Here is a 42065-nt window from a genome sequence, read left to right as displayed (position 1 = left end):
CGCCCCCCCCCCCCCCCCCAAGGACCACCCTGCCTGCGAGAAGGACAACACCCCCAAGCAGGTGCGCGAAAGCCTGGTCACCCAGGCCCAGGCCTACGCCGCCAAGGTCGTGCCCGAAGCCCGCGGCGAAGCCGCCCGCCTGCGCACCGCCGCCGACGGCTACAAGACCGCCGCCGTGGCCCGCGCCACCGGCGACGCCGCCCGCTTCAGCCTGCTGCAGGAACAATACAAATCCGCGCCCGATGTCACCCGCAAGCGCCTGTGGCTGGAGACCGTGCAGCACGTACTGGCGCAGAACCGCAAAGTGGTCGGCGGCGACGGCAGGCAGCTGATCTACGTGCCCATGCCGGCGCAGAACGGCGCGCCGGCGGCGCCCGCGCCCGCCCTGCTGCCCAACGACGTGGTGATGCCGGCCGTGCGCAGCACCGTGCCTTCCAGCTCGAGCGAACGCCCCGCGCGACCCACCGGCCGTGAGGAGGTCGAACGATGAAAACTTCCCTTTACGCCGCTATCGCAGCCGTGGTCCTGTTCGGCCTGCTGGGTTCGGTCTACGTGGTCCGCGAGGACCAGACCGCGCTGGTGTTGAACCTGGGCCGGGTGGTCCGCGCCGACATCAAGCCGGGCCTGCATTTCAAGGTGCCGCTGGTGGAAACCGCGCGCGTGTTCGACCGCCGCTTCCAGATCCTGGAAACCGCGCCGGAGCGCTACCTGACCCTGGAACGCAAGGACGTCAGCGTCGACTTCTTCGCCGTGGGCTACATCTCCGACGTGCGCGCCTTCTACCGCGCCACCGGCGGCGAGGAAAAGACCGCCAACGAACGTCTGGCGCCCATCATCACCGACTCGCTGCGCAACGAGATCAACTCGCGCACCTTGCAGCAGCTGGTGTCCGGCGACCGCAACGACATCGTGGTCAAGCAGCTCACCGCCATCAACGAAGGCGCCGGTACGCTGGGCATGCACATCACCGACATCCGCCTGAAGCAGATCGACCTGCCCACCGACAGCGAAGTCATCAAGCAGGTCTACGAGCGCATGCGCGCCCAGCGCATGCAGGTGGCCAGCAAGCTGCGCGCCGAGGGCGAAGAACAGGCCCGCACCATCCGCGCCTCCGCCGACCGCGACCAGACCGTACTGGTGGCCGAAGCCGAACGCGATTCGCAGAAGCTGAAGGGCGAGGGCGACGCCGAAGCCGCCCGCATCTATGCCGAAGCCGCCAACCGCGATCCGGCGTTCTACGCCTTCCAGCGCAGCCTGGAGGCCTACCGCACTTCGTTCTCCGACGGCAACAGCGTGATCGTGCTGGACAAGGACGATCCGTTCCTGCAGTACATGAAGAGCGATCGGTAATTCCAAAAAATGATCGAAGCGTCCTTCCCCCGCTTTGCGGGGGAAGGTGGCCGACAGGCCGGATGAGGGCGCTGTTGCTCTTGTGTCACCGCCAAAAGCACCCCCTCCCAACCTCCCCCTACTCGCTGCGCGAGCAAGGGGAGGGGCCAAAAGCGGCCCTCACCCGGCCCCGTATCAAGTACGGGGCAGGCTCTTCGGCCACCCTCTCCCGCAAGCGGGAGAGGGGCTTGTGCGGAGCAGGGTAGCCCCCGCCACCCAAAACCCGGATAATGCACAAAAGCCGGATGGGGCTGCTCTGAACGAGTGCTTCCCCTCCGGCTTTTTCCGTGTAGCGCCCTTGTAGGAGCGGCCCCTGGCCGCGACCTACGGCCCGGGCGCCGCGGTCGCGGCCAGGGGCCGCTCCTACAAAAAATCGGAGCTACAAATCATGGGTCAGTCAGTCGTCGTTCTCGGTGCCCAGTGGGGCGATGAAGGCAAGGGCAAGATCGTCGATCTGCTCACCGAGGAAATCGGCGCCGTGGTGCGCTTCCAGGGCGGCCACAACGCCGGCCATACCCTGGTCATCAACGGCAAGAAGACCGTGCTGCACCTCATCCCCTCCGGCATCCTGCGCGCCGACGCGCTGTGCCTGATCGGCAACGGCGTGGTCATTTCCCCGGCCGCGCTGATGAAGGAAATCGGCGAGCTGGAAGCCAACGGCGTCGAAGTGCGCTCGCGCCTGAAGATATCCCCGGCCGCGCCGCTGATCATGCCGTACCACATCGCCCTGGATCAGGCCCGCGAAATCAAGGCCGGCGGCAAGGCCATCGGCACCACCGGCCGCGGCATCGGCCCGGCCTACGAAGACAAGGTGGCGCGCCGCGGTATCCGCATCGCCGACCTGCATTATCCGCAGCAGCTGGCCGAACTGCTGCGCGTGGCGCTGGATTACCACAACTTCGTGCTGACCAAATACCTGGGCACCGAAGCGGTCGATTTCCAGAAGACCCTGGACGAAGCACTGGCCTTCGGCGAATACGTGCAGCCCATGAAGTCCGACGTGGCCGGCATCCTGCACGACCTGCGCAAGCAGGGTAAGCGGGTGATGTTCGAAGGCGCGCAGGGTTCGCTGCTGGATATCGACCACGGCACCTATCCCTATGTCACTTCCAGCAACACCACCGTCGGCGGCGCGCTGGCCGGCACCGGCGTGGGCGCCGATGCCATCGACTACGTGCTGGGCATCTGCAAGGCCTACGCCACGCGCGTGGGCGGCGGCCCGTTCCCGACCGAGTTGAACGACGAAACCGGCGAGCTGATCCGCGCCAAGGGCCAGGAGTTCGGCGCCACCACCGGCCGCCCGCGCCGCTGCGGCTGGATCGACATCGTGGCGCTGAAGCGCGCGGTGGCCATCAACGGCATCAGCGGCCTGTGCATCACCAAGCTGGACGTGCTGGACGGCATGGAGAAGCTGAAGATCTGCATCGCCTACGAGTACCACGGCAAGCGCACCGAATACGCGCCGCTGGACGCGCAGGGTTGGGAAGAGTGCACGCCGGTTTACCTGGAATTCCCGGGCTGGGAAGAGAACACCCACGGCGTGACCGAATGGGACAAGCTGCCCGCCGCCGCCCGCGCCTACCTGCGCGCGCTGGAAGAACTGGCCGGCTGCCCGCTGTCCATCGTCAGCACCGGCCCGGACCGCGACCACACGATGGTGTTGCAGGATCCGTTTGCTTGAAGAATCGCTAAAAACTAAGCCACAGTTTCTTTTTGGCTCTTTTTAGAGCCCCTGTCGAAATTTATAAGCTCTGGTTTAGTTTTTATTGTTGCATGGATCAAAGTCTGCCATTATCTAAGCTATGGCTTAGATTTGGAGGGGCGATGCGTATCCCAATCAACAGCGCTGAAGATATAGGCACTGCGATTCGCACTGCGCGGAAACAACAAGGGTTGCGGCAGGACGATCTGGCAGCCGTTGTCGGATCAAGCCACGTTTTTTTACGTGACGTCGAATCGGGCAAGCCCACGGTCCAATTGGGACGAGTACTACGCATCCTGCAAGAGCTGGGCATTTCTTTGGAGATGGACTTCCCCGACTCCCCACGGAAAGTCCGCAAAGGCCCAAGCAGGTGAGCATTCCAGCGCCCCGCACTTTGACGATAGGGTTCGAGGGAACTCGGGTAGGCGAGCTGCGGGAAACCAATAATGTCTGGTTGTTGGAGTACGACGCCGCCTGGCAGGGATCGGCTGAAGGTTTCGATCTGTCGCCAGCGCTGCCGCGCGCACAAGGGCTGATCGTCGACGGCGGCTCGGTCCGTCCCGTGCAATGGTTTTTCGACAATCTGTTGCCAGAAGATGGCGCCCGTACGTTGCTGGCGCATGATGCGGGCGTCGCTCAAGCCGACGCCTTCGGTCTGTTGCAACGCTATGGGCCCGAATCGGCTGGTGCGTTGACGCTGCTGCCGCCGGGCCAAAATATCCAAGAGGGCCACCTGGAGTTGCTCAGGGACGAGATCCTTTCCGAGCGGATCCGTGCATTGCCTCGCGTTCCCTTGTCGCACGGGGCTCCAAAACGCATGTCGATGGCCGGCGCACAACACAAGCTTGCCGTGGTTCTGGATGAAGGCGAGCTTTGGGAGCCAACGGGCAATGTGGCTTCGACGCACATTCTGAAGCCTGATCATCAACAGAGCGATCTCTATCCGCATAGCGCAATCAACGAATGGTTTGTGATGAGTTTGGCCGGTGCCGTGGGGCTGTCTGTACCGGAAGTAGCAATGCATTATGTTCCCGAGCCCGTCTACCTGGTTCGCAGATTCGATCGTGAAGGATCGCCTGGGTCGGCGCGTCGTCTGCATGTGCTGGATGCATGCCAGCTCTTGTCTCTGGATGCCGCCTTCAAATATCAGCAAGCCACACCCGCCACGTTGCGCTGGCTTGTCGAGGAATGCCGGACACGCGCGGTCGCCCGCTCCGCCTTGTTCCGGTGGGCGGTCTTCAACGCGGTGGTGGGCAATGGCGATTCGCATCTCAAGAACATGAGTTTTTACATGACCTCTCGGGGAATTGAGCTGGCGCCTCATTACGATCTGCTGTCCACCAATGTCTATCACCAAGAAGGCTGGGCCCGTGCGGAGCTGGTGACTTCGATGGGAGAGGCCAAGTATTTCGGCGACGTAAGCCGCAAGGAAATTCTGGCGCTCGGTCTTGAACTTGGACTGCCGGAAAGCGTCGCAAGCCGAATGCTGCAAGAACTGGCGGACAGGATCGAACGAGAGGCCACTCTTCTGCTGGAGCGCCATGAAAGCGGAAAATACGGGCTCGTCAACCCGGGTGAGGCGCGATTGCTGAGGCAAATCGTCCATGGCCCGATCGCGGACATGCTTAAGCAGCTTCGCTAGGCCCGGCCCGCGATGAGGGGCTTTTCTTCGCTGTTCTTCATGCGGGTGTTGCGCGGCTTGTATCCGCAGAAACCACAATATCCCCCTGGTCCTCCCGCCGGAACTCCAGCAATTCCCCCGGCTGGCAGTCCAACGCGATGCAGATCGCTTCCAGCGTGGAGAAGCGGACCGCCTTCGCCTTGCCGGTCTTGAGGATGGACAGATTGGCGACGGTGATGTCCACGCGCGCGGCCAGTTCGGTCAGGGTCATGCGCCGTTCGTGGAGTTTTTCGTCCAGCCGTACCAGGATCGCCATGTCACACCGTGCCTTCAAGGTCGGCGCGCATGCTTGCGCCGTGGGCGAACACGCCGGCCAGGACGAACATCAGCAGCACCGCCAGCCATGCGGCGAACGAGAACGCGTCGACCTTTCCCGGTTCCCACACCACCGCCGCAATCGCCGCGACGATCAGCCGCAGTCCTTCGAGCGCTGCGATGCTCCAGGCGATGGCGTTCAGGCGTTGGGCGTTCTCCAGGATAAAGGGGTCGCCGCCGCGCACGGTGTCCACGATGGCCAGCAACCGCCGCAGGATGGTGTGGACGATGGCCGCGCCCACCAGGCCGATGAAGACGATGGCGCGCAGTCCCTGGCCCACCAGCGGGTGGGCGTTGGTCATGTCGAAGCCGAGCGGCCGTTGTGGCCAGCCTTCTATGAAGAAGCTCCAGACCAGCAGGCCGGCGATGACCAGGGCGTAGAGGGCGTTGAGGAGGATCAGGCCCTGGATGACTGGCCGGGCGACGGCAAGGGCTTGGGCGCTGGTACGGGTCATGGCATGGTCTCCGGTTATATCGTTTATCGATATTAAACACATCGAAATACAATATGCAAGCATGCCTGCTTGACCCCCTCCCTTGCGAAAGCAGGGGAGGGCTGGGGAGGGGTGCTCTTCGCCTGGTCCCCCGGATCAAGATCCGCCGTAAAACTTACACCGACCGAAAAGCAGCCCCAGCCACAATCCGATCCGCAGCCTCCGCCAGTTGGTTGAAGCAATGAGTCAAGCCAGCCCGCGGCAGGATCAAATGGTCGGGGTTGAGGATTTCCGGCTGGCTGAGTTCGGCCAGCAGGTGCAGGTGTTGGCAGAGGCACTGCAGTTGCTGGTGGGCTTCTTCGGGCAGCAGGTAGCCGGGGAGGGCATGGCGGTGCGGCGGGGCTTGAGCATGGTGGCGGTACTCCGGTCCGTGGGTACGCCCGCTTGCGAGGGCAGGCGGGATGTCGGGAGGCTAGAAACCGCACTAAGACGGCAGGCTTATTCCCCTTGCGGGTGTTGTATTCGCCCACTCCCGACGCAGAGCATTAGCGCCGGTTATGTCCGAGAAAGTCCGGACATAAAGAACCCACCAGAGCTCATAGGGCGGGCTCAAGCCCGCCGCATGCGGCAATAGCGATTCCATTCGGCGGGCCGGGACCCGCCCTATGTTTCTCTGCACGATGATGCGCATCGCCTTCGGCTCAACCTGCCCCGCGAGCTGATTGACGGGCCTCCCAGGCCACACCCACAATCCGCGCTACGCCCTATTTCTGGAGCCTAATCGTAGTTGGGCATCACACCAAGCACTATGTTCGTCCGGTTTACCACTCTTGCCATTGATCCAGACTCTGGCCATACCGGTGGCATCCTGGTTGCGGCCCATGAGCTGCGTGATGGCGGCGACCTGACCGTTGACGAGCACTCCGACCTCCGGACCGTACTATCTTGGTTCAATGAGTACCTGCTCGTTCCGGCCATGCTCGGGATAAAAGAGCATCGTCGGGCCATTTCTTGGTTCAAGCCCGCGGCATCTGAGGCCATTCGGCGCATGTGGCACCTCAAGGAGCTCCTTGACCTCCACGGAGTGCATGTTGAGGTGCTACATACTTCGGACCCGGGTAAAGTTGTGTACGAGGATGATTGGCAGGTCATCGCCAAGCCCTATAAGGGGCAGCGCTTCTAGTTCATAGGGTGGTGCCTAATAATTCATTCAATCCGAACCCGCTTCGCGGTTCGGCTTAATTTGGGCGTTAGGTGTCATGAAGAACCACGCGTCGATAAGCATGCTAAGGACGGACCTGACTCTCGTCGCGCTCGTGGTGGTTTTTGCGATTGCCGCATTTATATTTCGAGACGGACTGGGCCTCCTGATATTTGCAGCGCTCGGTTTCGCCGCCTTGGTGCAACTGTTTCGTGTGGCATTCTTGCGCGGGCGGACGGAAACGCTCAAGAAGATCTGGATTGCCTTCAAGGATGCGTTCTGGGGGATTGGATAGAGAGCGACGTATTGACGGGTCTTCCGGAACCCATAGGGCGGGCTCAAGTCCGCCGCATGCGGCATAGCGATTCCATTTGGCGGGCCGGGGCCCGTCCTATGTTTCTCTGCACGATGATGCGCATCGCCTTCGGCTCAACCTGTCCTGCGAGCTGATTGACGGGCCTCCCAGGCCACACCCACAATCCGTGCTACGCCTCACTTTTGGGGTCTAATCGTAGTTAGGCATTGAGGATAGATCGTGACGAAGAAGTTCTTGGAGGGGCTCGTTTTCGGCGCCGGATTCGGTATTTCGTTCTTGCTCGTTTTCTTCCTGTACACGTTCATTGCAATGCCCGCATTTGTGTCTAGCAAGATTCATACGAATGAAGAGCGCCCTGTGAATAGCAAGCCATGGTCCAGCACCGGTCAAGAGCACCCTGATTTCAACGAACTTACGTTGGAGGAACAGATCAAGGCGGCAAGCGTTATTGCATTGATCCGCTACGAACCGACCCCTGGCGGCAAGGTCAAGGCTGTAATCAGGGAGTTCTTGAAGAAGGACTCTGGTGTTGAGCTCCACTACAACATCGGAGATGAGTATGGTCCCGCCAGCTATTACGCAGGCGCGGGGTCTGACCGTGGCGACGGAGTCATTGTCTTCTTCGTTGGATCTCCCGCGGAAATGCGCATGTCTACGACGTATGCTGGCGACCGCATTCGGGGCTTGGGGGATATCCCTTTGGAGTTGTTCAAAGACAAATGCATGGCGACAATGCCTAACGATTCATTAAAGCCGAAACCGCTTCCCGGCTCGGCTTAGAGCTCATAGGGCGGGCTCAAGCCCGCCGCATGCGGCAATAGCAATTCCATTCGGCGGGCCGGGGCCCGCCCTATGTCTGCCAGGAGTAGCGATGAGCGAAGCAATTCTGTACGCGATGGATGCCCCGCAAGTGAAGGACGCGAATGCCGCCGCGGATTTCGTCGAAAAATGGCAAGACAGCAAAGACGCGCCGACCGCGCGTATCGCGACCTTATTCGTGCGCCTATTGCAGATCTGGCCGGAGGATGGATCGAAGGGCGTCGTCTGGCACGAAGACTTCCAGCACAACCGACCCGCGGGATCGATGCTCGAGATGACATTCGAACTCAGCGAATTCGACGCCGAGCGACTGCAACAACTGCGCGCGATCGCCAAGCATCACGGCGTGCATGTCTTCGATCCGGAAGGCCATGTACTGTATCTCGCCGACGGCAGCGAAGCCGGCGTTCCGGCGATGGCCGCCCCTGAGCCCGGCGCCCCCATCCAGTGCAAATCCGGCGTGCGCTTCGACGGCGTCTACGAATCCAAGATGGAGAAAGGCTGGAGCTACCTGTGCTTCACCGCCGATGGCAAGATCCTCTGGCAAAGCATCGGCGGACGCTTCCCGGCGCGTGCAGTGATGGACACCTTCATCGCCGGCGATGCCTTCGTCGTCAAAGGCAAATACAAACCCGGCGCAAATGCGTTCAGCGCGCGACTCAAAGCCGCGTTCGGCGCGTTCAAGATGGACGGCACCTTGAAGAACGATGGCCTGCACGTCCATTCCGAACGCACCAACGGCAGATACCCGTACGACGCGGTGTACACGTTCTTGCCGCTGTAGAGTCCATAGGGCGGGCTCAAGCCCGCCGCATGCGGCAATAGCGAATCCATACGGCGGGCTCGGGTCCGCTCTATGGATGGTTAACAGCCACCAGTGCTAACGTTCCCACATGGTCAAATCCACCGCCCCGATCAAGTTCAAAGCAAAGCTCTCCCGGCCCGCCACCCCGAAGGGCGCGGCGTGGACCTTCCTGGTGCTGCCCGCGGCCGCAAGCAAGAAACTGCCGACGCGCAGCATGGTCACCGTCGACGGCACGCTGGCAGGCCAGCCCTTCCAGGCCACCCTGGAGCCCGACGGGCAGGGCAGCCACTGGTTCAAGATAGAGAAAGCCTTGCGCGAAGCGGCCGGGGTTGCGGCGGGCGACACCATTGCGCTCGAGATGGCGCCGGTGGAAAAAGAACCCGAGCCGAAAGTGCCCGCCGACCTGAAACAGGCGTTGGCGGCCAATCCCGCTGCCAAGGCGATGTGGGGCGAGATCACCGCGGTGGCGCGGCGCGACTGGATCCACTGGATCACCTCCGGCAAGAAGGCCGAGACGCGCGTGAAGCGCATCGGCGTGGCCTGCGACAAGCTGGCTTGCGGTAATCGGCGGGCTTGCTGCTTTGATCGGTCGGGGATGTATAGCAAGGGGAATATGGGGGCGCCGGAGGCAGCCGAATAGTCGGGCGGGTTGTTGATTGCGTTTGATGGATTGAGTAACTGGGCTTTTCTCAGGGGGTTGCGCCAAGAGCGCCCCCATCCGCCCCCGTATCAAGTACGGGGCAGGCTCTTCGGGCACCCCGGATCAAGTCCGGGGCAGGCCCTTCCCCCGTGAACGGGGGAAGGGCTTCTTCCGTCGGGGTTACGGTCAGAAGAAAGTTTGTCGATTTCCACCGCGGTCGTTCGTTGCAGATACAAACCAACCCACAAAAGGACTGCACCCAATGCCCCGCATGATCTTCGTCAACCTTCCCGTCGCCGACCTTGCCGCCTCCATGAAGTTCTACGAGGCCCTTGGGTTCAAGAACAACCCCCACTTCACCGACGCCACTGCCGCCTGCATGGTCTGGAGCGACACCATCCACACCATGCTGCTGACCCACGAAAAGTGGAAGACCTTCACCACCCGCCCCATACCGCCCAACACCTCCAGCGAAGTTTCCAACGCGCTTTCCTTCGACGACCGCGAGGCCGTGGATGCGTTCAACGCCGCAGCGGCGGCCAACGGCGGAACCGGCGACATCAACCCGATACAGGACCTAGGTTTCATGTACGGCCGCGATGTCGCCGACCCCGACGGCCACGTCTGGGGAGCCTTCTGGATGGACCCGGCCGCCATTCCCACCGGCGAGTGACAAGCTGGGCGATCCATGGGGCGAACCATGTGAATAGGGCGTCATTTCAACGGTTTTGAGGTGACGCCGTGTTCAGCTGTCTTGCACACGCGGTGGCTACACTCGGGCGGACTTGGAAAATCGGATATTTCTCCCATGTCCTCCCCCAACATGTCCTCCACCAATCTGCTCACACGATCCCTCGCGCTCGCTCTGGTCCTGGCCGCATCGCTGACCGCATGCGGCTCGAACCGGACCAAGGAAGAACCGGCGCCCTTGGGCGAGACCTTCGGTGCCGACGACACCTATTCGCGTAGCTATGCGGTGGCGCCGCCCATTGCCTGCGAAGCCACGCGGCGCGCGCTGCTGGGGCAGGGCTACGTGATCGGCAAGATGGCCCCGGGGACGGTGGAGGCGATCAAGAACTTCCAGCCCCAGGCCGATGTGCACACCCAGCTCAAGGTGCTCACCACCTGCGTGCCGAAGTCCGAAGGCGGTTCCATCGTCTTCATCAACGCCGTGCAGGATCTTTACGCCCTCAAGTCGCAATCCAATTCGGCCAGCGTCGGCGTGAGCATGATCGGCTCGGTGTCGCTGCCGATCGGCACCAGCAATGCCAACCTGGTGCGGGTGGGCAGCAATACCGTGCAGAACCAGGATTTCTACCGCCGCCTGTTCGACCGCGTGACGTTCTACCTGCCCGGCACTCCGGCCGACGCACCACCCCCGCCGGAGCCGGAAGGCCCGCCCGATCCGGTCGCGCCAAAACAATAAGCCCCTCTCCCGTCGAGCGAGCCCCTCTCCCATTGGCGCCCGAAGGGTGTCCACAGGTGAGAGGGGTTGGGGTGAGGGTACGGCGAAGTCATGATGGTTCCGACGATGCTGACTTCGCCGTACCCTCATCCGGCGCTGCACGCCACCCCGTATAAGGCCTCCCGATAGTGAGCGGCGCAAGCCCATAAGGCCCGCGTGATCCCGCATTGTCTGCGGCAGGTCGTTAGGGGTGCGTATCCGCCCAACGCCAACACGGACTCCAGTCACTCCTTGCGACAAACCAGCAGCACCTCATCGACCTGTTCGGTACCCACCAGACCCGGAACCAGCGCCAGCGGTTTCTGGAAGCGCACGAACAGCGGCAACGTCCGGTTGTACCACCGCATCGCCTGCTCTCGCCGATGGGTGAGGAACCACATGCCCACATCCAGCAGCTTCGAAGACTTGGGCTGCATGCCGTAGACCGCACTTTGCTCCAGCGCCAGACCGTGCGCGTGAAGCTTCGCCAGCAGTTGTTCCGGCTCGTAGCGGCGGTAATGGCCGACGAAGTCGTCGAAGGCGGTCCAACTGGCCGGGTGCAGCGGCGCCGACAGCAACACCGCCGCGCCGGGTTTGGCTACGCGGGAAAGCTCGGCCAGTGCGCCGTCGTCGTCGACCACATGTTCGATGATGTCCAGCGCGCAGACCGCATCGAAGGCGGCATCGGCGAACGGCAGCGCGGTCGCCTGGCCTTGCAGGACGCTGGCGCCGCCGGCTTGCAGGCGCCGCAGCGCCGGCGGGCTGATGTCCACGAAGCAGGTGCCGTGAAGCGGAAACCGCGGCCGCAGGCCAGGGGCCACTTCCAGCCGCTGCGTGGCGCCGGCAGTCAACCGGGCGACCAGTGGCCAGGTATTGAACCTCTGCGGCTCGCTCAGGCGCGCGCCGCGCCATAGCCCATCGTAGAAGCGGCGGTTGCGCTCGAGCAGGTCGTGCCCGGTGGGCAGCGGCAGGGTTGGCATGCGCGCAGGATAGGCATGCCGGGGGTTTCGCCGGGATGAAAGAGCAGGGACATTTTCCCCTTGCCGCTGCCGTCCGCGCCTCCATGACGCCGGCGTTCGGCCTTCATGGGTACCATCGGGCGGCAATCGCCTTTCCCGCAGGAGGTGCGTCATGTCCGAGGAAAATCCCAAGACCCCGCTCGATCATGTTGCCGATACGCTGTCGCAGCTCAAGGAGATGCGGCACTACTCCAAGAACAACGTCGAACTGCTGACCGCCCAGTGGCTGATGTTCGACGGCGAGCTGTCCAAACTGAAACAGGCCGGCAAGATCGAGAACCTGATGATGCGGCAGAGCGAATTCCACGACGCGTTGGAAACGGTCATCGCCGATCTGGAGGAGGTGAGGGCAGGACTGCAGCCGGCGCCGGATGCGGAAGCGTAGCGGGCCGGCCTGCGGCGGCCGTCGGTACCGCCGATATCTACGCTCGTGGGAGCGGCGTCCCGCCGCGAGCTTTTCGTCGATTCAAAAGCTCGCGGCGGGACGCCGCTCCCACCTTCGCAGCACCGGCCGGCATGCGGTACCGCTCCCGTCCGCACGCGCCTTCCCTGAATCGTCCGTCTGTGGCCGCGTTCACCCCTCGGGAACCCGATCCCCTCTAGCATTGCGGTTCTCTCACCAACCCGCCCTGGCGTCTCGCCTGTGGTGATGCAGAGGATTGCCCGCCTTGCTAAACCGGCTTCAGCGCAATTCCCAGCTAGGCATCATCGTCCTGCTGGGCTCGGCCACTGTCCTCACGCTGGCGATTTTCGCTGCCTACCGCGCATTGCACGGCCAATGGGCGGCGGCGTCCATCGATTTGGTCATCGCCGTACTGATCGGCGCCCCGGTGATCTATGCCATGCGCACCGGCAGGACCATCGGCCCGGGTATGTTGCTGTGCACCACCAACAGCCTGGGCTGCGCCGTCGCCTGCTACGTCATCGGACCCGCATCGCTGCCCTGGGTTTATCTGGTGCTGATGACCAACTTCTTCATCGCCGGTCCGCGCCAGGCGCTGGTCTTCAATCTGCTGCTGACTCTCGTGCTGCTGTTCCTGCCGCACATGTTCGGCCTGCCGGTGGACCGCATGTCCGCCGCGGTCGTCGCCGCGCTGGTCACCCTGTTCGCCTATCTGTTCGCGCTGCGCGTCAGCAGCGACCATCAAGTGCTCGAAGAGCTGGCTTCGCTGGACGTACTGACCGGTCTGCCGAACCGGCGCATGATGGAGCGGGCCCTGGAGGAGGCGATGCTGCTGCAGCGCGCCGGCAAGCGCCGCCATGGCCTGCTGATCGCGGACATCGACCGCTTCAAGGAAGTCAACGACACCCATGGCCATGCGGCGGGCGATGCCGCCATCGCCGACCTGGGCGCCATTCTCAAGTTCGAGATGCGCAAGCACGACCGGGTGTTCCGCTTCGGCGGCGAAGAGTTCGTGATGCTGCTGGACGTCGATACTCCGGAAGACCTGCGGGCCGCCAGCGAACGCCTGCGCCAGGCGGTGCGCAGCGGGCTGCGTGGGCCGGCGGGTAGAATCACGGTGTCGCTGGGCGGTGCGATGGCGGGCGAAGAGGAGCGCTGGCAGGAATGGTTTTCGCTGGCCGACGAAGCCCTGTACCGGGCCAAGAACAGCGGGCGCGACAGTTCGGTGATCGCCGGCCTGGCAACGTCCGCCGACGGACAATCCACCCGACCAGGGCCGGAGCACGTACCCTGACATCCACGCTGGCGCCCGCCGGCCCTGCGCATATGACCATCCGACCACGAGGCAATCGATGAAGAATTTCCTTTACCCGCCGGCAGCGGCCACGCTGGTCGCGCTCATGGCCCACTCCTCCGGTTACGCCGCGGAAACCCCCGTGAAAAAATTCTCCAGCAACAGCGATACCGTCGTCGTCTACACCAGCGCGCAGGGCCCGGACCAGCGGCTGAGCAAGAGCGGGACGGCCACCTTGCGTCCCGGGCACAAGCTGGTCGAGGTGGAGAACTCGATCTTCGTGGATCCGGACAAGCGCTACCAATCGGTGCTGGGCATCGGCGGCGCCATCACCGACTCCAGCGCAGAAGTGTTCGCCAAACTGGACCCAGCGCGGCAGGCCGAATTCCTCAAGGCCTACTACGACAAGGAGAACGGCATCGGCTACACGCTGGCGCGCACCACTATCCACAGCTCCGACTTCAGCAGCGGCAGCTACACCTACATCAAGGAAGGCGACAAGACGCTTTCCACTTTCTCCATCGACCACGACCGCACCGCGCGCATCCCGCTGATCAAGAAGGCCATAGCGGCGGCAGGCGGCAAGCTGACCTTGTTCGCAAGTCCATGGAGCGCGCCGGCCTTCATGAAGACCACCAACAACATGCTGAAGGGCGGCAAGCTGCTGCCGGAATACAACGAGGCCTGGGCCAAGTACTTCACCAAGTTCATCGCCGCCTACGAGAAGGAGGGCATTCCGATCTGGGGCATCACCGTGCAGAACGAGCCCATGGCCACCCAGACCTGGGAGTCGATGCTGTACACGGCGGAGGAGGAACGCGATTTCCTCAAGAACCACCTCGGTCCGACCATGCACAAGGCCGGCTACGAGGACAAGAAGATCATCGTCTGGGACCACAACCGCGACATGATGGCCTACCGCGCGCGGGTGATCTTCGACGATCCGGAAGCGGCGAAATACGCCTGGGGCATGGGCTTCCACTGGTACGAAACCTGGGCCGGCTTCGAGCCGATGTACCGCAACGTGGCGGCCGTGGCCGAGGCCTACCCGGACAAGCCGCTGCTGCTGACCGAGGCGACGGTGGAGAAGTTCGACCCCGCGCGCTACCAGTACTGGCCCAATGCCGAACGCTACGGCAGCGCCATGATCAACGACTTCAACAACGGCGCGGTGGGCTGGACCGACTGGAACATCCTGCTCGACGAAACCGGCGGGCCCAACCACGTCGGCAACCTGTGCTTCGCGCCGATCCACGCAGATACCAATACCGGCGAATTGATCTACACGCCCAGTTACTACTACATCGGCCATTTCTCCAGGTTCGTGCGCCCCAATGCGCGGCGCGTCAGCGCAGTCAGCAGCCGCAGCACTCTGCTTGCGACCTCCTTCCTCAACGAGGACAACAAGCTGGCGACGGTGGTGATGAACCCGACCGAGAAGGAAATAACCTACAACTTCTACGTAGGTTCGGACTCGGCGCAGGTGAGCATCCCCGCGCACGCGATCCAGACCCTGGTGCACTGAGCGGGGCTCGGCGAAGGCGCCGCAACCAACCGTCGGACAAAGCGGCCGGAGACCGGATCCAGGTTCCCGGCCGGAATCCCATCGATGCCCATCGCCTGCGCCGCGCCGGCATGTGATGACGTGCGCACTTTGCCGCGATCCGCATCGGCACTCCTTATTTTTCACGCTATCCGGGAAAAAGCTTGGGCACAATCCGGTAGTCGTACTAGGGAGCAGGCCATGTCCGAACGCGAGCGACGCAGTTCGATCATTCAGGAAGATACCTCCGAGTTGAAGGCAGGGCTGACGCCGCAACAACTCGCAACGCTGCACACGATGGAGCAATTCCATTGGAAGCTGCGCTTCGTGCGCAGGCCGATGTTCATGGCGCCCATCCCGGTCGTGTTCCACCGCGACGGCGTGCGTTTCGCCGTGCTTGAGGAAGACGGGACCATCAACGAAAATCCGGGCTTCAAGATCCGGCCGTAGACGGATGCGGCCCCCTTCGCATCGAAGGTTCCCTAGATGTCGTTGTACTTCCTGATGCTGCCCCGGGAGCGATCCACCGGATATTTCTCCGCGTTGAGCCCGATCTTGCGCCAAGCGGCGTCGATCACGTCGATCTGAAGCTTGTCCGACAGCTGCAACAGATAGAGCAGCACGTCTGCGATCTCCTCGCCGACCTGCACGCGCTTGTCGTCCGGCAACGTCCTGCTTTGTTCTTCCGTGAGCCATTGGAAATGCTCCAGCAACTCGGCCGCTTCCACGGCAAGGGCCGAAGCGAGGTTTTTAGGGGTATGGAATTGCCCCCATTCCCGTTCCTGGGCGAAGGCGCGTTGGGCGGCTTGCAGGTCGTCTAGGTTGCGGCTCATGGCTCGACTCTGTCTTGCTGGTGGAGCACATCGTAAATCAGACCTTGTTTCAAGCAAGCGGATCGTCGGATTGCTGGGCATGTTCGCAGGGGATGGCTGCATGCGGCCGGGAAAAGGCAAGATCAAGATCAAAATCAAAGCACCCCTCCTCAATCCTCCCCTGCGCCGTGCGCAAGGGAGGAGGCAGAGCGACAGCCAAAAAAAGACCCCGCAGTGCGGGGTCTCTTTTTCGTGCGAAAAGAAGAATGGTTCTACATCACGTCCGGTTCGCTGAAGGCCTCGATCTCGCCGGCGAAGGCGTTGATCGGGATGCAGCTGCAGAACACGTTCTTGTCGCCGTGCACGTTGTCCACGCGGGCGACCGGCGACCAGTACTTCTGCAGCTTCAGCGTGGCCAGCGGGAACGCCGCCAGTTCGCGCGGGTAGGCGTGCGTCCATTCGCTGGCCATCACCATCGTCGCGGTATGCGGCGCGTGCTTGAGCGGATTGTCCTCGCGGTCCAGGCGGCCGTCTTCCACCGCGCGGATCTCGTCGCGGATGGCGATCATGGCGTCGATGAAACGGTCCAGTTCGTGCTGCGATTCGCTTTCGGTCGGCTCCACCATCAGCGTGCCGGCGACCGGGAAGCTCAGGGTGGGCGCGTGGAAGCCGAAATCGATCAGGCGCTTGGCCACGTCCTCGGCGCCGATGCCGGTGGCGTCCTTCAACGGCCGCAGGTCGAGAATGCATTCGTGCGCCACCAGGCCGTTGCGGCCGGTGTACAGCGTCTCGTAGTGGGGCGCGAGCCTCTTGGCGATGTAGTTGGCGTTGAGCAGCGCGACCTGGGTGGCCTTGCGCAGGCCGGCGGTGCCCATCAGGGTGATGTACATCCAGGAGATGGGCAGGATGGACGCCGAGCCGTAGCTGGCGGCGCTGACCATGCCTACTTCCGTGCGAAGAGCGCCCCCATCTGCCCTTCGGGCATCCTCAGCCGCTTGAGGCGGCTTCGATCCCGCAAGCGGGGGAAGAGTTAGTTCCCGCGGCAGAAACGGCGCCAGATGCGATTTCACCGCGCACGGGCCCACGCCCGGGCCGCCGCCGCCATGCGGGATGCAGAAGGTCTTGTGCAGGTTGAGGTGAGAGACGTCCGAACCCCACTTGCCGGGTTTGGCGACGCCGACCAGCGCGTTCATGTTGGCGCCGTCGGTGTACACCTGGCCGCCGTGCGCATGCACGATCTCGCAGATAGCGACGATGTCCTCCTCGAACACGCCGTGCGTGGACGGGTAGGTGATCATCAGCGCGGCCAGGCGATCCGAATATTTCTCCGCCTGTTTGCGGATGTCCTCCACGTCGACGTTGCCGTTGGAGTCGCATTTGGTCACCACCACCTGCATGCCGCACATCTGCGCGGAGGCGGGGTTGGTGCCGTGCGCGGATTCGGGGATCAGGCAGATGTCGCGATGGCCTTCGTTGCGCGAGCGGTGGTAGGCGCGGATCGCCAGCAGGCCGGCGTATTCGCCCTGCGCGCCGGAGTTGGGCTGCAGGCTGACGGCGTCGTAGCCGGTGCACTCCACCAGCATGGCTTCCAGCTCGTCGATCAGCTGCTTGTAGCCGGTGGCCTGGTCGGCCGGAGCGAGCGGGTGCAGGTTGCCGAACTCGGGCCAGGTGACCGGAATCATTTCCGCCGTGGCGTTGAGTTTCATGGTGCAGGAGCCCAGCGGGATCATGGTGCGGTCCATGGCCAGGTCCTTGTCCGCCAGCGAACGCATGTAGCGCAGCATTTCGTGTTCGCTGTGATGGGTGTTGAACACGGGATGGGTCAGGAACGGGCTGGTGCGGCGCAGGGTCTCGGGAATCAGCGACGGTGCGCTGGCGTCCAGCGCATCGATCGACGGCAGGGCGGCGCCGTCGCCGGCGAACACGCGCCACAGCGCTTCCACGTCGGCACGCGTGGTGGTTTCGTCCAGCGAGACGCATAGCGATCCGTTGCCGCGTACGCGCAGGTTGATGCGCGCATCGCGCGCGCGGGTCAGGATCGCGTCGCGCGCATCGCCCGGCTCCACGCACAGGGTGTCGAAGGCGGTGGCATGCAGCGCCGGGTAGCCCAGGCCACGCAGGCCTTCGGCGAGGATCGCGGTGAGTCGGGCGACGCGGCTGGCGATGCGGGTCAGGCCTTCCGGGCCGTGGTAGACGGCGTACATCGAGGCCATCACCGCCAGCAGCACCTGCGCGGTGCAGATGTTGGAGGTGGCCTTCTCGCGGCGGATGTGCTGTTCGCGTGTCTGCAGGGTGAGGCGGTAGGCGGGCTTGCCTTCGGCATCCACCGACACGCCGATCAGGCGGCCGGGCATGCTGCGCTTGTAGGCGTCGCGGCAGGCCATGAAGGCCGCGTGCGGACCGCCGAAGCCGAACGGCACGCCGAAGCGCTGCGAGTTGCCGACCACGATGTCGGCGCCCATCTCGCCCGGCGGCTTGAGCAGGGTCAGCGCCAGCAGGTCGGTGGCAACCACGAATAGCGCGTTGTGCGCGTGGATGATCTCCGCGTCGCGGGCCCAGTCGTCGACCCAGCCGCTCGATGCAGGGTATTGCACCAGTACGCCGAAGTAGTCGCCCGCAGCCAGCTTTTCGTGGAAGGCGTCGGTGGAACGCACCACGTCCACGGTGATGCCCAGCGGTTCGGCGCGGGTATGCAGTACTTCCAACGTCTGCGGATGGGTATCGCCGGCGACCAGCAACACGTTCGATTTCGACTTGGCCGAACGCTTGGCCAGGGTCATCGCCTCGGCGGCGGCGGTGGCTTCGTCCAGCAGCGAGGCGTTGGCGATTTCCATGCCGGTGAGGTCGGCGACCAAAGTCTGGAAGTTGATCAGCGCTTCCATGCGGCCTTGCGAGATTTCGGCCTGGTAGGGCGTGTAGGCGGTGTACCAGGCCGGGTTCTCAAGGATGTTGCGCAGGATCACGTTGGGCGTATGCGTGCCGTAATAGCCTTGGCCGATGAAGCTGCGGAAGACCTGGTTCTTGTCGGCGATGGCGCGGATCTTGGCCAGCGCCTCGACTTCGGTGATCGCTTCGGGCAGCGCCAGCGGTGCGGGCGACTTGATGTTGCCGGGCACGATGGCGTCGGTCATGCCGTCCAGCGAATCGTGGCCGATGACCCGCAGCATGTGCGCGATCTCGGCGTCGTTGGGGCCGATATGGCGTTCGACGAAGGCGGAGTGGTGCTCCAGATCGAGCAGGCTGAGGTCGCGCAGGGAGGGCGAGGGTGTCTTTGGCATGGCGGGGACGTCCGAAAGGGCTCGGTCAAGAGCTGCACGCGCGAAGCCGCACGTGGGGCGCCCCTCTGTCCTTCTGCCTGAGAGTTTGGAAGCGATGGCGGGGAAGCGTTACTCCCCGGTCCCTTCTTGCCCCTTCGGCGCCGGCATTCTGCCGATCTCTCCAGAGTGTGTGCACGCGGCGGTCACTGGCCTGAGCGATTACGGGCGTTGCGCCTTCGGCAGCGGCCATGCCCTGGACGGGGCGGGGCCGCTTCTTCCACTGCGTGCTGCGGGGGGAATTATATAGCCTCTCTGGCGGGCGTCGCCGGTTTCCCTTCTCCCCTTGTGGGAGAAGGTGCCCGTAGGGCGGAAGAGGGGTGAGCGAAGTGGTGGATTCTGAGCTCTGGCGGGCCAATAACAGTCGATTCAGTGAACGCTGAACGAAGATCGTGAGTGATGCAATGTGGCTCCGCCTCCCTCTCCCGCTGCGCAGGCGCAGCGACCTCTCCCACGAGGGGAGAGGTGGGGCCGAATGGTGCTGGAAGTGTGCGAGACCGCAGGTTTTCTGTGATTTCTTCAACTCCAGACAGCCCGCGCCGTAACATGAGCAATCGACCCCTGACCTGAAGTCATGACAAAACTCTTTTTTCTGCGGCGGCGGATTTATCCTTGGGCACTGAGGCAGCTACGGCGCGACTCATGATGAATCCGGGGAAATCCACTTCCACCCGCCGCCTCACCTGGCTGCTGGCCGGCCTGTCCATGCTGGGCCCGTTCTGCATCGACACCATCTTTCCGGCGTTCCTGCAGATGGGCGCGCAGCTCGGTGTGGGGCCCCTGGCCATCCAGCAGACCATCAGCGTCTACCTGATCGCCTATGCGGCCATGAGCATCGTGCACGGGCCGTTGTCCGACGCCATCGGCCGGCGTTCGGTGATCATCGGCGGCATGGTCGTGTTCACCCTGGCATCGGCCGGCTGTGCATTGGCCAAGGATCTGCCGACGCTGCTGCTGTTCCGCGCCTTGCAGGGCCTGTCGGCGGGGGCAGGGCAGATCGTGGGGCGCGCGGCCATCCGCGATCTTTTCCACGGCGACGATGCGCAGCGCCTGATGAGCCAGGTATCGATGCTGTTCGGCATCGCGCCGGCCATCGCACCCATCGTCGGCGGCTGGATACTCGGTTGGGGGCAGTGGCCGGTGATTTTCTGGTTCCTGACCGCGTTCTCTGCGGTGCTGCTGCTGGCCACCTGGTTCTGGTTTCCTGAAACCAATCCGCCCACGTCGCGCGCGCCGCTGGTGGCGCGCCATCTGGCGCGCGACTACGCCGCCATCTTCCTCAATCCGCGTTTCCAGCGGCTGGCCGCGGCCGGCGCGTTCAACTTCGCCGGCATGTTCCTGTACATCGCATCGGCACCGGTGTTCGTGATGCAGCATCTGCATCTGGGCGAACGCGATTTCGCCTGGCTGTTCATTCCCACCATCGGCGGCATGGTGGTGGGTTCTTTTCTGTCCGGCCGCGCGGCAGGGCGCATGCACGGGGACCGGTTGACCGCCATCGGATTCGCCGTGGGCGGAATCGGCGCGGTCATGCACATCGCCTACAGCGCCTTCGCCGACCCGTTCACCATTCCGTGGGCGGTGCTGCCGCTGTTCCTGACCGGCGTGGGCGTGGCGCTGGTATTCCCCATCCTGACGCTGTCCATCCTGGACATGTATCCGCGCCACCGCGGTTCTTCTTCCTCTCTGCAGGCCTTCACCAGCCTGGTGGTGGCGGCGCTGGTGTCCGGCGCCATGTCGCCGTGGCTCAGCCACAATCCTTTCCATCTGGCGCTGGGCAGCGCCTCGCTGACGCTGCTCGGCTGGACGTTCTGGCGTTGGGAGCGCAATGTCTGCAAACGGCTGCCGGCGTGCTCGGATGAGATCGTCGCAGTGGAACCCCCCAACCAGCTTTGACGCAACTTCACATCGTCGTCGCCGTACTTTTCCTTCATTTTCCTGCGGACGGACCCATGTCGATCAACTCCAAGGCCAGGCGCGAGGCGAAGAAACGCAACGTCGCCAAAGCGGGCGCCGGCAAGCCCGCGGGGCCGCCGATAGAACCGCACGCCGAGTTGCGCGACCAGCAAGGCCGACTGCTGGCCGGCATAGTGCGCCGCGACGGCGAATGGGTGCTGGGCATGGACGGAAAGATCGCGGGCACTTCGGAAAGCGCCGCGCACATGCTGGCGATGATCAAGCGCGCCGCGCGATTGCACGAGGCGCACGGCACGCCGGTGCGTTTGAAGTATTCCGATGCGCTGAAGGACGCCGCTTATGGCGAAGTCCAGGCGGCAGATCAGACATTCGACGAATTCGAAGCGCTGCTGGCCTCGACGTTGGGCGCTTACAAGCCCTGAAGTGGGGGATCGCGACGCTGCTGGATCGAACAGCTGCGCCCGCCAGCCGTAACGGCGGCCGACGGGTGCGCGCCGTCAACGTTGCCGCTGTATCTCTCGCCGCGTGCGCCTCGCAGGCTCCTCGCCGACCGGCGCCGTGATCGCTGCGCCGGTGGCCGATGCGGCAGTTGCCGGAGCGGTCATGGGTGCTGCGCTGCCGTGGGTCAAGGGGTGAGTGCCGTTCATGCGGATCGGTGAGCCGGTCAGCGGCGACAACCATTGGCTGATATTCGGGAAGACAACATCGAAACGCGAGTAGTAATCGCGATTCGATGCGTTGGCGAGCGAACCGCTGTTCGCGCAAGAGGCGTTGCCGCCATACAGGCCGCCGCGCAGCCGATAACCGCCGGGATCGGTGGTGAACAGGCCCGAGCCGCTGCTTCCGCCTTCGGTGGTACCGCTCAGCCAGCCCACTTCTATCAATTCGGAATCGCTGGAAATCTGCTGTCCCAAAGACACCTTCTTGGCATCGCCGCTGGGATGGTGGATGCCGATGATGGAGCTGGAAGGCGCCAGGACGGCGGAGTCCCAGCCGGCGAACTCGGAGCCGGCGGGCGGGGCGTTCTTGAGCCGCAGCAGCATTGCGTCGGTATTGGCGTTGGAATAGAGGTAGTCCGAACCGCCGGCCAGCAGCACTTTGGCGGCCTGGATGCCGCTGCCGCATGAAGTCGCTTCGTATTTCCAGTACGTATTGAGGGTATTGGCGACAGTCTGGAAATTCTGCGCCGGGACTCCATCCGAACCGCCCGCGAAGCAGTGGTTGGCCGAATAGAAATACGGGATCTGGGTAGCGGCCACCGTATCGGCCAGCAGCGTGCCGGTGCAGATGTAGCTTACGCCGGTGCTATAGGTGAACAGCATGTGCGCGACGGCGTTCTTGGCGCTGACGAAGTTGGGGCCCAGCTCGGCGACGCGGCAGGCCGTATCCACGTTGCAGCTGCCCGACTCGCCGATCTTCTCGATGATCTTGAAATCGTTGCGGCTGTTGGTGAGCAGATGGGAAAGTTCCGGCGCCTGCATTTTCACCGAGTTGCGCGAGACGCGCGCGGGCAGGTAGAGCTCGATGATCTGCCGTTCGCCGTCGGTACCGGGCGTCCAGAAGATTCCACGCGCATCGGTGAGCTTCTGGATTTCAGCGCCGGTCATCATCGACACGATGCGCGAAGGTTCATCCGAACCTGCGAAACGCAGCTCCGCACGCGGGTCCAGCGCATTCATATGCAGGCCTACGCGTATGCCAAGCGCAACCGGCGAACCGATTTCGATGCGGGCCACCGAACTTCCGTCGCGCATAGAAACCCACTTCAGCGTGGGCAGCTTCGTGGCCATGCTTTCGCTGGAAGCCATGCGGCCAATGCCGACCTGGGCGGGCTTCATGTGTCGGGATTGGTTGTACTGCTGGACTTTCAGTATCCGTGAGACCGCCACTTCCCGGTATTGCAGGCGAGTAGTCGATTGCGAGGGGAAAGCCTCGTTGCGCCACTTCGGTGCCAGCAGCAGGGGAGCGGTCTTGCTGGGCTCGCTGGGCACGCTTTGCGCAGCGAACGCGGCCGACGATGGAATGGCCATCGCCGGAATCAGCGCACCGGCGAGCATGGAAAGCATGAGATTCGATTTCATCGGCAGGTTCCTTCCAGCGGGAATATCGCGAGTCACAAAGGACGCGGTACGTAAATTTACCAGTTGCGGTCCATATGCAGTAGGTCGGGGCTACGCCCCCGACGCAAATAGACCGGATGTAGCGGGCTGCGGTCCGTAGGTCGGGGCTACGCCCCCGACAAGCATGGATTGGAAGTGGCCGACGGCGTCGGGGGCGTAGCCCCGACCTGCTCAACCCTTGCCCGGCGTTGGCTTGGGCGCCGCGGCGGCCGGTGCCGGCCAGCCGCAGGTCTTGCCTTCGTTCTGCTGCTTCAGCCAGGTCTGCAGCGGTCCGAAATACTCCAGCACCGCGGCGGCATCGGCCTTGTCGCTGCCGGTGAGCTCCTTCAGCGTGGCCTGCCAGGGCTGGCTGGAGCCTTTCTCCAGCATCGCCCAGAACTTCTGGCCCGCCACCTTGTTGCCGTAGAAGGTGCACTCGTACAGCGGGCCCTTGTAACCGGAGGCGTCGCACAGGCCCTTGTAGAACTGGAACTGCAGGATGTGCGAGAGGAAATAGCGGGTGTACGGGGTGTTGCCCGGCACGTGGTACTTGGCGCCGGGGTCGAAGAAATCCTCGCCGCGCGGCGTCACCGGCGCCACGCCCTGGTACTTGGCCTTCAGATCCCACCAGGCCTGGTTGTAGTGGTCGGGTTTGATGGAGCCGTCGAACACGCCCCAGCGCCAGCGGTCGATCATCAGGCCGAACGGCAGGAACGACACCTTGGCCAGGGCCATGCGCATCTGCGAATTGATCAGCGCCTCGTTGCCTTGCTGCGGGGTGCCGACCATGCCGATGGAATTGAGGTACTTGGGCGTCATCGCCAGCACCATGGTGTCGCCGATCGCTTCGTGGAAGCCGTCGTTGGCGCCGCTCTGGAACAGCGGCGGGCGCTTGTTGTAGGCCAGGTAGTAATACACGTGGCCCAGCTCGTGGTAGATGGTGGTGAAATCTTCCTCGTTGGGCTTGATGCACATCTTGGTGCGCACGTCGCCGGACAGGTTCATGTCCCAGGCGCTGGCGTGGCAGACCACGTCGCGGTCCAGCGGCTTGATGAACTGGGTCTTGGCCCAGTAGCTCTCCGGCAGCTTGGGCATGCCCAGCGAGGTGTAGAAATCCTGCGCGCGCTCGGTCATCTGCTTGGCCACGTCCAGCTGCGCGGCGCGTTCGGCGGCGAACTGCTTGTCGGTGGAAGGGGCGGCGCCGGCCTTGGCCAGTTCGCGCGCGTAGTCGGCCTGGTATTCCTTTTCCAGCGCGCCGGTGATGTCCAGGCTGCCGGCGTCCTTGTAGGGCTCAAGCATGTCCCACAGATTGCCCCAGTCCTGTTGCCACATGTTGCCCATCAGATGCGCCGGCAGCAGGCCGTTGACCTGGCCCTTGTCGTCGCCGTACTGCGCCTGCAGCTTGGTGCGCGTGTAGCAGTGCAGCTGCTCGTACAGCGGTTTGACCTGTCCCCACAGGCGGTCGGTCTCGGCGGCGATTTCGACCGGCGTCATGTCGTAGCCGCTGCGCCACATTTCGCCGGTATCGGCGAAGCCCATTTCCTTGGCGCCTTCGTTGACCAGTTCGGTGAAGCGCGTGTAGTCCTTGCGCATCGGCTGGGCGATGGTGTGCCAGCCCTGCCAGGCGTCCAGCTGCTTGTCGTAGTCGCGGCTGCTGCGCAGCACGTCTTCCAGTTCGCCCAGCTGCCGGCACTGCTTGGCATCGCCTTCACCGGTGCAATAGGTGCCCGAGCCGTACATGCCCTCCATCCTGGTGGCGATCTGGGTCAGCTCGGCCAGCTTGGCCGGATCCTTGGGCGCGGGCATGGCGGTCATCAGTTTCAGCAGTTGGATGGCGCGCGCGGTTTCCGGGGACATCTTCTGGCCTTCGAACTTCCTGGCCTGTTCGATCCAGCCGTTGAGCTGGGTCAGGTAGCGCTCGTTGGCCTTGGCGGCCAGCATCTGGGTGTCGTCGTTGATGTAGGTGGAAGACAGCCATTGCGCCGAGGAAATCTCGGGGTAGGACTTGCGGTATTCGTCGTTCACCCGGGCGATGAATTCGTCGGCCGTTTCGCCCTTGGCTGCGGCCGGAGCCGCCGGCGCGGCCGGTTCGGCAGGTTGCTTCTTGCAGGCGGAGAGCGAAATCGCGCTGGCGCCGATGGCGAGCGCGAGCAGAAGGTGGCGTTGCTTCACGGGAAGTCCTTGGCGGGCTGCGGCAGGCGCGGGAACCCGAAGGCTAGAGGGGTGCGGCATTTCCTGCAAGCTTGCCGCCGCTTTGGCTGGAGCTGACGCAAGCGGGTTGGTCCGGCCGGTTTTGCCATATGTCGAACGATGTCGGGAACGAACGGCGCACGGGTGGCGCACGCATGCAACGTTGGATCCCGGTGGCACGGTCGGTCGCTACGGCCATTGAAACCAGTTTCCGCGACATTCTCCATTCGTTCCCGTATCCATACCCATCAGTCCGTGGCAGATGGCGGAGTGGGCCTGGATCGCAATTAATAAGTCTGTGGGTTGTAGGCCGAAGGCCGTAGGAGCGACGTGAGTCGCGAAACCCTGCGTGCGGTTTCGCGACTCACGTCGCTCCTACGGCGCATTCGTTGCGCGCACTCCTTTTTTACGCCCACGATTCCGCGGACGAAATTGGTTGCCGCAAGAATCCGTTATTTCGTGATTTTTTTTATTCGTCTTTTTTTGTTGTGACGAAATGCGTTTTTCTTACAAATGTGAGATGGAAATTTTTGGTGAGTTTCAGCCAGCTTCGGTGCGTGTAATGCCTCTGTCCTTGTGATTACAGTGCGCGGCGACGGCTCTGCGGTCTATACGCAATTGTTTTTACCGATCAGGAAGAGAACGGATTTATTTTTGTGAATCTTCCTGCCACGCAAAATTGTGATCTGAGTAGCTATATCTCGTGGCTTCAATCTGTATGAACGCGCGCGGACAGCTCCAAAATCGAATCAGGGTTTTGGCGATCAGCAATACGGAAGCAGGGCGCATCCCGGCTACCGGATGCGAACCGGTGCGAGTGGTGGTTGCAGGCGCAACCTCTGCCTGCGACTGCAAATCCGGATGCGTCCCACCAATATCCGCAGAAAAAAGTCACGGGATCGAAACACGCCTGCCGAGTCCTGCCCGGCAACTGGAAATGCATTCGGCGTGGATGCGTGACCACAACTCCTTCCTGCCCCTGACCGATAGATACGGTGCCGTACCTATGCGCTCTGCTGGCCGGGAAAGGGGAGCGGTTTAGGCACGGCCGACCAACTATGGATAGGGAAGCCGACATGGAGAGTTGTCACGTTCTAAAGACAGGCGGTTGCCGCTTCTCGGCACTGATCGCGGGCTCGACTCTTACGCGACGTGCCCATGCGGCGCCAAGCGCCGGCTGGCGCGTGCGCCGCTTCGGCTATGGCTGGCGCGACCGTCATCGAAAGAGGCGCACAAGCGACGCTGCGCTTTTCTGGCTCACCAATACCGCATTCGTTTGATAACAGGGGAAAACCGATGAACAAGATCTATAGCGTGGTATGGAACCGCTCGCTGAAGCAGCTGGTGGTCGCGTCCGAACTGGCCACGCCGCGCGGCAAGGCGTCCGGCGGGAAGAAGGCTTCGCGCTCGGCGCAGCGGTCGACGCTCCAGGTTGGCCTGGTGCTGCTGGCGATGGGCGGGATGGGATGGGCCTCGTCGGCGCAGGCAGCGGACTGCACTGCGGCGCCGTACAACCAATACACCGGCAGCTCGACCTGCGCGGGTTTGGAGGCACAAGCGACTCTCGGCGGAGCCACTGCTATAGGTTATAGGGCCACCAGTACGGGACTGAATGCCACGACTCTCGGATTCCAAGCCCTTGCCTCAGCCACCAACTCCATTTACGTGGGTGCGCGCACCGGTGGAGTCGGAGCGTCCGGGGAGTCGTCGATTGCTATCGGTACGGATGTCAACTCCAGCGGCGCGGCAGGTGTCGCTGTCGGCGCGCAGTCGAGAGCGGCTGGAATTAGAGGCATTGCCTTGGGTGCGCAGGCCAATGCCGCTGTCGACTATGCGACAGCGCTCGGTGGGGGTGGCGTCAGCCCAGCCACAGCCACACGGGCCACCGGCGTCGGTTCGACGGCTATCGGTGGCAATGCGACCAGTGGCGCTTTTGCATCGGGCGTCGATGCCATCGCCATTGGTGGTCAATCCGTCTCCTCGACACAATACTCGGTGGCCATCGGCCTGAATGCGGCAGCCTCAGGCACTGGCGGTGCAATCGCGATAGGTGGCGGCACCGTCTCAAACAATATCAATACGATCGCGCTGGGAGTCAGCTCCACCGCTACCGGAGCTGGCGCAAGTGCGTTGGGCACCGGTTCCCAAGCTTCGGGAGGAAACTCCACTGCGGTCGGTGTCAGTGCCACGGCCAGCAACAACTACGCGTTTGCCAGCGGCTGGGGGTCCATCTCCAGCGGAGCCAACAGCACGGCATTGGGACGTGAGGCCAACGCGTCCGCAACGGATGCCATCGCGATAGGACATTTGGCAACGGCAAGCGATGCCGCTACCACCGCCGTAGGGAACAGCGCTCGGGCGCTAGGGAATAGTTCGCTCGCGCTCGGAGCACAAGCGGTCGCTGTCGGGGCCAGCACAGTTGCAGTCGGCCAAGGTTCCGGTGCGGGCTCGACGATCGCCAATACGGGTTCGATCGCAATGGGTGTTGCCGCCGGTGCATTGGTCACTGGCGCGCAGAACACCGCCATCGGCGGAGGCATTGCCAGCGTGCAGCGGGGCGCGGGCTCGGGCGTCACCGGAACGCGCAACGTCGCACTCGGCGTAGGCGACGGTACGGTCGCCTACGATGCCACCCTGGACGCTGCGGCAGGCAGCCTGGTAAGCGGCGACGACAATATCGCCATCGGCACCAACGCGGGCATCGGCGTCGCGGCCGACGCAACGACGTCGATCGGCGTGAACGCGAATGCGAGCGTGGGCAACGCGATCGCCATCGGTACCCTGGCGAGCGCTTCCGCACTGGATGCCGTCGCGCAAGGCAGCAGCGCCAATGCAGGCGGCCGCAACGCCATCGCCATCGGCTTCCAGGCGGTCGCATCCACGATCAACTCGGTCTATCTGGGTGCGCGCACCGGAGCAGGAACGGGTGCGCTCGCGGAGGGCACCATCGCCATCGGCACGGATGTGACCTCATCGCAAGCTAATGCCATTGCGGCAGGAACGGCGAGCCGGGCGACCGGTATCAACGCACTCGCGTTGGGAATCCAGGCTAATGCGGCTGCCGATAACGCAATCGCAGTGGGCGCCAATGCTGTCGCCAACTCGGCCGAAGCGGTGGCGATCGGCACCAATGCCACCGCCACCGGTGGCCGCGCGGTATCCATCGGTTCGGGCAATGTCGCCAGCGGCAATGGCGCTGTCGCCATCGGTGATCCCAACACCGCGACCGGCAACGGTGCGATTGCTTCAGGCCTGGACAACACCGCCACCGGCAACGGCTCGGTGGCGATGGGCAACACCAATATGGTGGGCGGCGGCGGCCAGGCGGTGAGCACACCGGGCACCGCGGCGCAGGGCGCTGTCGGTATCGGTTACCAGAACACCGTGGTCGGGCAGGGCAGCGTGGCGATCGGCAGCACCAGCAGCGCGCTGGCGGCGGGCGCGGTGGCTTTCGGCGACACGGCCGTGGCCAACAATGCGGACGACGTGGCGCTGGGTTCGGGTTCGGTGACGGATGTGGCGGTAGCGACCCCCAACACGACCATCGGCGGCACGACCTACAACTTCGCCGGCATCGCGCCGACCAGCACGGTCAGCGTGGGTGCGCTGGGTTCGGAACGCACCATCACCAATGTCGCGGCCGGCCGGATTTCCGGTTCTTCGACCGATGCCATCAACGGCAGCCAGCTGTTCGCCACCAACCAGGCCATCGCGGCCATCGCGGCCAGCACGCCGCTGCACTACTACAGCGTCAACGATGGCGGCACGCCCGGGGCGAACTACATCAACGACGGTGCGACGGGCCTCAATGCGATTGCCGCTGGCGTGGGCACCACGGCGGCGGGACAGCAGGCGACCGCGATGGGCAACGGCGCAACGGCGCAATCGCTCCAGAGCATCGCAATCGGCTTCCAGGCGCGGGTGTTGCAGAGCGCACCGGGCCTGAGCGATCACTCGATCATCATCGGCGATTCCAGCACCATCAGCGACAGCTTCAACTCCTGGATATTCGGCCAGAGCAACAGCATTTCCGGTTCCACCCAAACGGGTGTGCTGGGTGGCGACAACACCGTTACCGGCAGCGTCGGCTCCATGGTCCAGGGCACCAACAACACGTTGACCAACGCCGTTGGCGCGATGACCACCGGTGCCAACAATCAGGTGGCCAATTCCAGCCAGGCGATGGTGCTCGGCGTGGATAACACCGTCACCAACGGTTCGTCGGTGAACGTCGTGATCGGCAGCAACAACACGCTCGATGGCGCCTCGGAGAATATCGTGGCAGGTTACGGCAACATTCTGGGAACCGGCTTGGTCGGCAACCAGATACTCGCCCGCGACGGTACCGTAGCCGCCGGCGTGCAGGACGGCGTGCTGATCGGTTCGGGCGGAACGCTGGGCTCCACCGATGCAGTCGCAATCGGCACCGCTGCGGTAGCCACCGGCGGCCGCGCGGTCTCCATAGGATCGGGCAATACCGCCTATGGCGACGGCGCAGTCGCCATAGGCGATCCCAGCTACGCCAGCGGCACCGGCGCTTTCGTCGGCGGCGCGAACAACATCGCCAACAGCGATGGGACCGCCACGGCCACGGCTACGAATCAGGCCAATGGTGCGGTGGCGATAGGTAATGGCAACAGCGCCATTGGTCAGGGCAGCGTGGCGCTGGGCAACGGTTCGGTTGCGGGCGCAGCGGGCATCGCGGGCAATGTGGCTATCGGCGACGGCGCGACGGCGGCGACCAGCGCGGGCGACGTGGCGCTGGGTTCGGGTTCGGTGACGGCGGCGACGGTCGCAACGACCAACACGACGATCGATGGTGTGACCTACAACTTCGCCGGCATCGCGCCGACCAGCACGGTCAGCGTGGGCGCGCCGGGTGCCGAGCGTACCATCACCAACGTGGCGGCCGGCCGGATTTCCGATACCTCGACCGATGCGGTCAACGGCTCGCAGCTGTATGCGACCAACCAGTCGATCGAGAACCTCAGCAACGAAGTGGATGCGAACGCCATCCACTACTTCAGCGTCAACGACGGCGGCGTGGCTGGCGGCAACTACAACAACGACGGTGCGGCCGGGACAAACTCGATTGCCGTGGGATTGAATGCTGTTTCAGGCGCACTGGATGGTGTTGCCATCGGCAACGGTGCCTCCAATCAAAACACGGGTGGCGACCGCGCCGCGGTGGCGATTGGTGGTTTTGCGCTAACCAGCCAAAGCTACACGACAGCCATTGGTTTCCAATCCCAAGCGATTGCGCAAGGGGCACTCGCCCTTGGCGTATCGGCATCGGCAAGCAACGCTTACGCCATCGCCATAGGCTCTGGACCCACCGGAGGGGCGACCGCAACAGGTGGCGGATCCATCGCTATCGGCGGCGGCGGCGGGACGGGCGTCACCGGTACTCCGGCCTCCGCCATAGGAGCCCGTGCGGTCGCCATCGGGCAGAACACGACGGCGGATTTTGCGAATTCGGTTGCCTTGGGCTATCGCGCCACGGTGGGCAGCGCCTCCTCGCTCGCTATCGGCGACACCGCTTCCACAGGCGCGACGGGCAGAAACGTCGCCATCGGCAACCTGAGCACGGCCAATGCGGGCACCGCCGCGGGCGGCGCAGTGGCGATCGGACGCTCCAATACCGCCTTCGGCGACGGCGCAGTGGCAATTGGCGATCCCAGCTACGCCAGCGGCACCGGTGCTTTCGTCGGCGGCGCGAACAACATCGCCAACAGCGATGGCACGGCGACGGCCACGGCCGCCAACCAGGCCAACGGCGCAGTGGCGATCGGCAACAACAACAGGGCGATTGGACAGGGCAGCGTGGCACTCGGCAACGGCTCGACCGCCGGTGCCGCCGGTATGGCGGGCAATGTCGCGCTTGGCGACGGTGCGACCGCCGCGACGAGCGCGGGCGATGTGGCGCTGGGTTCGGGTTCGGTGACGGCAGCGACGGTGGCGACCACCAGCACGACCATCGACGGCACGGTCTACAACTTCGCCGGCACCACGCCGACCAGCACGGTCAGCGTAGGGGGCGTCGGTACCGAGCGCACCATCACCAACGTGGCCGCCGGTCGGATCTCCGACACCTCGACCGACGCGATCAACGGCTCGCAGCTGTATGCGACCAACCAGTCCATCGAGAACCTCAGCAACGAAGTCGATGCGAACGCCATCCATTACTACAGCGTCAACGACAACGGCGTGGCCAGCGGCAACTACAACAACGATGGCGCCACCGGCGGCAATGCGATGGCGGCGGGTATCGGTGCGGCGGCTGCGGGAGACAGTTCGACCGCACTCGGCCACAACGCCACTTCGTCGGGCCTGCAGTCCAACGCGCTCGGCTGGAGCGCGGATGCTTCCGGCAACGCAGCCGTGGCGATAGGTTCGGCCTCGATTGCCAGCGGAGCGACTGCCACCGCCGTCGGCTTCTCGTCGAACGCCCTTGGCGCCAGTTCGGTTGCCGTGGGCTCCGGTGCCTTCGCGGGCGATGCAGGCAGCACGGCCCTCGGCTCGGGTGCGGCGGCGCAATTCGTGGATTCGGTGGCCATCGGCCGCGGCACGGTGGACAGCGGCGCCAACTCGGTGCTGGTGGGCGCAAGCGCCAGTGGTGCGGCCGGTTCGACCGCGCTGGGCTACAACGCCAGCGCCAACAACGCAGGCGATGTGGCGCTGGGTAATGGCTCAGTGACCGACGCGGTAGTCAATACGCCGAATGTGACCATCGACGGCACGACCTACAACTTCGCTGGCACGACCGCCACCAGCACGGTCAGCGTGGGTGCGGTGGGTGCGGAACGCACCATCACCAATGTCGCGGCCGGTCGGATTTCGGATACCTCGACCGATGCGATCAACGGTTCGCAGTTGTTCGCAACCAACCAGTCGATCGAGAACCTCAGCACCGAGATCGACGCCAACGCAACCCACTACTACAGCGTCAACGATAACGGCGTGCAGGGAGGAAACTACAACAACGACGGCGCGACCGGCATCAATGCGCTGGCGGCGGGCGTGGGCGCCGCTGCGAGCGGCGATAGCAGCTTCGCCGCGGGCGCGGGAGCCGAAGCCGCTGGGATCAACGCCGTGGCGATCGGCAACGGCAGTTCTTCTACGGAGCAGCACACCATTGCGATCGGTGTAGGAAGCAGCGCTTCTGTTCGGCTGGGTATCGCCATCGGCGGCGCATCCAATTCCGCCGGCAATGGCGCGATAGCGATTGGCGATGCCACGCAGTCGACAGGGTTCTCCACAGTCGCCTTGGGACAAACGGCCCAGGCGACGGCAGATTACGCGGTGGGTATCGGACGGCAGGCGAACGCCAGCGCGGAAGGTGGCGTCGCCATGGGCTTCGGCTCGCAAGCCACCGCATTCAATGGCGTAGCCCTTGGCCGCGCGGCGATTGCCGACCGCGTCGGCATGGGCGGTGCGACCGAGCTGTTCTCCAATGTGGCGGTCGCATCGAACGAAGGTGCGGTGTCGGTGGGACAGGCCGGACGTGAGCGCCAGATCATCAACGTGGCGGGCGGCACGCAAGACACCGATGCGGTCAACGTTCGTCAGTTGAGAGCGGTGGCCGATACGGTGACCGCCAATGCAACGCATTACTACAGCGTCAACGATAACGGCGTGCAGGGAGGAAACTACAACAACGACGGCGCGACCGGCATCAATGCGCTGGCGGCGGGCGTGAATGCGGCGGCGAGCGGGGATTCCTCGGTGGCCATCGGTCTGGGAGCCACGGCCGCAAACGCCAACAGCGTGGCTCTGGGTGCGGGGGCCGTGACTTCCACGGCGGTCGCGACCCCAAGCGTGGTTATCCGCGGTACGACCTACAACTTCCAGGGTATCGCCCCGGTGGGTGTGGTCAGCGTGGGCAGCGCCGGTGCCGAACGTCAGATCACCAACGTGGCAGCCGGTCAGATCAGCGCCACCAGCACCGACGCCATCAATGGCTCGCAGCTGTATGCGACCAACCTGGCGATCAACAGCATCGTCAGCGGCGGCGGCATCATGTACTTCCACGCCAACTCGACCGATCCTGACTCCGTTGCCGGCGGTTTGAACGCGGTAGCCATCGGTCCCAACACCGTTGCCAGCGGCGACGGCGGCTATGCGGCGGGCGACGGTGCACTGGCCGTCGGCAGCAACAGCATCGCAGTGGGTACCGGCGCCTCGGCCACCGGCGACAACGCCATCGCCCAAGGCAATGGCGCGGTAGTCAACGGAACCGACAGCACGGCTATCGGCAGCGGCGCCAGCGTTGCCGCCGACAACGGCCTGGCCTTGGGCGCCGGCGCCACCGTCACCCACGCCAACAGTGTGGCGCTGGGCGCGGGTTCGGCCACCACGGTTGGTGCGCAGTCCGGCTACAACGCCGCCTATGTGGGCAGCAGCAATTCCACCGGCGAAGTCAACGTCGGCGGGCGCACCATCACCGGTGTGGCACCGGGTATCGCCGGCACCGATGCGGTCAACGTAAGCCAGCTGACTGCAGGCCTCAACAGTATCAATACCAACAACAGCACTGCCATTACCAACTTGGAAAACCGGGTCACCACCATCGAGGGCGATATCACCGACATCCGGGGCGACATCGTCGATATCCAGGGCGACATCACCAACCTGACCGATACGGTGAACAACATCACCGGCGACATCACCGCCGTGCAGAACGGCGGCGATGGCATGTTCCAGGTCAGTCAGGAAGGCCCGATCGTCAAGCCGTTGCCGACGGGGACCAACTCCTCGGCCGGCGGCAACGGCGCGGCGGCCAGCGGCAACAACGCGCTGGCGGTGGGCAACCAGAGCAACGCCAGCGGCAACAACAGCACGGCGATCGGCACCGGTTCCACTGCATCGGCCACCAACAGCACCGCACTGGGCAACAACGCCTCGGCCACCCACGGCAACAGCGTGGCGCTGGGCGCGGGTTCGGCCACGACGCGTGGCGCGCAGACCAACTACAACGCCGCTTACGTGGGCAGCAGCACCTCCACCGGCGAAGTGAACATCGGCGGGCGCACCATCACCGGTGTGGCGCCGGGCATCGCCGGCACCGATGCGGTCAACGTCAACCAGCTCACCGCGGGCGTGAACTCCGCCGTCAGCCAGGCCAACCAGTACACCGACAGCCGCCTGGCCGAGTTGGACAACGACGTGTGGACTATGGAACGCAATTACCGCGGCGCGACTTCCTCGGCGATGGCCATGGCGGGCCTGCCGCAGGCTTATCTGCCGGGCAAGAGCATGCTGTCGGTGGGCTTCGGTGGCTACCAGGGCGAATACGGCATGGCCTTCGGCTTGTCGGGCATCACCGAGAACGGCCGCTACGTCTACAAGGCATCGGCCAGCGGCAACACCTCGCGCGATTGGGGCTTCTCCGTCGGTGCAGGCATCCAGTGGTGACTGGCTGCGTGCCCTTCCTTCGCGGAAGGGCACGCACCGATACCGCCCGACAAAAGCCATCCACTAAATTCGAAGGGGAATACACATGAAACACCAACTCAAGTTCTGCAGCATGCTCTTGCTCACGGCAGGCGCTGCACTCGCGCTTTCGGCCTGCGGTACTCGCCACGTCAGCCGCGACATCAGCCCGCAGGGCGTGGCCGGCGAAGTGATTTTTCCGGATCCCGCGCGCATCGTGCTGAAGGGCGGCACCTTCCCCAATCTGGGCGATCTGCGCCTGGTGGGACCAGGCATGACCAAGGACCAGTTGTATCAACTGCTGGGCCGGCCGCACTTCCATGAAGGCTACGTCGGCGTGCGCGAGTGGGACTACCTGTTCCACTTCCGCAAGGACGGCAAGATCATCACCTGCCAGTACAAGGTCGTCTACGACAAGGACTACATCGCCCAGACTTTCCATTGGGCGCCGGCCTCGTGCGCCGATCTGTTGGCTGAAGCGCCTCCGGCGGTCGCGGAACCAGTGAAGGAACGCACGTTCAAGCTGTCGGCCGATGCCCTTTTCGAGTTCGCGAAATACGGCGCCGAAGATATCCTGCCCAGGGGCCGCGAAGAGCTGGCTGCAATCGCCAAGCAGCTAAAAGACGCAGACGAGGAGTCGATCAGAATCGTGGGCCATACCGACCGCATCGGCAGCGATGCCTCCAACCAGCTGTTGTCGCAACGGCGCGCGCAGACGGTCCGCGAGTTCCTGGTCGACCGCGGCGTGACGGCTTCGGCCATCACCGCCGAAGGCCGTGGCGAAAGCGAACCGGTCAAGGATTGCGAGGATCAGGCGCGCGATGCGTTGATCGCCTGCCTGGCCCTCAATCGTCGGGTCGAAATCCAGGTCGCCGCCAGCTCGGCTCGCTGAGCATCTTTGACTGTGGCGTAGCGTCCGCGGGTCTAGACTAGCGGATGCCCACAGGCACCCAACATCAGGAACAGCATATGAAAACTTCGAAGTTCGTACTCGCTTCGCTGCTGCTGGCTTTCGCCGGGGCGGCCTCCGCACAACAGCCGGCGCAGCCGGCGCGCGCGCCTGCCCAGAATCCGCAGGCTGCGCAGCAGAAACTGACGCCTGAGCAGCAGGCGCAGGTCGCCCGCCAGGATGCGGAGATGAGCAAGGCCGCAGCGCAGGTGGTGCAGTTGGTGGACCAGAACAAGACCGCCGAGGTCTGGGCGGGCGCTTCCCCGGTGGCGAAGGGCGCAGTGGGCATGGATGAGTTCGTCAAACAGATCGCGCTGGACCGGCAGAAGCTCGGCGCCGTTACCGAGCGCAAGCAGGTGGCGGTCACCCGCGCCCTTTATCCGGCGGGCGGGCAGGTGCCTGCCGGCAATTACGTCAATGTGGTCTACGCCACCAAGTTCGCCAGTTCGCCGCAGGCCGTGCGCGAACTGGTTTCGTTCCATCTGGACGAAGACAAGACCTGGCGGGTATCCGGATACAGCTTGCGCTGATCCGCAGAGCAAACCGCCCGCCATCCTGTAGGAGCGGGCCCTGCCAGCGCCGCTCTTGGTCGAAAGATGACGCCAGGAGCGGTCGCTGGCAGGGCCCGCTCCTACAAACGGTGGCGGGACCCGCTCTGCTTCATTGCGCTTCGCCCAGCGCGGCGCGGATGCGCTGGCGCAGCCGTTGCGCGCGGCGTTCGATCTTGCGGCGCATCAGGCTCCGCGACCAGCGCGAGAACGGCAGGATTTCCTTGCCGCTCAGCACCGATTTGGTATCGATGCAGATCAGCCTGGCCTGATCGCCGTGAGGAAGCACCACGAAATTGCCTGCGTTGAGGTCGAATAGCGGGACCTCATGGAGGACCAGCCATGCTTCGAAAGCATCGACTGCGGCGCAGAGCATTGCCGCCGGATAACGCGGCTCATCGAAAAGGCAGCGATACAGGCTGGGAGCGGGCGTTCCGTCGTCCAGCAGGATGCAGTCGCAGCGCAACGCCCTTCCGTGGGGCGTATCCACCAGGCCATGGCACGCTGCGAGGTAAGCATTAGTGCCGGTGCCCAGCCGCGCGCGGAGTTTTCCATAGGCGCGCAATTCGGTTTCGTTTTCGCCGAAGCGGGGGAAGCGGACGGCCAGCCAGCGCCGCATGCGTTGCCGCGCGCCGACGCGCGTTCGTTCGCTGGAATGCAGCTCGAACTTCAGGCAATGCGAAGGATCGCCGGGGTCGCGTGCGCACAAACGGTTGGCGCCGCGGGAAATGATCTGCAGGCCTTGCCAGTCTTCGGCATCATTGTCTGGATGGATTCGCGGAAGCATGCTCGTCAGTTTGCCTGATATGAGCCGTGCGGGCCTGGCATGGAGCATGCAGAGGGGAGGTGGGAGCGGCGTTCCGCCGCGAGCTCCTGGTCGGGCCATGCCGGATCCACGCGTCGGGGGCGTAGCCCCGACCTACGGCAGCGGCGAAGAACCCGCGGCGGGACGCCGCTCCCACATGCTTCGTTCAAGCTGGAAGCAGGTTGCGTTCCATCAGCCATGCGCGTGCATCTTCCGCGTCGCACTCGAACCACGCGCGCGTGCTGCCCAGCCGGAACGAATAGCCCCATGCATCCATGTCCGCCATCAGGCGGTCGCGGCCCACGCCGGGCAGGGCGTCCGCAAGCACGATCTGCAAGTAGCAAGTGGCGTCTTCCTCGATGTCCGAGTCGGTGGCGTCGGTATGCACCTGCGCGCGGCGTTCGGGCGGCAGCACGATCAGGTGGCAGGCTTCGTGCAGCAGCGAATGCACCGGCGTGTCGCCCCGCGCGTACACGGTGCCGCCGATCACGCCGGCCTCGGGGTCGCCCCAGAAGCTGCCGGGAATGGGAAGGCCGTCTTCGACCGCATGCAACCGCAGCTGGTGACGGGCGAGCAGCGCGGCGAGATCTTCGAGCGGCAGGTCGGCGACCCGCAACACGTCGGGAAGAGGGGCGGCGCTGGCGAGAATGGAACTCATAGGATGGCTGTAGGAGCGGGCCCTGCCCGCGACCGCTCTTGGCGCAATTCTTTCGAGCAAGAGCGGTCGCGGGCGGAGCCCGCTCCTACAGGGAACTCAGGCGCCGCCTTCCTGCAGCGACACCGAGATGTCCAGCACGTCGTGCTCGCCTTCCTTGATCAACTTCACGTTGACCGCATCGGCATCGACGTTGACGTATTTCTTGATCACTTCCAGCAGCTCGCGCTGCAGCATCGGCAGATAGTCCGGCCCGCCGCGGGTGGTGCGTTCCTGCGCCACGATGATGCGCAGGCGGTCCCTGGCGATCGAGGCGGTTTCTTTCTTCGGCTTGAGGAAATCGAACAGTCCCATGCTCAACCTCCGAACAGCTTATTGAAGAAACCCTTTTTCTCCACGGTGGTGAAGCGCAGCGGACGTTCTTCGCCCAGCAGCCTGCCCACGGCATCGTCGTAGGCCTGGCCGGCGGTGGATTCCAGCTCCAGGATGACCGGTTCGCCTTTGTTGGACGCGTTGAGCACATCGCCCGATTCGGGGATCACGCCCAGCGTCTTCAGGCCCAGCACTTCTTCCACATCCTTGATGCTCAGCATCTCGCCGCCTTCCACGCGGGCGGGGCTGTAGCGGGTGAGCAGCAGGTGCGGCTTCAGCGTCTCGCCGTTCTCGGCCCTGCGGGTCTTGGAGTCCAGCAGGCCCAGGATGCGGTCGGAGTCGCGCACGCTGGAGACTTCCGGGTTCACCACCACCACCGCCGTATCGGCGAAATACATGGCCAGGTAGGCGCCTTTCTCGATGCCGGCCGGCGAGTCGCAGACGATGTAGTCGAAGCCGTCGGCATCCAGGTCCTTCAGCACCTTTTCCACGCCTTCCTTGGTCAGCGCGTCTTTGTCGCGGGTCTGCGAAGCGGCCAGGATGAACAGCGTGTCGAAACGTTTGTCCTTGATCAGCGCCTGCTTCAGCGTGGCCTCGCCCTGGGTGACGTTGACGAAGTCGTACACCACCCGGCGCTCGCAGCCCATGATCAGGTCCAGGTTGCGCAGGCCGACGTCGAAGTCGATGACGGCGACCTTTTTGCCGCGACGGGCCAGACCGCAGGCGATGCTGGCGCTGGTGGTGGTCTTGCCCACGCCGCCCTTGCCGGAAGTGACAACGATAATCTCAGCCAATGGTGTATCTCCTGCTTTTTTTTATTACGTTCGGGGGAATGCTTTCTTCGGAGGATCGTCTGCGTCTGCGCGCAGGGCGATATCACTGAGCGGCAATCATGAGCTGGTCCTGCTTGTCCGGGCCTTTTTCCAGCCAGACCTGCACTGCCTTCCCGCGCAGTTCCTTGGGCACGTCTTCCAGTACTTTGTAGTGGCCGGCGATGGCCACCAGTTCGGCATGGAACTCGCGGCAGAAGATGCGCGCGTCGGTGTTGCCCTGCGCGCCGGCCAGCGCGCGGCCGCGCAAGGTGCCGTAGATGTGGATGGAACCGTCGGCGATGACTTCGGCGCCGGCGCCGACCGTGCTGAGCACGGTGAGGTCGCGGTTCTCTGCGTACAGCTGCTGGCCGGAACGCACGGGCGTTTTCTGCACCAGCCCGGGGCTGGCGGCAGCGGCGGGGGCTTTGGCGGCCTTTGCCGGGGCGGTTTCGGCCGGGGCGCTTTCCCGGCGTGCAGGTGGTGCTGCGGCGGGCGCGGCGGCGCCGACAGGTTCGTATTGCGCACGGAACTTGGCCAGCAGCGGCAATCCCAGCTGTTCTGCCAGCTGTTCGGTTTCGCGCGTGCCGTAGGAAAGGCCGACCGGCAGCACGCCCGCCCCGCGCAATCCTTCCAGCAACGCCCGGGCGGTGGCGGCGTCGGGCATCTGCGCCAGCCCGCCGAAATCGACGATGACCGGGGCGCGGCCGAACAGCTTGGGCGCACGATCGACGCGTTCGCGCATTTCGCGCGACAGCTGGGCCACGTCCAGCGTGCGCACGCGCAGATTGGCGATGCCTACCTGGCCGATCTTGAGTTCGCCGGCCTGCTCGTAGTCCAGGTTCGCTGAGGTCGCGCTCATGAAGTCAGGCTCATGTTCCGGTGGACCTTTCGGCCGCAGCGGCGATCGAGCGGCTGCGCGCCCAGGGCAGGTCGGGCAGGGCGTCGCCATAGGTCTCGCGCACCCAGGGGTAGCTGCACAGTTCCTTCATCAGCATGCTGGCGCGTACGCCGGCATCGGGCATCTGGTTCTGGCCTACCTCCTTGAAGCCGAAGCTGCCATGGAACAGCAGCGCCGGGTCGGCGCCATGGTCCAGGAATACCTCGCAGGCCAGCTGCGGATACCTCAGTTCGGCGTAACTTTGCACATCGGCGTAGAAGGCGCGACCCACGCCGCCGCCACGCCGCCGGCTGGCCACCACGATGCGGTCGATGTAGAAGAATTTCGGGTAGCGCTCGCGGAACCAGGCGAAGTTGCTGCTGTCGTGGTCCGAATCGGCTCCGAAACCGACCAGAAAGCCGGCCAGGTTGCCGTCGCGCTCGGCGACGCGGAAATACTCGGCCTGTTCGTAGAAACGGTGCAGCCTGACCGAATCCAGCGGCAGGATCGCCAGTCCGGCGTTGTTGTTCAGGGCTAGGACGGAATCCAGCTCGTGCTCGCGCACGTCGCGGATGACAATCGACATTCAACTCGCTCCGGGGAGATGGTACGGGTGGCCGCGAGCCACCGGCCCGGATTATCGCATGCGCGGCATGGCGCGGGGCGACCGTGGAATCCCATGCATGACTTTCGGTCAGGGTGGGCGCCGGGCAATCGGCCTAAGATGGATGGATGTTGAATCGACTCAGCCACACCCGTCTCCTGCGTGCAGCCGGCCTGTACACGTGGGCGCTGGTGGGTATCCCGATCATCCTGAACGTTTGGTTCCTGCCGCCTTCGCGAGGCGTGGACGAGACCACGGGGTCGGGCATCAACGTGCCCATGACCGTGGTTTCCTATCTGGCTTTCGGGCTCTGCTACTGGCTGGCCACCCGTTCGCTGGGTTCCCGGGACACGCTGGCCTCGACCCGCGGCAATTTCGTCCTGCTGATGGTGCTGACGACCGCGGCGGTGGCGGTGGGCTATTTCACCCAGACCGGGCTGAGCGCGATGCTGCTGTTGGTCATGGCCGGGGTGCTGCCCTGGATCCTCAGCCTGCGGGCGGCGGTGGCGTGGCTGCTGCTGGCCCATATCCCGCTGGTGCCCTCGTTCATGGCCCGCGACGATTTCAGCTTCTGGGAAGCCCTGTTCCAGTCGACTTTCTACGTCGGATTCTCCGCCTTCGTGCTGGTTACCGCCTATGTGGCGCGCCAGCAGGCGCAGGCGCGGGACGAGCAGCGCAGGCTCAACGCGGAGCTGCGCGCCACCCGCATGCTGCTGGCCGAAAGCGCCCGGGTGAACGAACGCACCCGCATTTCCCGCGAATTGCACGACTTGCTGGGCCATCACCTGACCGCACTCAGCCTGAATCTGGAAGTCGCCGGCCATATGACCGAAGGCCGTGCACTGGAGCACGTCAAACAGGCCCACACCCTGGCCAAGCTGCTGCTGACCGACGTGCGCGAGGTGGTCAGCCAGTTGCGCGAGGGCGACGCCATCGATCTGGGAGGCGCGCTGCTGCTGCTGACCGAGCGGGTGCCGGCGTTGACGATCCACATGAATATCGAGGAGCCGCTGACCCTGGACGATGCCGAACGGGCGCATGTGCTGTTGCGCTGCACCCAGGAGATCATCACCAATGCCGTACGCCATGCCGGCGCGGGCAATCTCTGGATCCATTGCCGGCGCGACGGCGGCCAGATCGTGATCGACGCCCACGACGACGGGCAGGGCGCGGACGTAGTGATCGCCGGCAATGGCCTGCGCGGCATGCGCGAACGCCTGCGCCAGCATGGCGGCAGCATGACCATCGAATCCCGCGCGGGCGGCGGTTTCCGCCTGTGCCTGCGGCTTCCCGTCGAGACGACAGAACCCCTTGCCCTGGAACTTCGTCCAGAGCCCCTTACCGGAGGTACCGCATGATCCGTGTCTGCCTGGTCGACGACCAAACGCTGGTGAGGGAAGGCATCCGCTCCCTGTTGGGGCTGGACGACGGCATCGAAGTAGTGGCCGAAGCCGCCGACGGCCGTCAGGCCGTGGAATTGATCCCCCAGGTCAAGCCGGACGTGGTGCTGATGGACATGCGCATGCCGGTGATGTCCGGGCTTGAGGCCTTGCAGGCGCTGGCCGCCGCGCACCAGCTGCCGCCGGCGATCATCCTCACCACTTTCGACGACGACCAGCTGGTGCTGGCGGGGCTGAAGGCGGGGGCCAAGGGCTATCTGCTGAAGGACGTCTC

At 64.2% G+C, this 42065-nt stretch carries 37 protein-coding genes, 1 pseudogene and 1 riboswitch (1 of these 39 cut by a window edge); of the genes and pseudogenes, 24 read left to right on the top strand and 14 right to left on the bottom strand.

Annotated features, from left to right (window positions below; all coding sequences use genetic code 11):
* The 5 genes from CSC73_RS14320 to CSC73_RS14300 form a co-directional block, all read left to right on the top strand.
* Positions 1–490, top strand: a 490-nt coding sequence (locus CSC73_RS14320) for an SPFH domain-containing protein (protein WP_484573221.1), incomplete at its 5' end; no start/stop codon positions are given.
* Positions 487–1350, top strand: a complete 864-nt coding sequence (hflC, locus tag CSC73_RS14315) for a protease modulator HflC (protein ID WP_163841424.1) — start codon at positions 487–489, stop codon at positions 1348–1350. The genes CSC73_RS14320 and hflC, both read left to right, overlap by 4 nt.
* Positions 1351–1777: 427 nt before the next feature.
* Complete coding sequence (locus CSC73_RS14310) at positions 1778–3070, top strand: adenylosuccinate synthase (RefSeq protein WP_163841421.1); 1293 nt, start codon at positions 1778–1780, stop codon at positions 3068–3070.
* A 92-nt stretch (positions 3071–3162) separates the two neighbouring features.
* On the top strand, positions 3163–3465 hold the full coding sequence (locus CSC73_RS14305; RefSeq protein ID WP_343042730.1) for a helix-turn-helix domain-containing protein: 303 nt from the start codon (positions 3163–3165) through the stop codon (positions 3463–3465).
* Complete coding sequence (locus CSC73_RS14300; RefSeq protein ID WP_211840892.1) at positions 3462–4733, top strand: HipA domain-containing protein; 1272 nt, start codon at positions 3462–3464, stop codon at positions 4731–4733. Before CSC73_RS14305 ends, CSC73_RS14300 begins: the two co-directional genes overlap by 4 nt.
* A 37-nt stretch (positions 4734–4770) precedes the next feature.
* Here CSC73_RS14300 and CSC73_RS14295 read toward each other — a convergent pair whose 3' ends face one another.
* From CSC73_RS14295 to CSC73_RS18695, 3 genes are all read right to left on the bottom strand, one after another.
* Positions 4771–5028, bottom strand: a complete 258-nt coding sequence (locus tag CSC73_RS14295; protein ID WP_163841415.1) for a helix-turn-helix domain-containing protein — start codon at positions 5026–5028, stop codon at positions 4771–4773.
* A 1-nt stretch (position 5029) separates the two neighbouring features.
* Positions 5030–5542, bottom strand: coding sequence for a DUF2975 domain-containing protein (locus CSC73_RS14290; protein WP_163841411.1), 513 nt, complete (start codon positions 5540–5542; stop codon positions 5030–5032).
* Positions 5543–5696: 154 nt separating this feature from the next.
* Positions 5697–5888: an XAC0095 family protein gene (locus tag CSC73_RS18695; RefSeq protein WP_425502328.1), complete on the bottom strand. Its 192-nt coding sequence runs from the start codon at positions 5886–5888 to the stop codon at positions 5697–5699.
* Between the two features lie 420 nt (positions 5889–6308).
* Between CSC73_RS18695 and CSC73_RS14285 the strand changes: the two genes are divergently transcribed.
* The 7 genes from CSC73_RS14285 (at position 6309) to CSC73_RS14255 (ending at position 10728) form a co-directional block, all read left to right on the top strand.
* Entirely contained in the window at positions 6309–6704 is a 396-nt protein-coding gene (locus CSC73_RS14285; RefSeq protein ID WP_163841409.1) for a hypothetical protein, read from the top strand.
* A gap of 76 nt (positions 6705–6780) precedes the next feature.
* The gene (locus CSC73_RS14280) at positions 6781–7017 is read left to right on the top strand and encodes a hypothetical protein (RefSeq protein ID WP_163841406.1); all 237 of its coding nucleotides are present in this window, start codon (positions 6781–6783) and stop codon (positions 7015–7017) included.
* A 240-nt stretch (positions 7018–7257) separates the two neighbouring features.
* Complete coding sequence (locus CSC73_RS14275; protein WP_163841400.1) at positions 7258–7818, top strand: hypothetical protein; 561 nt, start codon at positions 7258–7260, stop codon at positions 7816–7818.
* Positions 7819–7909: 91 nt separating this feature from the next.
* Positions 7910–8641 carry a hypothetical protein gene (locus CSC73_RS14270; RefSeq protein ID WP_163841397.1) on the top strand — a complete coding sequence of 244 codons (732 nt, stop codon included), beginning with the start codon at positions 7910–7912 and terminating at the stop codon, positions 8639–8641.
* 109 nt (positions 8642–8750) lie between these two features.
* Positions 8751–9302: a YdeI/OmpD-associated family protein gene (locus CSC73_RS14265; protein WP_163841393.1), complete on the top strand. Its 552-nt coding sequence runs from the start codon at positions 8751–8753 to the stop codon at positions 9300–9302.
* 262 nt (positions 9303–9564) lie between these two features.
* Positions 9565–9975 (top strand): VOC family protein, encoded by a 411-nt coding sequence (locus CSC73_RS14260; protein WP_163841389.1) that lies wholly within the window; start codon positions 9565–9567, stop codon positions 9973–9975.
* A gap of 135 nt (positions 9976–10110) precedes the next feature.
* Positions 10111–10728: a DUF2242 domain-containing protein gene (locus CSC73_RS14255; RefSeq protein ID WP_163841384.1), complete on the top strand. Its 618-nt coding sequence runs from the start codon at positions 10111–10113 to the stop codon at positions 10726–10728.
* A 263-nt stretch (positions 10729–10991) separates the two neighbouring features.
* Here CSC73_RS14255 and CSC73_RS14250 read toward each other — a convergent pair whose 3' ends face one another.
* A complete protein-coding gene (locus CSC73_RS14250; protein WP_163841381.1) occupies positions 10992–11726 on the bottom strand; it encodes a class I SAM-dependent methyltransferase in 735 nt (244 codons plus the stop codon).
* Between the two features lie 151 nt (positions 11727–11877).
* On the opposite strand from CSC73_RS14250, the gene CSC73_RS14245 reads away from it, so the two are divergent.
* From CSC73_RS14245 to CSC73_RS18500, 4 genes are all read left to right on the top strand, one after another.
* Positions 11878–12150 (top strand): hypothetical protein, encoded by a 273-nt coding sequence (locus CSC73_RS14245; RefSeq protein WP_163841379.1) that lies wholly within the window; start codon positions 11878–11880, stop codon positions 12148–12150.
* A 283-nt stretch (positions 12151–12433) separates the two neighbouring features.
* Positions 12434–13462, top strand: a complete 1029-nt coding sequence (locus CSC73_RS14240; protein ID WP_246197534.1) for a GGDEF domain-containing protein — start codon at positions 12434–12436, stop codon at positions 13460–13462.
* A gap of 58 nt (positions 13463–13520) precedes the next feature.
* A complete protein-coding gene (locus CSC73_RS14235) occupies positions 13521–14987 on the top strand; it encodes a glycoside hydrolase family 30 protein (protein WP_246197533.1) in 1467 nt (488 codons plus the stop codon).
* Positions 14988–15071: 84 nt separating this feature from the next.
* Positions 15072–15455 (top strand): hypothetical protein, encoded by a 384-nt coding sequence (locus CSC73_RS18500; protein WP_246197532.1) that lies wholly within the window; start codon positions 15072–15074, stop codon positions 15453–15455.
* A gap of 32 nt (positions 15456–15487) precedes the next feature.
* Here the strand turns inward: CSC73_RS18500 and CSC73_RS14225 are convergent, their stop codons facing one another.
* Together CSC73_RS14225 and gcvP are read right to left on the bottom strand one after the other, a co-directional pair.
* On the bottom strand, positions 15488–15838 hold the full coding sequence (locus tag CSC73_RS14225) for a nucleotide pyrophosphohydrolase (RefSeq protein ID WP_163841377.1): 351 nt from the start codon (positions 15836–15838) through the stop codon (positions 15488–15490).
* 251 nt (positions 15839–16089) lie between these two features.
* Complete coding sequence (gene gcvP, locus CSC73_RS14220; RefSeq protein WP_163841374.1) at positions 16090–19095, bottom strand: aminomethyl-transferring glycine dehydrogenase; 3006 nt, start codon at positions 19093–19095, stop codon at positions 16090–16092.
* A gap of 55 nt (positions 19096–19150) precedes the next feature.
* A riboswitch (glycine riboswitch) is annotated at positions 19151–19269 on the bottom strand.
* Between the two features lie 504 nt (positions 19270–19773).
* Between gcvP and CSC73_RS14215 the strand changes: the two genes are divergently transcribed.
* The gene (locus CSC73_RS14215; protein ID WP_425502327.1) at positions 19774–21027 is read left to right on the top strand and encodes a multidrug effflux MFS transporter; all 1254 of its coding nucleotides are present in this window, start codon (positions 19774–19776) and stop codon (positions 21025–21027) included.
* Positions 21028–21083: 56 nt separating this feature from the next.
* Positions 21084–21470 (top strand): hypothetical protein, encoded by a 387-nt coding sequence (locus CSC73_RS14210; RefSeq protein WP_163841371.1) that lies wholly within the window; start codon positions 21084–21086, stop codon positions 21468–21470.
* A 75-nt stretch (positions 21471–21545) separates the two neighbouring features.
* Here CSC73_RS14210 and CSC73_RS14205 read toward each other — a convergent pair whose 3' ends face one another.
* Positions 21546–23129 carry a trypsin-like serine peptidase gene (locus CSC73_RS14205; RefSeq protein WP_163841368.1) on the bottom strand — a complete coding sequence of 528 codons (1584 nt, stop codon included), beginning with the start codon at positions 23127–23129 and terminating at the stop codon, positions 21546–21548.
* A gap of 210 nt (positions 23130–23339) precedes the next feature.
* Positions 23340–25319 (bottom strand): M2 family metallopeptidase, encoded by a 1980-nt coding sequence (locus CSC73_RS14200; protein ID WP_163841365.1) that lies wholly within the window; start codon positions 25317–25319, stop codon positions 23340–23342.
* A gap of 1176 nt (positions 25320–26495) precedes the next feature.
* On the opposite strand from CSC73_RS14200, the pseudogene CSC73_RS18690 reads away from it, so the two are divergent.
* The 4 genes and pseudogenes from CSC73_RS18690 to CSC73_RS14185 all read left to right on the top strand — a co-directional run.
* A pseudogene (locus CSC73_RS18690) lies at positions 26496–27635 on the top strand (ESPR-type extended signal peptide-containing protein); the annotation flags it as partial.
* Positions 27636–27815: 180 nt separating this feature from the next.
* Entirely contained in the window at positions 27816–34751 is a 6936-nt protein-coding gene (locus tag CSC73_RS14195; RefSeq protein WP_246197530.1) for a YadA-like family protein, read from the top strand.
* A gap of 85 nt (positions 34752–34836) precedes the next feature.
* Positions 34837–35661, top strand: a complete 825-nt coding sequence (locus CSC73_RS14190) for an OmpA family protein (protein WP_163841359.1) — start codon at positions 34837–34839, stop codon at positions 35659–35661.
* A 77-nt stretch (positions 35662–35738) separates the two neighbouring features.
* Positions 35739–36248 (top strand): DUF4019 domain-containing protein, encoded by a 510-nt coding sequence (locus CSC73_RS14185; RefSeq protein WP_163841356.1) that lies wholly within the window; start codon positions 35739–35741, stop codon positions 36246–36248.
* Between the two features lie 130 nt (positions 36249–36378).
* Here CSC73_RS14185 and CSC73_RS14180 read toward each other — a convergent pair whose 3' ends face one another.
* The 6 genes from CSC73_RS14180 to CSC73_RS14155 form a co-directional block, all read right to left on the bottom strand.
* Positions 36379–37053 (bottom strand): YrbL family protein, encoded by a 675-nt coding sequence (locus tag CSC73_RS14180; protein ID WP_163841353.1) that lies wholly within the window; start codon positions 37051–37053, stop codon positions 36379–36381.
* A gap of 184 nt (positions 37054–37237) precedes the next feature.
* On the bottom strand, positions 37238–37729 hold the full coding sequence (locus CSC73_RS14175; protein WP_163841350.1) for a hypothetical protein: 492 nt from the start codon (positions 37727–37729) through the stop codon (positions 37238–37240).
* Positions 37730–37825: 96 nt separating this feature from the next.
* A complete protein-coding gene (gene minE, locus CSC73_RS14170; protein WP_163841347.1) occupies positions 37826–38080 on the bottom strand; it encodes a cell division topological specificity factor MinE in 255 nt (84 codons plus the stop codon).
* A 2-nt stretch (positions 38081–38082) separates the two neighbouring features.
* On the bottom strand, positions 38083–38892 hold the full coding sequence (gene minD / locus CSC73_RS14165; RefSeq protein ID WP_163841345.1) for a septum site-determining protein MinD: 810 nt from the start codon (positions 38890–38892) through the stop codon (positions 38083–38085).
* A gap of 82 nt (positions 38893–38974) precedes the next feature.
* The gene (gene minC / locus CSC73_RS14160) at positions 38975–39769 is read right to left on the bottom strand and encodes a septum site-determining protein MinC (protein ID WP_163841343.1); all 795 of its coding nucleotides are present in this window, start codon (positions 39767–39769) and stop codon (positions 38975–38977) included.
* A 10-nt stretch (positions 39770–39779) separates the two neighbouring features.
* On the bottom strand, positions 39780–40373 hold the full coding sequence (locus CSC73_RS14155; protein WP_163841341.1) for a GNAT family N-acetyltransferase: 594 nt from the start codon (positions 40371–40373) through the stop codon (positions 39780–39782).
* A gap of 146 nt (positions 40374–40519) precedes the next feature.
* Here CSC73_RS14155 and CSC73_RS14150 point away from each other — a divergent pair, with 146 nt between their 5' ends.
* Positions 40520–41749, top strand: a complete 1230-nt coding sequence (locus tag CSC73_RS14150; RefSeq protein ID WP_163841339.1) for a sensor histidine kinase — start codon at positions 40520–40522, stop codon at positions 41747–41749.
* A protein-coding gene (locus CSC73_RS14145; protein WP_163841337.1) for a response regulator crosses the window boundary here: on the top strand, positions 41746–42065 show its beginning. It continues 322 nt past the right edge of the window; 320 of the gene's 642 nt are visible here — the first part of the coding sequence; its start codon is at positions 41746–41748; its stop codon lies off the right edge, out of view. Before CSC73_RS14150 ends, CSC73_RS14145 begins: the two co-directional genes overlap by 4 nt.

The organism is Pseudoxanthomonas sacheonensis (assembly GCF_010093305.1).
GTDB lineage: Bacteria > Pseudomonadota > Gammaproteobacteria > Xanthomonadales > Xanthomonadaceae > Pseudoxanthomonas_A > Pseudoxanthomonas_A sacheonensis.
This window is presented reverse-complemented; position numbering and strand designations above follow the sequence as displayed.

Bases quoted from the DNA above. Each gene is read 5' to 3' on its own strand.
- CSC73_RS14175 (WP_163841350.1), bottom strand. From the start codon at position 37,729: ATGAGTTCCATTCTCGCCAGCGCCGCCCCTCTTCCCGACGTGTTGCGG.
- minE (WP_163841347.1), bottom strand. From the start codon at position 38,080: ATGGGACTGTTCGATTTCCTCAAGCCGAAGAAAGAAACCGCCTCGATC.
- CSC73_RS14265 (WP_163841393.1), top strand. From the start codon at position 8,751: ATGGTCAAATCCACCGCCCCGATCAAGTTCAAAGCAAAGCTCTCCCGG.
- minC (WP_163841343.1), bottom strand. From the start codon at position 39,769: ATGAGCGCGACCTCAGCGAACCTGGACTACGAGCAGGCCGGCGAACTC.
- CSC73_RS14290 (WP_163841411.1), bottom strand. From the start codon at position 5,542: ATGACCCGTACCAGCGCCCAAGCCCTTGCCGTCGCCCGGCCAGTCATC.
- hflC (WP_163841424.1), top strand. From the start codon at position 487: ATGAAAACTTCCCTTTACGCCGCTATCGCAGCCGTGGTCCTGTTCGGC.
- CSC73_RS14245 (WP_163841379.1), top strand. From the start codon at position 11,878: ATGTCCGAGGAAAATCCCAAGACCCCGCTCGATCATGTTGCCGATACG.
- CSC73_RS14210 (WP_163841371.1), top strand. From the start codon at position 21,084: ATGTCGATCAACTCCAAGGCCAGGCGCGAGGCGAAGAAACGCAACGTC.
- CSC73_RS14185 (WP_163841356.1), top strand. From the start codon at position 35,739: ATGAAAACTTCGAAGTTCGTACTCGCTTCGCTGCTGCTGGCTTTCGCC.
- CSC73_RS14150 (WP_163841339.1), top strand. From the start codon at position 40,520: ATGTTGAATCGACTCAGCCACACCCGTCTCCTGCGTGCAGCCGGCCTG.
- gcvP (WP_163841374.1), bottom strand. From the start codon at position 19,095: ATGCCAAAGACACCCTCGCCCTCCCTGCGCGACCTCAGCCTGCTCGAT.
- CSC73_RS14225 (WP_163841377.1), bottom strand. From the start codon at position 15,838: ATGAGCCGCAACCTAGACGACCTGCAAGCCGCCCAACGCGCCTTCGCC.
- CSC73_RS14295 (WP_163841415.1), bottom strand. From the start codon at position 5,028: ATGGCGATCCTGGTACGGCTGGACGAAAAACTCCACGAACGGCGCATG.
- CSC73_RS14250 (WP_163841381.1), bottom strand. From the start codon at position 11,726: ATGCCAACCCTGCCGCTGCCCACCGGGCACGACCTGCTCGAGCGCAAC.
- CSC73_RS14195 (WP_246197530.1), top strand. From the start codon at position 27,816: ATGGGTGTTGCCGCCGGTGCATTGGTCACTGGCGCGCAGAACACCGCC.
- CSC73_RS14310 (WP_163841421.1), top strand. From the start codon at position 1,778: ATGGGTCAGTCAGTCGTCGTTCTCGGTGCCCAGTGGGGCGATGAAGGC.
- CSC73_RS14235 (WP_246197533.1), top strand. From the start codon at position 13,521: ATGAAGAATTTCCTTTACCCGCCGGCAGCGGCCACGCTGGTCGCGCTC.
- CSC73_RS14190 (WP_163841359.1), top strand. From the start codon at position 34,837: ATGAAACACCAACTCAAGTTCTGCAGCATGCTCTTGCTCACGGCAGGC.
- CSC73_RS14280 (WP_163841406.1), top strand. From the start codon at position 6,781: ATGAAGAACCACGCGTCGATAAGCATGCTAAGGACGGACCTGACTCTC.
- CSC73_RS14305 (WP_343042730.1), top strand. From the start codon at position 3,163: ATGGATCAAAGTCTGCCATTATCTAAGCTATGGCTTAGATTTGGAGGG.
- CSC73_RS14180 (WP_163841353.1), bottom strand. From the start codon at position 37,053: ATGCTTCCGCGAATCCATCCAGACAATGATGCCGAAGACTGGCAAGGC.
- CSC73_RS14270 (WP_163841397.1), top strand. From the start codon at position 7,910: ATGAGCGAAGCAATTCTGTACGCGATGGATGCCCCGCAAGTGAAGGAC.
- CSC73_RS14215 (WP_425502327.1), top strand. From the start codon at position 19,774: ATGATGAATCCGGGGAAATCCACTTCCACCCGCCGCCTCACCTGGCTG.
- CSC73_RS14255 (WP_163841384.1), top strand. From the start codon at position 10,111: ATGTCCTCCCCCAACATGTCCTCCACCAATCTGCTCACACGATCCCTC.
- CSC73_RS14205 (WP_163841368.1), bottom strand. From the start codon at position 23,129: ATGAAATCGAATCTCATGCTTTCCATGCTCGCCGGTGCGCTGATTCCG.
- CSC73_RS14155 (WP_163841341.1), bottom strand. From the start codon at position 40,373: ATGTCGATTGTCATCCGCGACGTGCGCGAGCACGAGCTGGATTCCGTC.
- CSC73_RS14260 (WP_163841389.1), top strand. From the start codon at position 9,565: ATGCCCCGCATGATCTTCGTCAACCTTCCCGTCGCCGACCTTGCCGCC.
- CSC73_RS18500 (WP_246197532.1), top strand. From the start codon at position 15,072: ATGCCCATCGCCTGCGCCGCGCCGGCATGTGATGACGTGCGCACTTTG.